This window comes from Marinobacter sp. M1C, assembly GCF_023314135.1.
In the GTDB taxonomy this organism is placed as follows: domain Bacteria; phylum Pseudomonadota; class Gammaproteobacteria; order Pseudomonadales; family Oleiphilaceae; genus Marinobacter.
Map to the genome: position 1 here is coordinate 4539791 of NZ_CP092289.1, position 54499 is coordinate 4594289.

Sequence of the window (54499 nt, forward strand, 5' to 3'; positions counted from 1 at the left end):
CATGTGATCTAACGGCCACCGTAAATGATGCAGCGGTGCAGTGACAGTACATGTTCTTATCTGGGGAGATCTGCTCAACGAGCGATCGGTCAATTACCAGTCAGGCCACTGGTCGATCAAGCCTGGGCGCAGCCGTTGCCATCGGCGGTTGCGAGCGAACAAGATGGACACCGATAGCGCCGATAGGGGTAACCCCGCCGGTGATTGAGCAGAAGTCAGCAGACGGCATAGTAGCCAAACGCCCATCGTAATGGTTGGGACACGGTGAAGGCCTGAACACTTAGTTGAATAAAGGAGGAGCCATGACAGACTTGAACACACGAACACCGTCCGGTGATGACGTGATTCAGCGTATGGATATGAAGCCAGCCTTTAGCGAAGATCTACTCGGACAAGCGTTGCAACCTGAAAACCTTCAGGCGGCATGGAAACGCGTTCGAGCCAATAAAGGGGCGGCTGGCATCGACGGGATGACCGTTGATGAGTTCCCCGCTTGGGCAAGGTATGGCCGTTGGAAAGAGGTCGTTGAGGAACTGGAAACAGGTCTCTATTATCCCTTTCCGGTCAGACGTGTTGAAATAGATAAACCTGATGGCGGCAAACGCCAATTAGGGATACCCACGGTCACTGATCGTGTTATTCAGCAAGCCATTGCCCAAATACTAACTCCTATCTTCGATCCAGACTTCTCGAACAATAGCTTCGGGTTTCGTCCAAATCGTAATGGGCAGCAAGCGGTTAAGCAGGTTCAAGGCATCATCAAAACGGGTCGCCGTTTTTCTGTTGATGTTGATCTGTCTAAGTTCTTTGATCGAGTTAACCATGATTTACTGATGACGTACCTTGGCTACAAAGTGAAGGATAAACGGCTTCTTAAATTGATTAAGCGTTATCTCCGAGCTGGGGTTATCGATAACCAGCTCTATAGTGAAAGTCATGAGGGTGCTCCTCAAGGTGGGCCTCTTTCGCCACTATTGGCGAACATCATGCTCGACCCACTAGACAAAGAACTTGAGAAGCGAGGCCACAAATTCGCCCGATACGCAGACGACTTTACGATCTTAGTGAAGAGTATGCGTGCAGGCGAACGTGTACTTCATAGGTAAGCGCCCATAAATCAGCACCTACACCCGAGCTCGGCAATTGCACACACTGAACGCCTCATTCATTCCACGAGGAATCAGTATGACCCCGACCGAAAAAGTGCACTTCTGGCAGCAACAGATTAACGACTGGGAAGCGACGGACTTGTCTGGCAGCGCTTACTGCAAACAGCAGTCCCTGATTTATCATCAATTTGTTTATTGGCGCCAAAAACTCAGCTCTGTAGAAGATTATCCGAAGCCGGCGCCGGCAACCACAGGGTTCACTCGCGTGGTTCCTGCGTCCGACGTTGGTAGTGGCGACTCCGATGGTTTGACTGTTTCCTTACCCGGCGGCGTTTCCATCACGGGTTTGCATGCTGGCAACATCGAGTTGTTGGCTGTGGTTCTGAGGCAGCTGTAATGCGCCGCCGGTATTTGCGCCCGTCCTTGTCGTTGCCAGAGATTTATTTGTATCGGGCACCGGTGGATTTCCGCAAGCAGGCCAACAGCCTGGCGGTATTGGTTGAACAGGAATTGGGCCACAATCCGTTCACCGGCGCGCTTTACGCCTTCACCAATCGGCAGCGGAATAAGATCAAGTGTTTAATGTGGGAAGACAACGGCTTTGTCCTCTATTACAAAGCCTTGGCTGAGGAGAAATTCAAGTGGCCCAAAGCCTCGGATGAGCTGATGTTACTGACCGGCGAGCAGATTAATTGGTTGCTGGACGGCTACGATATTGCACTGCTGAAAGGCCATAAAACCCTGCATTATGAGGCCGTTATTTAAGTCTTTTTACGTGCTTCAAAACGTTGTTTTTGCTATAATTTGCCCATGAAATTAAAGCCTGAAGCACCTTCAAAAACACCCGATATCAGCGACCTTTCGGCCGCTGAATTGCTGTCGGTGGTTGAAGGCCTTCAGCAAGAATTGGCGGCCAAGAAGGCGGCCGTTCAACAACGCGATCATTATATTCTGGTTCTTGAAGAACTGCTGCGTTGGAAACGGATTCAGCAGTTCGGCGCCAGCAGTGAAAAATCCGCACACCAGATTCATCTGTTTGACGAAGCTGAGCTGGAAGTTGAGATTGATGCCCTGCGCGATCAGTTGCCAGACGATGTTGCAGAGGAAGAGGCACCACCGGCCTCCCGTAAACGTCGCCAGCGTGGATTCTCGGATACACTGCTGCGCGAGCGCATCGAATTGACCCTCAGCGACGAAGAGAAGGTCGGCGCCAGTAAAACCTTTTTTACCAAGGTTAAAGAAGAGCTTCAGTTCATCCCCGCTCAACTGAAGGTTCTTGAGTACTGGCAGGAAAAAGCCGTGTTCGAGCAGGATGGTGAAGAGCGTATCCTGGCCGCCACCCGCCCGGTTCATCCACTGGGCAAATGCACGGCCACCACCTCACTGCTGGCTTACATCATCACTTCGAAATACGCCGATGGCCTGCCTCTGTATCGTTTGGAACACATGCTCAAACGCCTGGGCCATGAGATCAGCCGCACCAGCATGGCACACTGGGTTATCCGTCTGGATGACGTGTTCAAACCGCTCATCAATCTGATGCGCGAAGTGCAAAACAGCAGTGACTACCTGCAAGCCGATGAATCCCGAATGTACGTTCTGAAAGAAGACGGCAAAACGGCGCAGTCTGATAAGTGGATGTGGGTCACCCGCGGTGGCCCGCCAGGGCAACCGTCGGTTCTGTTTGAATACGACCCTTCACGGGCGGGCAAAGTGCCGGTGCGTCTGCTCGACGACTTTAAGGGCATTCTGCAAGCCGATGGCTATTCGGGTTACGGCAAGGTGTGTCGAGATAACGACATCACCCGAATCGGTTGTTGGGATCACGCCCGGCGTAAGTTCGTGGAGGCCACCAAGGCGGCTAAGCCTCAGGGCAAAGGCAAGCCCACGAATGTGTCCAAGGCCGATGTGGCTCTAAGCCACATCAACAAACTCTACGCCATCGAGCGCAAGATCAAAGCGTTGAGTGTGGAGGAGCGTTACCGCATTCGTCAGGAACTGAGTGTGCCCGCATTAAAAACACTGAAGACCTGGCTGGAGACCAACGCAGGCAAGGTTGCGAAGGGCACCCTGACACGCACCGCCATGGCTTATACGTTAAACCAATGGCCCACCTTGGTGGGTTACTGTGAACGGGGCGACCTACAGATCAGCAACGTGCTGGCCGAAAACGCCATCCGTCCGTTCGCTCTGGGCCGAAATTATCCGTGGTTCTCGATTATGGAAGGTTGCGCCTAGAGACATGGACGATATGCCAGAATGGATGCTGTTTTGTTCGATAATAACCAAACAAAACAACATCTATCCTATATCTCCTTACGGTTTAATGTCCCTGTTAACCATGCATAATCACAAGCTCTGTAAGAACCGCAGGACGCTATCCGATGGCCGGTATCGTAATGGGGCGAGGGGAAGCGCTTGCAGGCTCTTTAACGCTCGTTCTTTCATCGCAAGATCAGCTTCGATGTACTGATGAGTGGTGGATAGATTTTCATGACCGAGCCACAGCGCAATGACGGTTATATCAACCCCAGCCTGCAACATATGCATGGCGATGGAATGCCGAATCAGGTGCGGAAATACCCGTCGCTTTGCTAGTTCAGGATATTGTCTGGCGGCGCATTTAACCGCTAGTTTCAATCGCTCGGTCAAGCCAATGCGTGTCAAATGGCCGCCGGATCTATTCGGAAAAAGCGGTTGCTCGAAGGAGCGTGGGGATTCTCGCAGCCAGCGTTTGAGCTGTGCGGCCGTATTTGGCCACAATGGCACCGCGCGCTCTTTGCGTCCCTTGCCGCGGATGTGAATGGAGGAAGCACTGGGGTCAAGAACCAGATCACCCACCAGCATCCCAGTCAGCTCGGATACACGGGCTCCGGTATTGTAGAGCGTGGCGAACATTACTCGATCACGTTGTCCCGTCCAGGTGTTTTGATCCGGTGCCGCGATAATGGCTTGCATATGCTCGCGTGAGAGGAATCCGACCAACGGGTGCTCGAAGCGCTTCATCGGGATTGCCAGCACTGATTGCGCAATGGCAAGAGCTGAAGGTTCTTGGTAAGCAACGTACGCCATGAAGGACCGGATCGCGGCGAAGCGTGCGTTACGGCTACGAACACAGTTATGGCGCTCCACCTCGAGGTACTGGAGAAAATCCAAAATAAGACCCGCGTTCAAATCATCAAGCACCAGGTCGCTGGGTTGTTTCCCTAGCCGCCGATGGGCGAATTCAAGTAGTAATCGGAAGCTGTCACGATAGGCCGCAACGGTACACGGGCTTGCCTGCTGTTGCTGCATCAGCCGCTGTACGAAAAACCGCTGTAATAGACATGGAAAACTTAACGGTGCTGGCGCGCTCATAATAGCTCTCCCTGGTAAAGTTCGGGACGCAAGGCCGCCTTGGCCAGCAACTCGGGTGTCGCCGTCAGGTACCAGTAGGTATCGGTGATCTTAGCGTGTCCGAGGTAGGTAGATAACGCTAGAATGTGGTGTTCGATATCGATGTTTTGCGCATACCAGCGCTCAAGGTTATGGCAGACAAACGAGTGCCGAAGGTCATGGATGCGTGGCGCAGGATGATCACCACGAGAACGCCACTTCAATTGTTGTCGTAATAACTTGAAGGCATATTCCACACTAGAGATCGACGCGGACCGGCCATAATCAAATACAAAGAACGCCTTGGTATTGGCGGCGAGAGGATGGTTATCGCGCAGACGTTCGTAATCTTGCAACGCGTTTGTCGTGGTGGAATGCAATGGCACCCAGCGTGACTTACCGAACTTGGCATTCCGGATATGCAGCAATCCGTGCTCGAGATCTACATCCGGGCGCTGTAACCCGGTAGCTTCAGAGATCCGCAAACCTGTTGAGGCGATAAGTCCGAAGATCGTGGCGCAACTGGCACCCCGTAAACCACCCGACGGGGGCAGAGAGGCGCAGGCTTCCAACAACGCGCAGATTTCGGCGTCCGTATAAATATGCGGTGTCAGCCGACGATGAGCACGCCCGAAGAGCCCACGGGGTGGAATCTCGGTCGCAGGATTAAACTGTAGGCAGTATCGAGCAAAGGGACGCAACACTTCGATACGCCGGGCGGCAGTGATCCGTTTGTGCTGGCGTGAAGCGCAGGCCCACTGCTCAGACAGCTTAATTGTCAGTGGACCCTGATGGCCGATGCGTTCGGAAAAGCGCGCGAAACGCTCTAGCTGCTCACCCTCAATCTTCAGTAAAAACCCTGCCTGCCGCCGGTAATTCAGGTATGCCTCTACCGTGGGGGCAAATGTTTCTGGCGTGTTCATGACTTCCTCCCAGGCCACGGCAGGGCCACCTGTGCTAGCGCCTGAATATCGACTTTGGCGTAGATTGTCGTGGTGTCGAGGCTGCGATGGCGCAACAGGTCGGCGATTTCTTTGAATCTGGCGCCGCTGTGCACCAGTCGACCGGCCAGTGTGTGCCGCAAGATGTGCGTGCCTCGAATGCGGTGTCCAAGACCGCAGCGTTGCGCTGCATTACGTATGGCATTGCGTATGATATCCGGATCGGCCGGGGCGTTGAGTGGTGGGCGATGTCGAACAAACAGCTCACGGCGAGTCGTTTGTGGCCGACCATCCTGCAAATATTGTGCGATCGCTCGGCCGGTTGCGTCTGGTAGCGGGAGGATATCGATGCGCCTACCTTTACCGTGGATATAAAGCGTTCCTGCTCGCCAATCCACATCGTCAAGCTGCAGGCGAGCCACTTCCGTTCGACGCAAGCCCAGATCGAGAAGGCAACGGGCTATCGCATAATCGCGCTTGCCCGTTGCATGGCGGCGATCAAAGGCATTGAGAAATTGCTCCACCTCCTTGGTGGAGAGTACCTGCGGTAATCCAGAAAGACGCCATTGTGCGACTTGAGGAAGGCTGGCAATCAACGCTGCCGTCTGCTCTCCTTGACTTGCTCTGAAGGCAAAGTAAGTTTTTAGCGACGAAGTGGCTGTACTAATCGACGCGGGTGCCCATGCTGCTGTGTAGTGGGCGAAGAAGCGGATCACATCCGCCGGCCCAAGTAAGCTCAGTTGCACTGGCCCAGCGCCAAAACTATCGATGAGAAAATCGCGCAGATGGCGTGCCCGGGCCAAACGGGTGGTCGGAGCCAGACCTCTCACATCGGCAAGATGCTGTTCGAAATCCTCTAGTTGCGCTGCGATAGGAGCAGGAACTACAGATATTTTTGGTCTGCATTGACCATTGCTTCTGAGCATCTTAAGTAAATGCCCGAGTGCGGCGCGGACTTCCTTACGCGCACGTCGGCACCGAGTTGCGCATCGACACACCAGCAGGTGTTCGTCAATGAAGCGTTTAACTAACGCTTCGCCCATGTCTGAGAGATGGACATCTTGTCCTCTGGACCAGTGAGCAAAATGCGCGACACTTCTGGAATATCCCTCGATGGTGCCAGAAGCATAACCGCGCTCGGCAAGGTATTTAACGTAAGGATCCTCACTGGAACCAAGTACTGTACCGGCGAACCACTCACTCGTTCTCTGTACATGCTTCGAATATGCAGAATCAAGCATGGCAACTCTCCTTCGTGATGGTAGAGAGCTACAAAGAAAGCACCGAGAATTATGTATGGCAAGTCAGCGCAGTGAGCCGTTTATAGCGCTGAAAAATAGCGACTTGGTGGGATTTGTCTTAGGCAACCTTCCATAATCGAGAACCACGGATAATTTCGATTATGGAAACGTGACCATAACCGGAAAGCCTGGCTTTTTGCAGATACCTCGCAGGGCGCCCGTGCCAGTGCAACGTGCTATTCCCTGGTCGAAACCGCTAAAACCAACAGCCTGGAGCCCTCGGCTTATATCCAGCATGTGCTGGAGCGCATTGCCGAGGCAGACACACTGGAAAAGCTGGAAGCACTGCTGCCATGGAATGTGGATCTGGAGCGGGCTTCAAAAAAAGTGCCGCAGATCGACTGAGGGCAAGTGGGCCGATTTAAGGGCGCTTACTATTGTTGTGGCGGTTTCACTCAAAATTATCTCCGTTTTTGACGGTGCCTAACGCTGAATTAAGCGGCGGCCCGTCAGGGACGTCCGGTGGACGGCCTTCAGGCCGGGAACGAACTTGAATGATTGGTTAAATGCCATAATCCCGCTCTACCTTTGCGACTCGGACTTTGAATTCGGCATACCAAGCTTTATGGCCCAGACGTTGGGCTTCAAGGTGCTCAGCATTTTGCTTCCAGTTCCTGATCGCTTCCTCGCTGGCCCAATACGAAACGGTGATACCAACATCCTCACGGGCTGACTCGATACCAAGAAACCCTTCCTGCTGGGCTGCCAATTCAACCATTCTGTCAGCCATAGCACCGTAACCATGATCACCATCCGTACGGACAGAGCTGAAAATCACCGCGTAATATGGCGGACTCGGAGTTTTAGCGATCCCTGACATAACTTCCTCTTGGCATTTAACGCTGAAATAAGCGGCGGCCCGACAGGGACGTCCGGTGGAGGCCGCAGGCCGGAACGAACTTGATTGACTGGTTACAAAGCAAGAGCACCCGTTTATCCCCGCAGCTCTGGTGAAAACCGATGCTCGATGACTTCATAGTGCTGCACTGAAAGGTCAGGCTCAAGCTCGTAAACCTCATCTTCCGGGTACAAACGCGCCTGTGAAATATCGTAGCCAGCGAACGCCTTGATGGACTCCAGCTTGTCCCAGTATGTGATAAGAGTGAGTTCAATTTTGTTGGTGAGAGAACGACGGAGAATCTGTGCACCGAGAAAGCCCGTTGTTGCGGAAGAGTCTTTGATGCCGGTTTCATAAAGATAACCTGTGAACCCATCACTGTGTGCTTCAGGCACTCGGCATTTCCATTCCCTGGCGATCATTACTACGCACTCTCCCTTGCTTTGTAACGCGAAGCGCACCGGTGGCTTTGACGCAGCGAAGCGGAGACAAAGGCATCCGAGTGCCGCGTCTGGTTATGTTTGATATTCGATTTCTACGGCCGACTCGTCTCCACAATGAATGAAGAATTCCCCTTTCGCTGAGCGTGAAGATAGAAGCTGAAACCAACCACGGCCGGATTTCTCGCAACCATCATCATTTCCAGACCAAGAAAACTCGACTCGTCCTCCACCATCAGGAATGCGGTAGTCAATTTGGCCCTCAACTGCTCCGAATACAAAAAAGCCAAGGCCATCTTCATCGAACTGGAAGTATCCGGGCTCGACAAGATCAACAAAGTCTTGATCCCACATTTCCATCCACTTAATGCGCCAGCGCCCAACGACTTTACTCAAACTACCTCCTTAAAACATAACGCTGAGCACAGCGGCGGCCCGTCAGGGACGTCCGGCGGCCGCAGGCCGCGTACTGCTGCGGTTTGTTAAATCCCCTGTCGTACGGTATCCTGAACATGTTCAATATCCTGTACAGGAGAAACCTTATGGATGCCATCAGCTACACAGCCGCTAGAACTAACCTAGCAAAAACCATGGAGCAGGTCTGTGAAGACCATTCTCCTGTGATCATCACCCGGAGCAAGTCACAATCCGTGGTGATGATTTCTCTTGAGGACTATGAGGCGCTGCAAGAGACTGCATACCTGCTGCGCGCACCAAAAAATGCCCGTCGTTTGCTGGAATCCGTTGCCGAGCTCGAGCAAGGCGGTGGTCAAGAAAAGGAACTTCTTGAATGAAACTTATCTTCTCCGAGAACGCCTGGGAAGACTATCTGTATTGGCAGAAAACTGACAAAAAAGCCCTTAACCGAATCAACAAGCTGATCAAGGAGACTAAGCGAGAACCGTTCGAAGGTGTCGGTAAGCCGGAGCCCCTCAAACACAACCTCGCTGGTTACTGGTCCCGCCGAATTAACGAAGAGCACCGCATCGTTTACAAAGTCACGGATGACGCTTTACTCATGGCCCAACTCCGTTACCACTACTGATTTAACGCTGAATTAAGCGGCGGCCCGTCAGGGACGTCCGGTGGACGGCCGCCAGGCCGGGAACGAACTTGAATGATTGGTTAGCTGGGTGTAACTAACCGCTCAGCCTTTGGCGCTCAAATTCATAGCCTATTCCGCTGCCGTCCTTGTACCAAGATCCGCCGATGCACAGTGTCAAAAAACACCGCAACCGATGCGGCGAACGAACCTGAACATAAGACTAGCAGATCAAAACCCAGCTTGCCGCGGACGGCCCCATGAACGGAACGCCCAACTTACCATCACCGCTTTTGAACAGCTGCGCTACCAACTGACCACCGATTTCGACGGCCTTGGCGCAACTGAAAAACACCGGTTTTGCTACCAACTCTGGGCCAAGGCCACTGGCACCAAACCACCAAAAAGGAACCACATCAATCCAGCTAACGCTGAATTAAGCGGCGGCTAAAAGCCGTCCGGTGGACGGCCTCAGGCCGGGAACGAACTTGAATGATTGGTTAGCTGGGTGAAACTGCCCGCCAAGCCATTGGCAACCAACGCGATTGCCTATTCCGCTGCTGACTTTGCACCAAACTCTGCCAGTTCACTGTGGTTCAAAACACCACAAACGATCCGACCGACGAACCAGAACGCCAGATTGCCAAATCAGGAACCGGGTTTCGGCGGACGGCCCCACAAACTGAACACCCAGTTTTATATCCACATCGCTGATGATTGGGCTGCCAGCTAACCACCAATTTTGACGGCCTTGGCCGGACTAAAAATTCGCGGCTTTGCTACCAATTTTATGCCAGGGCCTCGGCCACCAAACCACAAAAAAGGTGCGCCATAAATCCAGCTAACGCTTGCAGTTGCGGCAGGAACGGAGCGCAGCGGAGTACCTGTCCGACAACCTGCATTTGTTAAATCATTCCTTGGAATCAAAGAATCCACCTTGTATAGCTTTCATTCCAGGAATGACTTGGTAAATCTCAAGTACATCATACCAGATATGAATTATTTCTCCGTCGTAACCAAAAGCAATATCTTCTTTAAGCTCAGCTCGAATAGAGTCACCAGGATTTACAGATACATTTCCGTCTTGGAAACTAGCCAACCATGGTATATTCGAAATTTTGGCTTCAATTGCATGCCCGCTATATCTAAAAGCCCATTTTGATTTACCTAAATAATCAGGCTTTTTGACCTTCAAGATTCTGGGGCCTTGGGTCGTATGCACCTCTTTTGTTAGCCAATCAGAAATAACTTGTGACGAAATGGCAAGTTGTCCGTTGAAACGGGCATTGCCAACAACCGAGCGATATTCTATAGAGTCAAATTCTTCAAGAGAGCTCATTGCGTTCTGAATTTGTTTTATATGGTTCAGAAGGTCTTTGCGGTTGATCGAGCTGTAGGCAGGTATTCTCTTTACGTTCGTGAATTCCGCAGCTTCTTCAATCTGATTTTCCAGCTCCTTAATATCATCCATATCCTCGAGCGTTTCCTTCACCTCGCACCATTTCACAACTAAATATTTTGCTTTAAGCAGAAAATGGCCAAGGATCTTTTTTAACTCAAAGTCTTTAAGCGCATCGTCAGGTAGGTCTTTCAGAATTTCACCGAGCTTTGCACGTAGCGAACCCGTGTAAACGTCCTCAAGAATTACTTGTGGCTCATAATATGGACTAATTAGCTTTCCAAGATCGCGATCCAAATTACTAAGCGCATCGATCATCCCACCCATGGCATGAAAGACACGTGACGGATCACCTTCGGATTTGCGAAAATCTAGATAAAGCTCATAGTCGTAATCGCTTACTGATGAAGTCACCTCAAGATCCCTCTCTATGCACGACTTTTCAATTTAACGCTCGGCTCACGCGCCGGTTTGGAGCCGCGAAGCGGCGGAAAATCGGTCGCTGTGCAGCCGCTGGTTATGTTTCATCATCACCAACCTCGGACATCCGCAATAACTGACTACTGCGACGCACAGTCAGGATATTAACCTGATCTTTAACGCTATAAATAACCCGATAGGTTCCAAATATCAGCTCTCTGATACGCGGCGCCCCCACCTCGGGAACCATACGCCCACTTTTGGGAAAGTCGGCTAGCCGCTCTACCGTGGCGAATAAATCGTTAACCCACTGTAGCGCAGCATCTGGGTTATCTTCTGCGATATAACGAGAAATATCCTCGATACGCTCCAGCGCAAGCGGGGACCAAATAATCTTCATTGACCCAGTCTGCTCAAAACCCGAGCCTTTGCGTCCTCATGAGCAACACCATCCCCGGAGGCTATCTGTTCTTCGGCCTTATACACTTCTTCCAGCATTTCCAGACGCTCTTGCATCCTCTCGTACTCGTGAACCCCCAACAATACTGCAACGCCACGACCTCTTTGCGTCAGCACCATAGGGCGGCGGGTTTCATGGAGCTGCTTTACAAATGTGGCTACCCCCGCCCGAAATTCAGACAGAGGACGAATATCTTCATCTACACGAACCCTAGACATGACAATTACTCCAGTACGTTTTAGCGTACATTAAAGAGTACGACATCATCTGGAGGTAGACAAGGTGTCCGAGGGAAAAAACATAACGCCTGCCATCACCGGTGACAAAACCGCAGCGAAGCGGAGGGTTTGGCCTCCGGTGCATGGATTGGTTATGTGCTGCTTTAGGCCGCAACAAGCTTCTTCACCTTGAGCTCTTTGCGATGTTGTTCAGCATGCCAGAGCTCATATTGGGACTGCTGGTTTAGCCAGCTCTCTGCCGAAGTGTCGAATGCTATAGAAAGCCGGATAGCCATTTCGGGACTAATACCAGCCTTGCCGTTCAGCACGGCGCTCAAAGTCTTACGACTAACACCCAATGCCTCTGCGGCCGCCGTGACCGATAGGTTCAGGGGCTCCAGACAAAGCTCTCGCAGTACTTCACCAGGGTGGGGGGGGTTATGCATCAACATTGGCGGTACCTCAATGGTAATCTTCATAATTTACGATCTCGGCATCTCCGTCCTCAAATCGGAACGTCACTCGCCAGTTGCCACTGACCATCACTGACCAGATTCCGGCGCGATTACCGGAGAGTTCGTGCAACCGAAGGCCTGGCAGGTCCATATCTTTGGCATCTGAGGCTGCATTTAATCTACCGAGAATAAGCCGAAGCCTCTTGGCGTGAGCGGCCTGAATCCCTGCGATGCTGCCGGACTTGAAGAATTTGGCCAAGCCCTTGTGTTTGAAGCTTCGAATCATTCCTTGAATGTACCCTGTAACGTATCAGGTGTCAAAACACATAACGCTAAGCGCACCGGTGGCTTTTTTGGAGCGAAGCGGAGAAATCATCCGTGTGACGTGGCTGGTTATGCATAGTTAGACACTCCACCGTTGTCCGATACAAAGTAGCGCAGTAGGCTCCACATCTGAAGGGAACCCAAATGCTTCCTTCACCTTCGAATCATCAAAGCCTGCGACCAAAACACAACCAACCCCTAGAGCCGTGCACTGAAGATGAACATTTTGCGCTAAAGCTCCCGATTCCATATACACATAGCGAGAACCACGCTCTCCTTGGGGTGCCTGCGATTCAAAGCGGCTGATGGCTACTTCGAGCTTTCCAGCTAACCCAATGACGATGGCCGCGTCATTTAGCCATGGTTGATCGCCAATCCCCATTTCTCGTATCGACGCTTCTGGAGAGATGCTGCCAAGTAGTTTTAAAGAGTGATTGCCACTCTGGTATTCATAAATCCCAGGCTCAAGTTCCGCAATACGCCGCACCAAAATGTGGATCTGCAAAGGGTAGAGTCCGCCCGCTGAAGGTATTGCCTTTTTTTGCTCAGGGCCTGTTATTCCTTGCGCAGCCCACAGTAACTGGGATAGAGAATCAATACGCAGGGGAGCTTTAGAGTACTCTCGCACACTGCGACGATTTTCAATACAGCTAACCAATGATTCAGACTCAAGTGTTTCAGGAGCAGGTAGCTCGAAAATCATGCACTACTCCTTATGTATTGTGGCGTTACGCAATCGATTTCTCGAAGATATTTTCTTCAGGCAACACAAGTACCAAAGTTATTCATCAGCATAATCATGCAGCATATTCTCCAGTATTTTTTTGGCTTCCATCGCCGCATCAAGATTTCCCTGAACGTGCGCCACTGAGGTAGCCCCTTCCTTAAGTAGAACAACCAAGCGTGTGAGCTCTTCTGTTGCCCCGTCCGGAAGAGACAACGCATCCACCTGCTTTCGAATCAATCTCGTTATATCAGCTTTGTGCTCGGCACAGGCCCGGTGGATGACATTGTCTCGGTCGCCGAATTCAGCGCTGGCATTGATAAAGAAGCAGCCATGGAAGTGGTCGATATCCGGCACCCGGCTGTGGAACCAGTCATCCAGAGCACTAAATAATTCAAGCAAAGCGGGTTTGCCTGAAAGTACATGATCCAGCCTCGATATAAGCCAAGCCCGGTAGCTACAGTCACGATAGCGGATGACCGCTTCCACTAGGTGTTGCTTGCTGGGGAAGTGATGATAAAGCGTTTTCTTGGCTATGCCTGACTCCGCTAACACTAGGTTCACTCCCACTGCGTTAATGCCCCGAGTGTAAAACAATTTAAAGGCGGTACGAACTAGCTGTTCTTGCTTATCCATGGTTATACCCACATCACACCAGATATCCGTATCTTGACATCAGTAGACAAGACTGTCTACTCTATGCAGACCGATCTGTCTACTTTGGAGATTTTGCTCATGTACAAACGTCTGACCACTTCACGTTACCTTGTCCCTTTGCTAGCAGGCTTGGGGGCAATGCTGTGTATTACCGCTTTGAGCAGCCTAGGCAGCGCTAATCAGTCCTCCGTCTGGTTGATGGCTCCCTTTGGCGCGACCATGGTAATCCTATTCGGATTGCCGGAAAGTCCACTAGCACAGCCCAGAAACATCATCATAGGTCACCTATTAACAACGGCGACCGGCCTGTCTGTAGCAGCTCTGGCGGGCGTTACCCACTGGTCGATGGGGTTGGCAGTAGGACTAGCGGTAAGCTTGATGATGCTGACCAACACTACCCACCCACCAGCAGGGGCTAATCCGCTAGTCGTCATGCTCGCAGGTGAACACTGGGGTTTCCTGTTGACGCCGGTGGCGGCAGGCACCGTTCTGATTGTGGCTTTCGGGGTGGTATACCACCGGCTTATTTCCGGTCAACGCTATCCGAAGCAGTGGTTGTAAACGACACTATTAGTCAAAACAGGGAGGCTGGGCCAGGAGAAATACTTGAGGAGCCCAGCTCACTGATCTGCATAACGAGGCTGTAGGAAAACCCTCGAGCCCTTTTGTGATAACGTTCCTACGTAAAATCTAGGTCTGCTTTCCACGATAAGTGCTCTGGATTTTAAGAATAGGCGCTATTTTTAGCTTAATTATTGATCGATTCAAGGCCGAAAAAAGCCTTTGACCTTTTCCTACAGCCTCAACGCTGAGATAAGCGGCCACGCGTCAGTGGCGTCCGGAGGACATCGGCCGCGTACTGCTGCGATTTGTTATACATGAGGCTCGTTCGGAATCAGAGCCAAAAGATCAGTAACACCAACATCTTGAGCTGCCTGTGATAGCAGGGCGGAAGCCTGACCTCTGTGATGGGTCTGATGGTTAAAAAAATGAGTAACCAAGCTCGAATATCGTTTGTTAGAAGGCACCCCTTTCGTGTTCTTGTAGCTAAGAACGAAATCTAGGTCGCTATTAGATAGTTCGTCTACCCAGTTGATTATCTGCTGGTCTAGCCAAGTGCGGTGTTCTGAGAGGCTATCAAAATCGCTGAGAACAATCTGATCCAGACTAAGAGGAGTTTGAAGGTTACCGACTTCACGTAAAGAGCTGCGGCAGGACGGGTGGGTAGCAAAACGCTTGAGCCAAATGGTATCGCCGACAACGACATGGTTGAGGGTACCCAGAATCGAGCCAAAAAAAGCACCGCGGTCTTTGCCGAGCTCTTCTGCCCCAAGCTGACCAGCAGCTTCATAGACCTTAAAGTTCATCCACTGGTTGTAGGCGGCCATCAGTTCAAACTGGAGTTTCAGGCCCATCGGAATTCCCTCTCATGCCTAACGCCCGGCTCACACGCCGGTTTGGAGCCGCGAAGCGGCGGAAAATCGGTCGCTGTGCAGCCGATTGTTAAAGCCTGCCAAGCCAATACTGCGGACGTCGCCGGTCATGGGCCACAGCCAATACTTGAAAGCCATCAGACTTTTCTCGGTAAACGATGGATAGCGGAAATCGGTGAAGGGGCGCTCTACGAATACCTGGCGGCAACTCAACTTGCCAGGCTTTTGGTGACTCGCCAACTAAATTGGCAAGGGCCTCAAATTCCTCTATGAAGGCACCACCCAATCCCGGAACTTTTGATTGGTAATAAGCAACTGATTCCAGGAACTCGGCTTCCGCTGCCGGGTGAAAAGAATAATTCATTTGATCAGTGCTCGAGCCTTCCTCATGACATCCTCACCGCACACCGGCTGCACCACCCCATTATCAAGTTCTTCAGCTCTGCGCCGGGCCTCAAGCAGCCAATCTGACCTGAGCTCCTCTTCAGATGGGGATTCCAGACTCAGAACCAACCGCTGGATCAGCTGAGCACGCTCCTCTTTTGGGAGGTGGAGTGCCTCGTCTTCAATTTTCTGGAGATTCATGGAAGAAACCTCTCGTTCGCGTATCGCCCAATTTTGACACGGATGAGTACCGGGTGCCACGACTCGGTTTTTTCGCTTTAACGCCCGGCTCACCGCGCGAATTTTTAATGGCGGCTTTTGTGCATCTTTCTGCACAAAAGGTGACAGCACAAATTTGTCCGGTGCAGCCGTTTGTTATGTGATGGCCGGTTGGCACTGGTGACTGAAATCACCTAGTACTCGCGGCAAGACGTACACCCAATGTTACAAATAAGGCCCCAAGGCCTCGATCCATCCAAAGCCCAACTTGTCGATTTTTCTTCAAAAATGAACCTAGCCGAGACCCAGTCAGATTGCTCGCCCTTGTTAGCCGAATTGCTTCGACATAATATGTGATTGAATATTAAACCCTAAATTTTCATAAAATTTTTGAGCTACCTCATTAAACGACATAACTTCTAATCTAATTTGCTCTACACCTAAATCAATTGCCCAGTTCTGGCAGGCAACCATAAGCTTAGTCCCTACGCCTTTTACTCGCTTGCTTTCGTCAACTACAATTGTACCTATTCGGCAAATTGGACTTCTAACCAAAAATGGCACTGTCTCATTTTGTGTAATAACTGCTGTAATAAATCCGACAACTTCATCTTTAATTTCAGCAAGTAGAAATAATCGAGCGCCGTCATTCAATGCATTTAGAAAGAAGTCACGGTCAGCGGCAGATGGCTCAACAAAAGCATGTGGCGCATGTTCATAATGATATAAACCAATTTGATTATTTAAAACCAATAATGCATCAATATCTTTTGCAACAGCTCTCCGAATTTCCATATAACTCTCTAGTTGAATATTATAAATTAGTTATCTGCCACGAATACCGGCTAACGAGGCTGTAGAAAAACCCTCGAGTATTTTTTGATGACGCTCCTACGTAAAATCTGGGTGTGTTTTCGATGATAGGTCCTCCAGATTTTAAGAATAGGCGCTATTTTTAGATCGTTTATTAATCAATTTCAGATCGAGGATTGTCTTCGGCCTTTTTCTACAGCCTCAACGCTGAATTAAGCGGCGGCCCAACAGGGACGTCCGGTGGACGGCCTTCAGGCCGGGAACGAACTTGAATGATTGGTTAGCTGGGTGTAACTAACCGCTCAGCCTTTGGCACTCAAATTCATAGCCTATTCCGCTGCCGCCCTTGTACCAAGATCCGCCGGTGCACAGTGTCAAAAAACACCGCAACCGATGCGGCGAACGAACCTGAACGCCAGATTACCAGGCACAGACCCCCAAGTTTGCGTGGACGGCCCCGCACGGCGAACACCGAATTTTATGGCAACGCCGGTGAACGATCGAACGGCCAAACTGACCACGGACTCAGACGGCCTTGGCGTAACCGAAAATTACCGGTTTTGCCACGAACCTTGGGCCAAGGCCACGGGCACCGAACCACCAAAAAAGAACAACACCAATCCAGCTAACGCTGAAATAAGCGGCGGCCCGACAGGGACGTCCGGTGGAGGCCGCAGGCCGGAACGAACTTGATTGACTGGTTACAAAGCAAGAGCACCCGTTTATCCCCGCAGCTCTGGTGAAAACCGATGCTCGATGACTTCATAGTGCTGCACTGAAAGGTCAGGCTCAAGCTCGTAAACCTCATCTTCCGGGTACAAACGCGCCTGTGAAATATCGTAGCCAGCGAACGCCTTGATGGACTCCAGCTTGTCCCAGTATGTGATAAGAGTGAGTTCAATTTTGTTGGTGAGAGAACGACGGAGAATCTGTGCACCGAGAAAGCCCGTTGTTGCGGAAGAGTCTTTGATGCCGGTTTCATAAAGATAACCTGTGAACCCATCACTGTGTGCTTCAGGCACTCGGCATTTCCATTCCCTGGCGATCATTACTACGCACTCTCCCTTGCTTTGTAACGCTGAATTAAGCGGCGGCCCGTCAGGGACGTCCGGTGGACGGCCGCCAGGCCGGGAACGAACTTGAATGATTGGTTAGCTGGGTGTAACTAACCGCTCAGCCTTTGGCGCTCAAATTCATAGCCTATTCCGCTGCCGTCCTTGTACCAAGATCCGCCGATGCACAGTGTCAAAAAACACCGCAACCGATGCGGCGAACGAACCTGAACATAAGACTAGCAGATCAAAACCCAGCTTGCCGCGGACGGCCCCATGAACGGAACGCCCAACTTACCATCACCGCTTTTGAACAGCTGCGCTACCAACTGACCACCGATTTCGACGGCCTTGGCGCAACTGAAAAACACCGGTTTTGCTACCAACTCTGGGCCAAGGCCACTGGCACCAAACCACCAAAAAGGAACCACATCAATCCAGCTAACGCTGAATTAAGCGGCGGCTAAAAGCCGTCCGGTGGACGGCCTCAGGCCGGGAACGAACTTGAATGATTGGTTAGCTGGGTGAAACTGCCCGCCAAGCCATTGGCAACCAACGCGATTGCCTATTCCGCTGCTGACTTTGCACCAAACTCTGCCAGTTCACTGTGGTTCAAAACACCACAAACGATCCGACCGACGAACCAGAACGCCAGATTGCCAAATCAGGAACCGGGTTTCGGCGGACGGCCCCACAAACTGAACACCCAGTTTTATATCCACATCGCTGATGATTGGGCTGCCAGCTAACCACCAATTTTGACGGCCTTGGCCGGACTAAAAATTCGCGGCTTTGCTACCAATTTTATGCCAGGGCCTCGGCCACCAAACCACAAAAAAGGTGCGCCATAAATCCAGCTAACGCCAACAGCACGCGCGGCTACGGAATGGAGGCGAAGCCGCAATGCAGTAGCCGTCGCCGTGACTGCGATTGTTAGGATCAATTGCCGATTTTACGCCGTCGGTTAATCAACGAAACCGAAATAGTGGCCCACGCCCATAGCGGCTTCCACAAATTTCTTGGCTGTCGCACGGTCCATAATCACAGATTTTCCATCGACATTCAGATAGATACTATCCTCGTCATAGAAGGAAGATCGGCCAAACTCAATATCCATTTCTTCTTTCCCACCCTGACACTTTACCGTTTCTTCAAAAAACATGGTCGTCGCCATAACTTAAACCCTTCTTGTAAAGCAATGAAATTTGATCGCCAGATATGAACGCTGAGTTTCTGGCCTAACGCCGCCAGCACGCGCGGCTGCGGAATGAAGGCGAAGCCGCAATGCAGTAGACGTCGCCGTGACTGGCCTTGTTAGATTATTTATGGCACATCAAATATTTCCTGCCAATTTGCTGGAGACCCGTTATTAAACATCCCATCTTCTTCTCCATCCCAAGCACCGATAAAGTCCTCTGTTTGGCCCTCAGTCATTGTTAAGGCTAGATTGAGAGGGTGGGGCTGTTTCCGCCTTATGTATTCCAGCCTGCGGCCGTCTTCTCGGTCGGTAAATGAATAGCCCTCAATTTCATATTGTGCAATTTGTGTCATGTGCTCATAGTTCACAGTGAAATTTTCTGGACTAGCATTTTTCAGTACCGAGACCTCTAGGAGTTCTGAATTTAACTGAGCCATCTCAGCAAGAATGATTAGCAATTCGTATAGATCATATTCAGTATCGAGAATTGAATCACCACTTGCTGGAGCTTTGTAAGAGATGACCTCCCTCTGTGCCTTGAGCTGCTGAGTTAAACGTTTCAGACGCTGAGCAGTGTCCTTATCGAATTTCGCAATCCAATCAAAAGAAACGTTGATGGCCTTAGAGTGAGGAATTTTCATCAATTCGCCATCAGACCATTTTTCACCTGGAATGGTGTAGACCAAAGCCCTTAAAAGTGAGAGGGCTGCATAATATTCAAAATACGGGTTCGCTATACGGAGGCCAACTTCGTTTGAATAATCCAATGCATTCGTTAAAACCGTCGCATTCAGGATCATTTTTGTCGATAGATAGGTTCGACAAGTCCATTCTGAGTTAGTAGTGGCGTCCCAGTTTTTAGTTAGTGCTGCGTATTGAGTAAGGATTTTGCCCGTCACCGATTGGAGCTTGGTTTCGGTACATATATCAAAAAGCTTCCGATACGAATAAAACCAGTTTCGGCCTCCGTACTCCATTGAATTCCCCTTGAAATCTAACGCTGAATTAAGCGGCGGCTAAAAGCCGTCCGGTGGACGGCCGCAGGCCGGGAACGAACTTGAATGACTGGTTAGCTGGGTGTAACTGCGCGATAAGCCGGTGGCAACCAACAAGATTGCCTATTCCGCCGCTGTCCTTGCACCAAACTCTGCCGGTGCACGGCGCTAAAAACACCACAACCAATGCGGCCAACGAGCCATAACGCCAGATTACCAAACCCAGAATCGGCTTACGGCGGACGACCCCACAAACTGAGCACCCAGTTTTATATCCACACCGCTGATGACGGGGCTGCCAGCTAACCACCGGTTTTGACGGCCTTGGCCAGACTGAAAACGGGCGGCTTGGCTACCAACTTTAAGCCAAGGCTACGGCCACCGAACCACAAAAACAGTGCGACATAAATCCAGCTAACGCTTAGCTTAGCGGCGACCTCGAAATGAAGGCGAAGCCGCAATGTAAAGGGCGTCCGGCGGCCGTAGGCCGCGTACTACAGCGCCTTGTTAATTGGACACTTCAATGTACCACTTCGGCTTGATACGCCCGAAGTCTTTACGGGTATTGGATTTCAGTGCTTTTTTGGAATCCAGCACCTTTGTCTCGTCATGCTCCCTGATAAAAACAACCCAATGCCAAAATGGCTTACCTTGCTCGGTACGCCATTTGATGGCCATCAGCGCTTTATCCGGCAGACGCTCCCATGTTTTGAACGGTATTTCTTTAGGCGAAACGGAGATACCGAATTCGCGCAGTAGTGTCCGGACGTGCTCTGTTTTTGACCAGAGCGCTGTATCCGCCGCGTAAATGCCCAGTGCGTTTGCTTTCTGCTTGGCCTCAACATAGCTGACACCAGCAAGAGCGGCGCTCGCCGCAATTCCGCAACCGGTTAGCTCTTCCTGGATGACTGGTTCCATAGCTCTACCAATTAACGATTAAGCTAAGCGGTGGCGCTTTAGCGCCGTCCGCTTGAGTGCCTTGTTAGGCATGGGGTTCAATTAATTTCTACGGTATAGCGTTTGGGTGAAGTTCCCTTAATACTCTTAACTGTACAAACATGACTTCCATCTGCATTGCCAAATTTGTTCCCACCGGGCATGTACATTCTCTGCGACAATAAGAACGCTATTTTCTTTGACTTACCTTCCTTGTTGCATAGTGAGAGAGTCATTTCGTCAAACGAACAGGTAGTAGGTACATTTTCATAGCAAGCAGGCGTTGTAAACTCCGCTGCCGAAGCTAACCCTGCCCAGATGCAAAAACCTAAAATAATTAACTTTTTCATACGTTTTATCTCCTTTTGAATGACGAGTATATTTTATATGCCTAACGCTTTTGTTCAGCGGCGACCTTTTTGCAGCGAAGCGGAGAAAAGGGCGTCCGGTGGAGGACCGTCAGGCCCGGAACAAACTGGAACAATTTGTTAGAGTTTATCTTTAGCTGATCGGTCAATACTGTCGAGGTAAGTTTCCCACCAGCCAATAGCATGGCGCAGTATTTCGCGCTGATCTTTTCCAGAATACGGGCCGCTAGTCACCAAATAGTGATCTTCTGTGGAACCAGGATTTCCAACAAAAATGGTGACTCCTTTACCTGCGCCAACCTCATATTCATGAACGATATTATGGCGCTCGGCATCGATAAAACCCCAAAAAATCTCTGGCTGAGGTTTACTTTCCTTTAAATGAGTCCATGCCTCGCTAATTGCTCGTTTGTACTCTGGGCTGATTTTTGAATCAACTGAGGAAAGCACAAAGCCAACTGTACGAAGAAGTACAACAGCCGCGACCCAGCGTCTACGCCATGCCGAACCCTGAACGCCATTCCCAATATCGTCGATGGCACCACGACAATCCTCTAGAACTCTTCTCGCCGCAATAGTCATGTGCGTAAACTCTAACGCTGCAATCACGCGCTTGTCGCGTGCATTGCCTTGTTATGCAATGTATCCCACTTCTGCCGAGTCAATCGATACAATCGCACTGGACGATTATGAAACTCAAGAGTATCGAAGCTAGAAAAGCCTGCTTTCTCCGCGACCTTCAAGGACGCAACATGCTCAGGCTCGATAATCACCACTACTGACTGATATTGTGTCTGCTCAAACACGTAACCCAGAATCCCTTTAGCCGACTCGGACGCCAGGCCTTTATTCCAGAAATTCGTCGCCAGTCGATAGCCGAGGTTTGGCTCCTCAACACCAGCGACTATTTCTGGTGAAACACCGCAGAATCCAATGAATACAGAACTTTCCTTATCAATCAGTGCCCATGGCCCCAAGCCATATGAATCGTAGCAGGCCATACACCACTCTATAAATTCACGGGTTGCGACCTCATCACAAACACCACGGACCGAGTGCTTCATTACTTCAGGGTCACTGAGAATCTCGGTCAATGCAGGAACGTCTCCGAGAGACAACTGCCGTATTAGCAACCTCTCCGTTTCACAAATTTGCACCATCTCCTCCCTATGCATAACGCTGAGCACAGCGGCGACCTTGGAATGGAGCCGAAGGCGCAATGTAGAGGGCGTCCGGCGGCCATCGGCCGCGTACTGCTGCGGTTTGTTATGGTATTTAGCGGCTACTGGCAAGGTCAGCATGTTCCTGCAACTCGGCAGAAATGAATGCTGAAATCATGGCCCGATAGACCGACTCTGTGACTTCGGGATTGCCACCAACCTCTGCCGCAAGCGTTCTGACTTTAGTAATAACTTGCTCAACTCGCTGAGGCGCTTTCACATCATCAGTGGTCTTTTTAAAGCGCGCAGCCTGCTTAACGAAACCACCACGCTTGGCAAGTAGCCCAACAATTTCCCTATCGATCGAATCAACATTTGCGCGTACTTCATCTATAGATGTACAAACCACTTCCGTGTTCAAAATATTCTCCTTAGTTAACGACCATAACGCTGAAATAAGCGGCGGCCCGACAGGGGCGTCCGGTGGACGGCCGTCAGGCCGGGAACGCACTTAATTGAATTGTTAAGCCTCACGTGCACGACCCAAGTAGACTCTTTGAATATACTCAAATGCGGCATTCATATTTGGCAGAACCGCTGAGGCTAAAGAGAAATCGTGGTGCTTGGACATTACTGTCGGAATAGCCAGGCACTTTATGCCGGCCAACGCTGCTGCGCGCAGTCCATGCTCCGTATCTTCAATCGCTACGCAATCTTCCGGCTGCAGGGAAAGACGTTCAAGAGCCAGCAGGTAGCAATCTGGTTCGGGTTTGCTTCTGAGCACATCGTCTCCTGAAACAGTAAGACTAAATAGCGATTCAAATTCGTTGGCGCGAAGCGTAACCCGCACACCATTCGCGCTGGCTCCTGTGACGACGCCGAGTTTTAAACCTAGTCGATGAAAAGACGTAATTGCTTGGACAACGCCCGGCATCAGAGGAAAAGATTGTTGTTCCAGATACCTCACGGTTTCAAGGTTCTTAGCTTCCGCAAGAGCAGCTGCATCGGTCGGGATGCCAAACCGACTGACTAAATCAGATGCATTCGCAGGGGTCGGAACGCCAGCATACAGGTTCTTGTACTGTTGATCGGACAGCTGAACCCCGTATGTACTAAGAACCGTATTCCAGAGTTCTAGGTGAACCGGTTCGGAGTTCACAAGTGTTCCGTCGTGATCGAAGAGTACAGCTTGGATGGACATATCGCGGAGGATCCTATGTGGGGTTTAACGCCAGCCATAAGCGGTGGCCCGACAGGGGCGTCCGGTGGAGGGCCATCGGTCCGGAACAGACTTAATGGCATTGTTAGCCAACAAAAACGACTTTTCCACCTGAATGGGATGCCCCAACTGTTTCAAGTGCTTTGAGGTAGTCTTGGCGCTCAAATATGTTTGAACTTTCAAGAAGTGAAGGCTTTTCACGTAAGATGTCCCAAAGTTCAGTTTGTGCCGAACTTAAAGTGTCGCTGTTCGTCGAATTTAGCCAGCCATCAAGTCCGAAACCTTGCCATTTCAAGCTCTTAAAAATAACCTTGGATATCGCCATAGTGAAGTCCGACGGATCAAGTAAGCCGTAAGATACCAAACGCGCCCCAACATTGCAGGAGTCTATCAACGTTGGAACGTCTCGTCCCCCAACGGCATCTAGGATGGCATCGTAGGTTCTGCTGGGAACGCTAGAGAGCGCCTGTACAACGGAAGAGCCAGTACCAATAACTTTTTCGTTATTTGCTTCAATGAGCTTGTACTTTTGATCGTGACGTAACAGTAGGTCAACTTCAACGCCACGACGTAACAAGATCGAAGAACAAATTTGAGCAACGACAGATTTACCAGCCGTAAGCAGTACACGTTCCCCTGATCTTACATCTGCTGCCTTAGCAAGTGCGATTGATGTGAGAGGGTTGAGAGCAAATTGGCTAGCCACAACATCACTGATATCTGGAGGAACCACGTATATCCGACCGGCTGGTGCCACAGTGAATTCTGACCATGAGCCGGGTGAGCGGAAGGCAACCCGTGTACCGAGCAATTCGTCAGACAGCTTGCCCCCAACGCGCTCTACAATTCCAATACCTTCTAAGCCTGCGGGCTGCGGATAGTTGGGAGTAACACGATATCTTGCACCTATAAACATGTAGTCAGCGGGTTGCACTGGCGCGGCTAAAACCTTGATAAGAACTTCATTATCGCGAGGCTCCGGTATTGCAAGTTCACCGAGTTGAATTACCTCTTTAGGTGTACCTGGTCTTGTAAAAAATAACGAATCCATGATAAATCCTTTGTTGGCTAACGCTGAATTAAGCGGCGGCTAAAAGCCGTCCGGTGGACGGCCTCAGGCCGGGAACGCACTTGAATGACTGGTTAGCTGGGTGTAACTGCGCGGTAAGCCATTGGCAACCAAAATGATTGTCTATTCCGCTGCGGCTCTTGGACCAAGCTCCGCCGGTGCACGGTACGAAAAACGCCACAACCGATGTGGCCAACGAACCAGAACGCCAGATTACCAAACCCAGAATCTGCTTACGGCGGACGGCCCCACAAACTGAACACTCAGTTTCATGTCCACACTGCTGTTGACTGAACTGCCAGCTAACCACCGGTTTTGACGGCCTTGGCCGGACTGAAAATTCGCGGCTTTGCTACCAACTTTAAGCCAAGGCCACGGCCACCGAACCACAAAAAACGTGCGACATAAATCCAACTAACGCGAAGCTTTGCGGCAATTGTGGAACCGCACAGCGGTGGAAAAATTGTCCGGCAACAGCGGCTGGTTATGCATTATTCGTAGTGACTCCAGAGCCGGAGAACTTTTACCACTCGTTCATCTTCGAGCACTTCGTAAACAACACGATGCTGGATATTGATGCGGCGAGAGTATGCTCCTGCAAGATCACCAATGAGCTTTTCGAACGGCGGCGGCCTCCGATACGGATCTTCCGCAATCAGCGCCAACAATCCCTGAGCTTTTGGCTTGAGGCTGCTGGCAGCTAACTTTTTTGCATCTTTTTGGGCCTGTTTGGTGTAAACCAACTTCCATGTCACCAGTTCAGCTCCTCATCGCATTGATCCATAGGGGTCTCCATTCCCTCTCGAATAGACTCGCGCATACCTGGTACAGATAACAGGTAAAGCGTTTCCTGAATCGCAGACCAATCTTCCTCGGAAACGAGAACAGCCCTGTTCCGTTTACCCATAATAACGATTGGCTGATGGGACTCGGCAGTTTCGTCAATCAACCTGTAAAGGTTGCTGCGCGCCTCAGTTGCTGTAATTCCTGTCATGACGCACCTCTGATGTGTTGAATATTTAATCAGTGTACGCCATTAGGTACGTACGTCAAGACGAACGTATTGCATAACGCTTGCAGCATGCGCGCCCATGAAATAGAGCCGAAGGCGCAATGTAATGGGCGTCGCCGTGCCTGCACTGGTTATGCCCAATTAAAGTGACTTCCCAAACTCCGAGGAAACCTTGAAACCCGACTGAGTAACACAGTACTGCAGACGTCCCAGCAAAACCTGAATGCGGGTCAATTCTGTAGATTGCTCTTTTACATATGATGCGGTGTAGCCACGAACTTCTGTGCCCGCACCAGAATTTTGCTTTGCTCTATAGCGTATTGTGGCTGCGTGAAGTTCTTTATCATCAGCGGCGGCTTCGGCGCCGAGATTCCAGGAACAATGCAATAAAACATTCCGTATTTCCGTCATGCTCTTTATGTCACTGAGGAGCCTCTTCACGACCTTTTTATCGTCCGCATCTTGGTTCGGAAGCTCACAAAACAATGCCCCCAACAGCACTTGAAGCTCGGCCGCAGCTTTATCTCCAACTAACACCTGCTCCATCCGCAGATTCGATAATCCTTGATCGCGAAGAATAAACATAATGATGTAACGCATCGCGTCGCATACACGCTCAAAATTCAGTACAAACCGCCCAAGCTCCATGATGAACTCTTCAGCCTGCCTTTGGTGTTCATCATCTGCATACTCTCGGAACATTCCATCTCTCTTTCGTGGCATAACGCTGAATTAAGCGGCGGCCCGTCAGGGACGTCCGGTGGACGGCCTTCAGGCCGGGAACGAACTTGAATGATTGGTTAAATGCCATAATCCCGCTCTACCTTTGCGACTCGGACTTTGAATTCGGCATACCAAGCTTTATGGCCCAGACGTTGGGCTTCAAGGTGCTCAGCATTTTGCTTCCAGTTCCTGATCGCTTCCTCGCTGGCCCAATACGAAACGGTGATACCAACATCCTCACGGGCTGACTCGATACCAAGAAACCCTTCCTGCTGGGCTGCCAATTCAACCATTCTGTCAGCCATAGCACCGTAACCATGATCACCATCCGTACGGACAGAGCTGAAAATCACCGCGTAATATGGCGGACTCGGAGTTTTAGCGATCCCTGACATAACTTCCTCTTGGCATTTAACGCTGAATTAAGCGGCGGCTAAAAGCCGTCCGGTGGACGGCCGCCAGGCCGGGAACGAACTTGAATGACTGGTTAGCTGGGTGTAACTGCGCGGCCAGCCGGTGGAAACCAACACGATTGCCTATTCCGCTGCTGTCCTTGCACCAAACTCTGCCGGTGCACGGTGCTGAAAACACCACAACCGATGCGGCCAACAAACCAGAACGCCAGATTACCAAATCAGGAACTGGTTTACGGCGGACGGCCCCACAAACCGAACACCCAGTTTTATGACCACACCGCTGATGACTGGGCTACCAACTAACCACCGATTTTGACGGCCTTGGCCGGACTGAAAATTCGCGGCTTTGCTACCAATTTTAAGCCAAGGCCACGGCCACCGACCCACAAAAAAAGTGCGACATAAATCCAGCTAACGCTGAATTAAGCGGCGGCTAAAAGCCGTCCGGTGGACGGCCTCAGGCCGGGAACGAACTTGAATGATTGGTTAGCTGGGTGAAACTGCCCGCCAAGCCATTGGCAACCAACGCGATTGCCTATTCCGCTGCTGACTTTGCACCAAACTCTGCCAGTTCACTGTGGTTCAAAACACCACAAACGATCCGACCGACGAACCAGAACGCCAGATTGCCAAATCAGGAACCGGGTTTCGGCGGACGGCCCCACAAACTGAACACCCAGTTTTATATCCACATCGCTGATGATTGGGCTGCCAGCTAACCACCAATTTTGACGGCCTTGGCCGGACTAAAAATTCGCGGCTTTGCTACCAATTTTATGCCAGGGCCTCGGCCACCAAACCACAAAAAAGGTGCGCCATAAATCCAGCTAACGCTGAAATAAGCGGCGGCCCGACAGGGGCGTCCGGTGGAGGCCGCAGGCCGGAACGAACTTGATTGACTTGTTAACTGATTCAGATCCAAACGTCGTTCTCTGCCGTTTTGCTACCAGCCTCGCCGCCAGTATTCACAACGCCACGTGGCTCGATAAGCAAAACTTTTGCTTCATGTTCCACATAAGGCTTGTGTTCGATACCTTTCGGGACAACGTACATTTCACCCTCAGACAGATTTACAGACCCATCTCTGAAATCAATTCTCAGACTACCCTCAAGCACGATGAACGTCTCGTCTGTATCCGTGTGATCATGCCAAACGAACTCACCTTGGATTTTAACGACCTTGAATTGGTAGTCATTCATCTCGGCGATGACCTTTGGTGACCATTGCTCATCGAAGAGGCCGAGCTTGTTTTTAAAATTTACCGCCTGATAGCTCATGTGAACTCCTTTTCAGTAACAGTTAACAGTAACTTGGTAGGCTCCTTCGCGAATGCGGAGATCTGACCGCTTCATGATTACACGTTCGTGCTTCTACAAGAGCCTGCCCATAGATTTATAAAACAACAGCTTAGTCGAAAATTTTCGATTCTTCCACGTAATCATTTGACTTCTATGATCTGCTCTCACAATAATACTGTACAAATATACAGCCATTAAAGGAGTCAGCCCATGGATGGGAAGCCACTTCGATTGCGCGATCAGGTTCATGCTGTCATTCGTGTGAATCACTACAGCATCCGTACAGAGAAAACCTACTGGTATTGGATTCGCTATTTCATCCGTTTCCACCAGATGAAGCATCCCCGGGATATGGGCCCACGAGACGTTAATGAGTTTCTGACCTGGCTGGCTGTTCATCGGAACGTGGCAGCAGCGACTCAGTCGCAGGCACTAAATGCCCTGGTGTTTTTATACGCTAAAGTGTTAGATAAGCCCCTTGGAGAAATCGGCGAGGTTATCCGCTCGAAAAAGCCGCGGAAGTTACCGTTAGTACTCACTCATGAAGAGGCAATGTGCATTATCGGGAAGCTACGCCACCCCGATCACATAATTGCTTCGCTGATGTACGGTTCGGGCCTTCGTGTCACTGAAGCCTGCAGGCTTCGTATTAAGGATCTGGATTTTAATCAGCAGGTTATAACAGTGCGCGATGGTAAAGGTGCTAAAGATCGTACAACGCTGTTGCCGGGGACACTTATTGCTGAACTGAAAAATCACGCTGATAACATCTGTAAGGCCTGGAAACAGAAAGACCCCGAGTTTCAACACCCTGTTAGCTTGCCTCATGCACTCTCACGCAAATACCCTAACGCTGGGCTCTCACTAGAATGGCAATGGCTGTTTTCTTCGCCTTCTCTGAGTTCTGACAACTTGGGTAATGTCGCGCGCCATCACCGCCATATTACATCTGTGCAAAGATCTGTGCGTAATGCCGTAAAACAAGCTTGTATTGGCAAACCCGCAGGCTGCCACACTTTCCGGCACTCCTTGCCACCGAGCTGCTAAAGCGCGGTAACGATATTCGCACGGTTCAGGATTTGCTTGGCCATGCTGACTTACGTACCACCCAGATCTACACGCATGTTCTTGGGCAGGGTTTTGCAGGCGTTCGTAGCCCGTTGGGTTGAGTGGTCAGTCATCCCGGGGTCTTCGCGGCTTAATCAATAGGGGACAGATTTGAAATCTGTCCCCTTGTTCCTTGTTCTGTCCCCTAGGTGCGCTCACCACTCCAGCTGAGCGCCGGTCTGGTATTCAATCACCCTCGTTTCAAAGAAGTTCTTCTCTTTGCGCATGGTGGCCTGCTCGTCTAACCAGGGCGATACGTTTTTGGCCCCCGGGAAGGGCTCGGGCAGGTTTACGGTGCGGGCCCGGCGGTTGGCTACGAAGCGGAACTGTTCGGTGTGGTATTCCGCGGAGTAGCCCAGAATCGGGTCTCGCAGGATGTAGTTGGCGTAGTCGCTTTCGGCGGCTTCGGATTCGTCCCACATGTCGCGCACGGCTTTGGGGTCGAAGCTGATGTTTTCTTCTTCCAGGATCTGGTTAACCACTTTCAGGCCAAAGGAGAAGTGCATGGCTTCGTCGCGCAGGATGTACTGGAACTGTTCTCCGGTGCCGCGCATAAGCCCGCGGCGTTGCAGGGCGAAGATGGGGCTGAAGCCGTTGTAGAACCAGCAGCCTTCAAACACGGCGGCGAAGAACAGGTACGACATGATGAATTCTTGCAGATCGTCCTTGTTACGCAGGTTCATGCCGGGGCGCATGGCGGCGTTCAGGCGGCGGTTGGCGACCTGTATTTTGGCGTTGATTTGCGGTACTACACGGTAACGATTGTAGATTTCGCCCTGGTCCAGGTTGAGGGTTTCAATGCAGTGCTGGTAGGTCCAGGTGTGCACTGCCTCTTCGTATACCTGGCGCGCCTGGTATATCTGCAGCTCTGGCGCGGTCATTTTTTCCATCACGGCCAGGCCGATGTTGCGCATGGCGATGATGTCGGAAGTGGTCAGGTAGGCCAGCACGTTTTCAAACACGTGCTTTTCTGCTGGGTTCAGGCGGTGGTGGTAGTCGTGAACGTCTTGCGACATGTTCACATCTAGCGGCGTCCAGTGGTTTTTGTTGGCGTTCATGAAGTATTCCCAAGCCCAGGGGTACTTGAACGGGGCTAGCTGGTTTATGTCGGTTTCGCCGTTGATGACGCGCTTGTCGGCAGCGTTTACCGGGGCAATGCTGCTGTCTAGAGCAATTTTGCTTTCGGGTTTTTTGTCTTCGTCCCAGTTCAACATGGTTTTTTCCTTTGAATACGGGGGCGGACTTGAAGTCTGTCCCTTGGGAGTTGAGTTAGGGAACAGACTTCAAGTCTGTCCCCGAAAGGCTTACTGGCACGCCTCGCAGTCTGGTTCGTCGATGCTGCACACCTGGGGCTGCGGCGCGGCGACTGTCGCGGCTTGTTCGTTGGCGCCGGTGGCACCCAGTGACCGCAAGTAGTAGGTGGTTTTCAGGCCACGTTCCCAAGCCAGTTGGTAGAGTTCGTCGAGTTTTTTACCGCTGGGCTGAGCCATGTACAGGTTCAGGCTTTGGCCTTGGTCCAGCCACTTTTGGCGGCGTGATGCGGCTTCTACCAACCAGCGGGCGTCAATTTCAAACGCAGTGGCGTAGCGGGATTTCAGTTCGGTGGGTATGCGTTCGATTTGCTGCACACTGCCGTCGTAGTATTTCAGGTCGTTCACCATCACGTTGTCCCACAGGCCTTCGGCCTTTAGGTCACGCACAAGCGAGGGGTTCACCACAGTGAATTCGCCAGACAGGTTCGATTTGACGAACAGGTTCTGGTACGCCGGCTCGATGGATTGCGACACGCCCACGATGTTGGAAATGGTGGCGGTAGGCGCAATGGCCATCACGTTGCTGTTGCGCATGCCGTGCTTGGCAATCAGGTCACGCACTGGCGCCCAGTCCAGGCGGCTGTCGGTGTTTACGCTCAGGTCGCCTTCAAGGCGGGCGGCTTTTAGCAGTTCGATGGAATCGATGGGCAGTATGTTTTGGCTCCACAGGGAACCTTCGTAGCTTTCATAAGCGCCGCGTTCGGCCGCCAGCCGGGCAGAGGCACGAATGGCGAAGTAGCTCAGCTGCTCCATGGCCACATCGGCAAATTCGACCGCTTGCGGGCTGGTATATGACAAGCGCAAAGCGTAGAGCGCGTCTTGGAAGCCCATCAAACCCAGGCCTACCGGGCGGTGTTTCAGGTTGGAATTACGCGCTTGGGGTACGGCGTAAAAGTTGATGTCTATAACGTTATCAAGCATCCGCACGGCGGTGTCCACGGTGCGTTCCAGGCGCTTTACATCCAGCTCGCCGTTACTGATGTGGGCGGCCAGGTTTACTGAACCCAGGTTGCACACGGCGATTTCGTCGGCGCTGGTGTTCAGGGTGATTTCTGTGCACAGGTTAGAGCTGTGTACCACGCCTTTGTGCTGCTGCGGCGAGCGCAGGTTGCAGGGGTCTTTGAAGGTTATCCACGGGTGGCCGGTTTCAAACAGCACGGTCAGCATTTTGCGCCACAGTTGCTTGGCGGGGATGGTTTTGAACAGTTCGATTTTGCCTTCTGCCGCCAAGGCTTCGTAGTGCTGGTAGCGCTCGCGGAAGGCGTTGCCGTATAAATCGTGCAAATCGGGCGCGTCGTTGGGGCTGAACAAGGTCCAGTCGCGATCTTGACGCATGCGCTCGATCAGCAAATCTGGCACCCAGTTGGCGGTGTTCATGTCGTGGGTGCGGCGGCGTTCGTCACCGGTGTTTTTACGCAGTTCCAGAAATTCTTCGATGTCCAGGTGCCAGCTTTCCAGATAAGCACACACCGCGCCTTTGCGCTTGCCGCCTTGGTTTACAGCAACTGCGGTGTCGTTCACCACTTTCAGGAACGGCACTACGCCCTGGCTTTGGCCGTTGGTGCCTTTGATGCGGGAACCCATGGCGCGTACTGGCGTCCAGTCGTTGCCCAGGCCACCGGCCCATTTGGACAACATGGCGTTATCACGAATAGAGCCGTAAATGGCCTCCAGATCATCGCCCACGGTGGTCAGGTAACAGGACGACAGCTGGGAATGACGGGTGCCGCTGTTGAACAATGTGGGGGTGGACGACATATAGTCGAAAGACGACAGCAGTTCATAGAACTCGATGGCGCGGCTGTTGGGATCGTCTTCACGCAGGGCCAAGCCCATCGAAACGCGCATGAAAAACACCTGCGGCAATTCCAGACGGGCTTCTTTCCAGTGCAGGAAGTACCTGTCATATAAGGTTTGCAGGCCCAGAAAGCCAAATTGCAGGTCACGCTCGGGTTTCAATGCAGCGCCCAGGCGCTCCATGTCGAAGGTGGCCATGGCTTCGTCCAGTAATTCGTAACGAATACCGGCGCTGATGAAGGTGCTCAGGGCTTGCGGGTAAACTTCGGCAAGGCTTAAAGATGCGTCGAGTTTTAACGCCGTCACGTTTTCTAGCCGCAGCTGTTCCAGCAGTAGGCGGGCGGTTACGGCGCTGTAGTCCGGTTCGCGCTCTATACGGCCACGGGCAGTCATGACCAAAGCCGACAGAACCTCAGCTTCGTCGATGCCGTTGTACAGGTTGCGTATAGATTCTTCCACCAGGGATTCGGCGTCAATGCCGTCCAGCCCGAAGGCTGCGTTGTCGACCTGCTGTTTCATCAGGCCCAGGTCTAGCGGTACGGTGCGGCCGCCAGCTTGTTTTACGGTCAGGGTTGGGTGGGCTTCCACCGGTTCGTGCAGAGCGCGTTCGCGGGCGTGTTCTTCACGGTACAAAACGTAGGCCCGCGCCACTTTTTGCTCTTCGGCGCGCATCAGGGCCAGTTCTACCTGGTCTTGAATGTCTTCAATGTGAACTTTACCGCCCGCCTTCAGGCGGCGGCTGATGGCCTGCACCACCTGCTCGGTTACGCGGTGAACGGCGTCGTTAATGCGGGCAGAACCTGCCGCCTGGTCGCCTTCCACCGCCAGAAACGCTTTGGTGACGGCAACACTGATTTTTGAAGGGGTAAAATTAACCAGGTTGCCATTGCGCTTGATCACCTGCAGCGATGCCGCGGTGGCGGTGCCTGTCGCGGATGGGGCGGCCTGTAGTTTGTTGGGCAGATCGTTCGATAAGGCAGACATAGCGGGTTATCCTGAATACGCGTTTATTCGTTGTCTTCGCGTACGCAGGCAGTCACAACCGTGGCAACACCTGAAGCTGCCATCGGGCAATAACGCACAACAAGCCATAGCGGCCAACGTGCTGTTACTGAAACTGTTGCTGCTCACCTGTGTCGCGAAGGTGCAGTGATGCGTTCTTGGCAGGTCTTCGGACTTAGGGGCGTGAACGGTGTGTCTGTTCGTTCGGCCTTGTGTGGCGACTTCCCGGCAACTGCCAGTGTCTGTGTGCCACACTTGTTCCCCAATACCGCTGCGCGTCAGTTCCGGAGTCTCACCGGATTCCCGTTACCAGCTATAGTGATGTAAGCGGTCAAAAAATTGCTTTTTTGGTCAAATGGTGATTAAGCGCTGACCAGATTGGTTGCGCGTTAATCACTAAAGCTCACTACATCTGGTATTCAACCAAGAACTCGAACACTATATACGGGAATAGACCCATGAACAAGATACTCTCCATACTCTCGGCATTCTCAATACTGCCGCTATTCATATTCAGCTCAGTCGCACTTTCTCAATCAGAAGAGACAACGCCCCACCTGCCCCGCTTCTCTGAAATGACAAGCATCACCGACGGCTGGGAGCCTCTGGAGTTTCCCAACATAGACCAGCATTCCAGCTATCAACTGTTGGTTGAGGACGGTGTGCAGGTGGTCAAAGCCGACACTGCCGGTGGTGCATCCGGGCTGATTGCACGGTTAAACGTGCAACCTCGGGATTCGTTGATTCTGCGCTGGCGCTGGAAGGTGTCGAATGTATTTGCCAAGGGCGATGCCCGCAGCAAAAACGGTGATGATTACCCGGCGCGCATTTACGTGGCTTTTGAGTTTCAGCCCGACAACGCCGGTTTTTTTGAGCGCGCAAAGCGCAAAGCGGTGGAGGTGGTGTTCGGGGAAGCGCTGCCGGGCAATGCCATTAACTACATTTGGGCGAACCGGCTGCCTATCGGCGAATGGGTGAATAACCCTTACACCGATAAAACCCGAATGTTGGCCGTGAGCAGCGGCGCGGACAAAGCCGGGGATTGGGTGAGCATTGAGCGGGATATTATGGCGGACTACCGCAAAGCCTTTGGTGAAGAACCGCCAGCCATTATCGGCATTGCCATCATGTCGGATTCCGACAACACCGGCGAACAAGCAAGCGCCTGGTATGGCGATATACAACTCATAAAGGCGCCATAACGGTTATAAGTCCGGAAAGCCGACAATTTTAGAACCTGGCCCCAAACGCCGCAACGGTGGCACCTCGCCCTTTTCAGCCAGGCGGATGTAGGCGTCATCAAATTGTTCGCGCAATATTGAAGCTTGCGGACTGCTGAGGGCAAACACCCATACGCCTTTTCGTGATAACAGCTTGGTGGAATGAAGATTCTCGTCGCCAGGCGCCGAAAGCAGTTCCTGCACGGGCCTTCGATAATCCAGCAGATAATCGCCACGGTTGCGCTTGAGCATATCAATTGCGGCGCGGTGGTTTGGCGCTTCGGTCACGGCGATGTCGCTCTGTTTCTCCATCCACGACATCAATCCACCATAGTTATAGCCGCTGACGACAATCACACGCTTGTGTTTAATCTGGTCAAACGTTTTCAGTGTTTCCGTTGTGTTCAGGTGCCAGGCATGCAGCTCCACCGTGACGGGGCTTGCCCAGCTTTCCAGAGTTTCGTACACCACCAAAGGCGTGCCACTGAGAGTCGGCGCCAAGTCCAACCTGCCGTTGCGCAGGTGCAGCAGCATGCGGCTGGGGGGTAGAAATACAAAATTGGGGGCGTAACCCGCTTCAACAACCACTTTGCGGGTGGCTTCGACGAATTCACCTGCTGGCTGGCCCCGACTGTTTTGGTATGTGAATGGCGCAAAGTCGGTGTACCCCACCTGCAAAGTCTGACGAGTTTGCGTTGGATCTGCTGACGCTGATGGCGACGCCAATGCAAAACCAAGCAGGCAGGCCGTACATTCAACCATTAACGCCAGCCCGCGCTTGCGGTGGCCAGGTTTGAACAGTAATGCAAAGGGGCAGTCCATGGCGCTCACCTTGATTCATTGAAACGTCCTTCAAGACTATCAGAGCGCCAAAAAATCTTCACATAGAAGCCTTATATTTTTCAGCCTTGGGCTTGGGCTGGCCGGGTTACCCGGTCTACCAGATACACCAGGCTGTGATAATCGACACCACTGTGACTGCTTAAACCAATTTCACAAGTACGGCTAGTCGATACGCCCTCGGTGCAATGCTGTACCACCGGCTGCAGGGTGCGCAAGGCGTGGTCATTCAGTTCCGGCGTGGTGAAGCCCTTGTCGCCGGCAAAGCCGCAGCAGTGAATATCTTCGGGCACCACAACGTTGGTACTGCATTTACGGGCGATATCAATCAGTGCCTGCCCTTCCCCCAGATGCTGGGCGCTGCAGGTAACGTGTACCGCCACCGATTCGCTCTGCGGCGTAAACGCGAGCCGATCGAACAGATGGCTGCGAATAAACCGCACCGGATCGTAAATATCCAGGCCGTGGTTCTGTTGTTGCAGCAATCGCAGGGTGCAGGGGCTGGTGTCGCAGTAGATCGGGTCGCGGCCGTCGCGGCTGGCACGTTTTACCGCCGCCAGCATTTCGCTGCGCTTACGATCCGCCTGCTGTGGATAACCTTTGGACGCAAACGGCTGGCCGCAGCACAGCGAATCCATGCCTTCCGGGAAAACGACCTCGTAGCCGGCCTTCTCCAACAGCTGCCGGGTTTTTCCCAGCAGCGGCGCCTGTTCGCTGTCAGAACGCGCCGGGCCCATGGCGTGGGACACGCACGCCGGCAAGTACACCACCCGCGGTTTTTCAGTAGCTACCGATGGCTTCGCATGTTCAACCCAGCGCACCGGTTGCGGCATGGCTGGGCTCCAGGACGGAACACGACCACCGCTGAGTTTCTTACTGGCTTCAGTCCAGCGCTGCAGGCGGGGGGCGCCTAACAAACGGTTGGCGGTGTCGGCCGCTGTCAGCATCAGCCGGGTGCCTTTTAGGGCGGTAGCAAAGTGTGCGGCCAGCCAATCAGCGCGGCTATTGTGATGCGCCTTGTCGGCGCGCAGCTCGCGTACCAGATCCCCGGTGTTGATGCCCACGGGGCAACGCTGGGCGCAAAGACCCGTGGCGGCACAGGTGTCTATTCCCTGATATTGATAGGCTTCTTCCAGCTCGCGGGTATCTATACCCGCGCGCTTTTTGGCCTGAATGTCACGCCAGATTACAATGCGCTGACGTGGGCTCAGGCTCAGGCCCTTAGACGGACACACCGGCTCGCAGAAGCCGCATTCAATGCACTTGTCGATAATCTCGTTAGCCGCCGGCAGCGGTTTGAAGTTCTTCAAATGGATGCCGGGGTCTTCCGACAGCACCACATCCGGATTCAGAATGCCCTGTGGGTCCAGCAGGCGCTTTATTTTCCACATCAGCTGGTAGGCATCTGTGCCCCACTCCAGCTCCACAAACGGCGCCATGTTGCGACCCGTGCCGTGCTCGGCTTTCAAGGAACCACCGAATTCCACCGCTACGAGTTGTGCCACATCACCCATAAAGGCCGCATAACGCGCTACCTGGGCTGGGTCGTCAAAGCTCTGGGTGAACACAAAGTGCAGGTTGCCTTCCAAAGCGTGGCCGAACAGGATGGCTTCGTGGTAGCTGTGTTTTTCGAACAGCTTGATCAGGCGGTTCACGCCTTCCGCCAGCTGCGGAATAGGAAAGGTCACGTCTTCAATGATCACCGTGGTACCGGTGGGACGAACCGCGCCAACGGCCGGAAATGTGCCTTTGCGGATGGCCCACAGCTGGCCGGACAAGGTGGCGTCTTCGGTGAAATCTACCTGTTGTTCCACGTGGAACGGCGCCAGCACCCCGCGAACCTGCTCGATCTGTTCGTGCAGCAGCGACTGGCTGGCCGCACGGGTTTCAATCAGTAAGGCACAGGCATGGTCTGAAAGAGCTTTTACCCAGGCCGGCAGGCCGGGTTGGTCTTCCACCGATCGTATACTGCGCCGGTCGAGTAATTCCACCGCATCCACCGGCTGCTGTTTCAGCAAGGGCACGGCGCGGCAGCAGTCTTCAACATTGGCGAACACCACCAGAGTGGTGGCTTTGTGCGGGTATTCGGGCACGGTGTTGTAAGTGACTGAACTGATGAAGCCCAGGGTGCCTTCGGAGCCCACCATCAGGTGGGTCAGAATATCCAACGGGTCGTCAAAATCCACCAGCGCATTCAGCGACAGGCCGGTGGTGTTTTTCATCCGATATTTGTGACGGATTCGCTCCGCCAGCGGGCTGTTGGCGCGGGTATCCCGGCCCAGCTGCGCCAGCTGTTCCAACAGTTCGCTGTGGCTGCTGCTGAAGGCGGCTACACTGGCGGGGTCTTCGCTGTCTAACACTTGGCCGTCTGCCAGCACCAGGCGCATGGCGTTCAAGGTTTTATAGCTGTTTTGCGCGGTGCCGCAACACATGCCGCTGGCGTTGTTCGCCACAATTCCGCCAATTTTGCAGGCGTTAATAGACGCCGGATCTGGCCCAATTTTGCGCCCCAGGGGTGCCAGCGCGGCGTTAGCTTGGGCGCCAATCACACCCGATTGCAGGCGAATACGGGCACCGTTGTCCAGAATATCCCGACGGTTCCAGCCGTCGCCCAGCACAATCAGCAACGAGTCGCTGATTGCCTGGCCCGACAAACTGGTACCGGCCGCCCGAAAGGTAACCGGTACTCGGTGCGTGCCCGCCAATTGCAGCAGCGCGACAACCTCGTGCTCGGCATTCACCCGCACCACCAACTTGGGAATCAGGCGGTAGAAGCTGGCGTCGGTACCGAAGGCCAGGGTTGACAGCGCGTCGTCAAAACGTCGCTTCAACGGAATCAGCTGGTTCACGGCACTGAGGAAATCGGTGGGCAAGCTCATAGTATCTCCAGGGGCACTCGTCTGTGGCTGCTGATACGTCGTTATTGAGCGGCCTTCTTTAATTCACGAACCAGTAATTCCGGGCTGATGTCGGCAATGGTTCGCGCGCCCGTTAACACCATGGCTACGCGCATTTCGCTTTCAATCAGTTTCAGCAGATTCGTCACACCCGCTTCGCCATCCGCCGCCAGTGCATAAATGTAGGCGCGCCCGATCATTGTGCAGTCGGCGCCCAGGGCCAACATGCGCAACACATCCAGACCGGTGCGGATGCCTGAATCTACCAGTATTTTCATGTCACCTTTCACTGCGTCCGCAATGGCAGGCAAGGCGCGGCAAGTAGAAGGCACACCATCGAGCTGACGGCCACCGTGGTTCGATACAATGATGCCATCGGCGCCAAAGCTGCGGGCATCACGGGCGTCGTCGGGGTCTAATATGCCTTTGATGACCATCGGGCCATCCCAGAACTCGCGTATCCACTCTAGGTCTTTCCAGCAAATGGACGGGTCAAAATTATTGCCGAGCCAGCCAATGTAGTCGCCAAGGCCGGTGGCGCTGCCGCGGTAAGCAGAAATGTTGCCCAAGTCATGGGGCTTGCCCAGCACGCCTACATCCAGCGCCCAGCGTGGATGGGTTATTGCTTGTAATATGCGACGTGGCGCCGCGTAGGGCCCACTCATGCCGGAGTGGGCATCGCGGTAGCGGGCGCCAGGCACTGGCATGTCTACAGTGAACACCAGGGTGGTTACGCCCGCCGCTTTGGCTCGCTCCAGCGCGTTGCGCATAAAACCACGGTCTTTCAAAACGTACAGCTGAAACCACATAGGCCGGCTGATGACGGGGGCCACTTCTTCAATCGGGCACACCGACACGGTCGACATGGTAAACGGCACGCCCCGATTAGCAGCGGCGCGGGCGGCCTGCACTTCACCGCGACGGGCGAACATGCCGGTCAAACCTACCGGCGACAGAGCTACCGGCATTGACAGGGTTTCGTCAAACAGCTCGGTGGTCAGGTCTAGCTGGGTCATGTCATTCAGTACCCGCTGGCGCAGGGCGATGTCTGACAGGTCTTCAACGTTGCGTTTAAGCGTGTGTTCGTTGTATGAGCCGCCATCGATGTAATGAAACAAAAAAGGTGGAAGCCGGCGTTTGGCGGCAGCGCGGTAATCGGTAGAAGCAGAAATGATCATCAGGCGTGTCCTGTTTGGGTTGCAGGCTATGCGCCCCGCAAACGCGGGGGCGCCTTCAAAGCAGTGTCACTGAGCTTTCAGCCCATCGATTAAAGAGCCATTAGCAGTTAGAAAGCCCTCAGCCGATTAAAGAGCCTTCAGCAGTTAAAGAGCCATTAGCGGATCTGAAAAGTCCATCACATAGGCCGCAATCAGAGCAATTATGCCGGTCATCAGCACGTAATACAGCGTTGGCCATATCGTGCGGCGCAGAGTTGCACCTTCGCGGCCAAGCAGCCCAACAGTAGCCGATGCCGCCACCACGTTGTGAATGGCCACCATATTGCCTGCCGCGGCACCAATCGCCTGAATCGACACCATTAACGCGGTAGACAAGCCAAGATTGGTAGCAACACCAAACTGAAACTGGCTAAACATCATATTCGAAACCGTGTTGGAACCCGCCAGAAACGCACCCAGAGCACCAATGCTTGGCGCAAACAGCGGGTAAATACCGCCTACGGTGTCGGCCACATAGCGGGCTAACAGAATCGGCATGCTAGGTAGATCCGCGGCGTTAACGCCAGAGTTGATCAGAATACGCACCATAGGCACGGTGAACAGCAGCACAAAACCCGCACTGAGCAACACACCGCTGGATTCTTTTACCGCACGACTCAGCTCTTTAACCTGCATCCGATGCAAGAAGAAAGTCGCCAGCACCACCATCACCAGAATACCACCCGGCAAGTAAAGCGGCTGAACGCCCGCGCTAATATCGGCTTCGCCCAGCATACTATTGAAGTTGACCGCTACCGACTTGAACAGCGCGGTTACCTCCGGGAATACCCGGCTAACCACCAGCAATACAGCCACCAAAAGATACGGGCTCCAAGCGCGGAAGCTGCTCATAGGCCTTGCGGTAAGCTCGTCTAATTTCATTTCGATACTGCCCAGCCACTCTTGTGGCCAATCTTTACGGTCGGCGAAGTCCCAGGTGGTTTTTGGCACCAGAAAGCCCTTGCGCGCCGCGGTCGTAACGATTGCAAGACCCACCAGCCCGCCCAACAGCGACGGAAATTCAGGCCCCAGGAAAATACCGGTCAACACGTAAGGTATGGTGACCGACAATCCGGCGAACAGGGCGAAAGGCAGCACTTCGAACACCGCGCGCCAGCTTCTGTCTTTGCCAAAAAAGCGCACCAGCATAATCACCATAATAAAAGGCATAAACGTGCCGACGATCGCATGGATAGAGGCGACCTGAGTGGTGATCAGCTGCAGGTAAGCGTCCCAGCTGGAACCATTAGCCGCCAACTGCGCACCAATAGTGGCGGTATCAAGCCCGGTATTTATTCCGACAATAATGGGTGTGCCCACAGCACCAAACGATACCGGCGTGCTTTGTACTAACATGCCCATCAATACCGCAGCCATGGCCGGGAAGCCGACGGCTACTAGCAAAGGCGCAGCAATGGCTGCCGGTGTCCCGAAGCCCGATGCACCTTCAATAAAACAGCCGAACAACCAGGCAATGATAATGGCCTGAATTCGACGGTCAGGGCTGATGGTGGTAAAGCCGGCGCGAATAACCATGATCGCGCCGGAGTGCTTGAGGGTATTGAGCAGTAAGATAGCGCCGAAAATAATCCACAACAGCCCCACCGTCACAACCAAACCCTGAAGGCTCGAAGCCAACACACGGTTGAAAGACATGTCCCAGGCGACCAAGGCAATACCAACACTGGCCAAATACACCAGCGGCATAGCGCGGCTCGCTGGCCAGCGCAGGCCAATCAGCAAAATGCCGGCCAGCAGAATGGGAACAAAGGCAAAAAAGGCGAATAAACCCGTCGACATAAGAGAGCTCCTATATTTATTATTGGCTAGATCTCTTACAATTGGTAATACCAATTTACAATCCAGTGTTCTCAGGTTAAAAAAACATCAGGGGCAGTGTCAAACTATATTTTATAGACATTAGTATACGTAGTCGTACGAGGGTATTGATAGAGACGGCGATATCTTGCTAAATTTGGCAATTGGTCTTACCAACGGTGTCAAAAATGCAAATGCCATACATTCGCCAGCGCCGGCTGTCTGACACAATTATGGATCAGCTGGAAAGCATGATTCTGGAAGGTGCCTTGAAACCCGGCGAACGGCTGCCAGCAGAGCGGGCTCTGGCCGAGCAGTTTGGCGTTTCACGTCCATCACTGCGGGAAGCTGTACAGAAACTGGTGGCCAAAGGGCTGCTGATCAGCCGTCAGGGCGGTGGAAATTACGTCACCGACAAACTGGGGTCCAGTTTTAGTGACCCGTTGCTGGCGCTGCTGGAAAGCCACCCGGAAGCCCATCAGGATTTGCTGGAGTTCCGCCACACCCTGGAAGCAGATTGTGCCTACTACGCCGCTTTGCGTGCCACCGAAGTAGATCGCCAACACTTGCAGGCAGCCTTTGATGAGCTTCAGGCCTGTTACAGCAACAGCCCCCTCACCCAGGAAGCTCGGTCTAAAGAAGGCGTTACCGACGCGCGCTTTCACATGGCCATTGCCGAGGCCAGCCACAATATGGTGCTACTGCACACCATGCGCGGCCTGTTTGACCTGCTCAAACGCAACGTGGTGACGAACATTGGCGGCATGTACGAGCTGCGCGGCGAAACACGCGAGCGCCTGGTGAACCAGCACCGCGAGCTGTTTCAGGCCATTATGGAAGCACGGCCAGACGACGCCCGGCGCAGCGCCGGCGAACACATCAGCTACGTGCAGGAAGTATTGGCGAACAATCGCGAAGCGGAAATGCGCACGGCGCGCGCGGAGCGCTATCGGTTTCTGGAAAATTTTGACAAACACTAGTTGCCACCCGAAACACGGCAGACCCTAAGATTTTCAACTGTTTCGGGACTTCACGATAGGTAATATTCCAGCATTCATCGAACCACTCTGGCACGAAATTTTTTTCGCTTACTTTCTTGAATAAATCGAGCGCTCGGTTTATATTTTTTGAGCAGAGGGTTCAAAAAATGAATAATTCTAATAAAAAAATTTCTGATAACACGAACTGGCCTTTGTGTACTGATGGCAAGATCGCGCTTATCACGGGCGCTGCAGGCGGGTTAGGACAAAGCTTCACCCGCTGTTTGCTTGATACCGGCGCTACCGTCATCGTTAGCGGTCGACGTTGTGAAGCTCTTAAACGCCTCAAATCAGAATTTCCAGATCATTCCGATCGAATTCATATTGTCCCAATGGATGTTAGTGATGAACTCAGCGTCACACAGGCCTTCGATGTTATGGCGGCCAAAGTTGGCATTCCTGATGTGGTCGTGGCTAATGCTGGTGTGGCCATCAGCAAAAAAGCTCTGAACTGCACAGGTGGCGACTGGGATAGCGTTATTGATACGAACCTCAAAGGCTGCTGGCTAGTTGCCACGGAGGCGGCCCGCCGCTTGTCCAGCGAGGACAGGCGCGGAAGCATCATAATGATTTCCTCCATTCTCGGGCATCGTGCGGCGGGCAATGTTGCACCTTATGCTGTTGCTAAAGCAGGGGTTGAGCAGTTGACTCGCGTTCTGGCCCTGGAGTGGGCGCGCTATGGTATTCGGGTCAACGCGTTAGCACCTGGTTATATAGAGACTGACCTGAATCGAGATTTCTTTGCCACTGAGCCGGGCGAGAAGATGATTAATCGCATTCCGCAGCGGCGTCTTGGGCAGCCAAACGATCTGTGTGGCCCGTTGCTGCTTCTGGCATCGGAGCTTTCTGACTACATGACCGGCAGCACCCTCGTGGTGGATGGCGGTCATCTGCAATCTTCACTATAACGAGGTTCTTCCTGTGGATTTCAATCTCAACGCTAAGAACGAGTCTTATCGAGCGCGGATAAGAGACTTTGTGGAACAGCATCTGTTGCCGCTGGAAAGTAATCCAGATGCCTACGATGAACACGAAAACATTGCGCTTGAGCATCTGGAAATCATGCGCACCAAGGCAAAGCAGGAAGGTCTGTGGTGCTTACAAATTCCTGAGCACCTTGGTGGAAAAGGGCTTGATATCTCGGGCATGGCTGCTTGTTATGAAGAAATGAACCGCTCGATTTTTGGCCCCGTGGTGTTCAATTCTGCGGCACCCGATGATGGCAACATGATGGTATTGGCGAAGGTGGCTACTGAGGCGCAACAGGAGCGTTGGCTAAAGCCCATTGTGGAGGGAACGGTGCGATCCGCATTTGCGATGACGGAGCCACCTCCCGGCTGCGGCTCAGACCCCGGCATGATGCAGACAAGTGCGAAGCGTGTGGGTGAAAAATGGGTTATCCACGGGCATAAACACTATATTACCGGCGCTGCCGCAGCCTCTCATTTCATCCTGATTGCTCGAACCTCAGACGATACCAGAAAGGGTTTAACCGCCTTCATGTTCCACAAGGATGATCCCGGGTGGGAGATTGTTCGGCGCATTCCTATCATGGGCCCGGAAGAACATGGTGGGCACTGCGAAATCCGGTTCGATGGCTTGGAAATTCCAGATGAGAACCGCCTGATGGAAGTCGGCGATGGCTTGAAGCTTACCCAGATTCGACTGGGCACTGCACGCCTTACACACTGTATGCGTTGGCTTGGTTTGGCGCGGCGCTCCCTCGAAATCGCCACGGAATATGTCAATACGCGTGAGTCCTTCGGTCAGACACTGGGTCAGCGCGAAGGTGTGCAATGGCTTTTGGGCGAGGCTGCTATGGACATCCAAGTCGGTCGACTACTAACCATGCACGCTGCCTGGAAGCTGGACCAAGGTGACTTTGCCAGAAAAGAAGTCTCTATGGCCAAAGTAGCGGTCGCCGACACTCTACACAAGGCTGTAGATACCGCCATTCAATTGTGTGGTGCGAGGGGCTACTCCAAAGACACGCCGCTGGAATGGATTTATCGCTATGCGCGTCAAGCGCGTCTGGTTGATGGCGCATCCGAGATTCATAAAATGGTGTTCTCAAAAACATTGTTGGCTGAGCGCGCTGATTTCTGGCGCTGGGGCGTGTAAACCTATGTCTGAGCTTGCGGAGGTTTTTAGCCAGTTTGTTGTTCACCAATCTGGTGCTCGGAGCGCCAAAGTGATTGCGTTTAATAAGCTCTCCGGAGGTGCCATTCAAGACAACTTTGGATTGACTCTGGAAATTGAAGGTGGAGTGCAATCAGGTCTTCAGGAATTTGTGGTGCGACAAGACGCCCCTTCAGGCATTGCAGAAAGCTTGTCCAGACCCGAGGAATTTCGGGTGCTGGAAGCCGCGTTTGAAGCGGGGGTTACTGTCCCGAAACCTCTTTGGCTTTGCGAGGATCTTGATGTCAGCGGGCAGCTTTTTTACGTCATGACCCGGGCGGACGGGAGCGCATCACCACGCCAATTGGTTAAGTCAGATTTTACGGGTGAGCAGCGCCGTATGATTGTGCGGCGGCTGGGTGCAGAGCTTGCAAAATTACATACAGTGCGACCACCCATGCGTTCACTGGACTTTCTGACAGTGCCTGATCAAGGCGATGCAGCGCTGAGCCGTGTATCGACTTACCGGCGGCACCTCCAGGAAATTGCAGAACCGCACCCTGTTCTGGAGTGGGCGCTAAACTGGCTGGAAGACAACACGCCGGAACCGGGTCCAACTGTGCTGTGTCACTGCGATTTTCGAACCGGAAACTACATGATGGCTGATGCAAAGCTGACAGCTATCCTGGACTGGGAGTTCGCCGCCTGGAGTGACCCAGCGGAGGACCTTGGTTGGTTTTGCAGCCGAAGTTGGCGGTTTGGTGCGAATGAGCGGGAAGCAGGTGGAGTCGGTGAGAAGGCGGATTTTCTGAGCGGCTACCGCGAGGCTGGGGGCACTGATATTGATCCGGCAGCCGTTAGCTATTGGGAAGTGATGGCGCTCATGCGCTGGGCCATCATCGCGCTTCAACAGGCGCGCCGGCACATCTCCGGCGAACAACGCTCGTTAGAGTTGGCGCTGACAGGTCGAATGGTCGCTCAGATGGAGTTTGATTTGTTGACTCAGATTCAGGAACTGGAGGACAACCAGTGATTAATCAACCGGACAACCATGACCTATTGATAGAAGCTCGCCAGGTGCTGCTGAACTCACTCACACCAGAGCTCACTGGCGCGCGAAAATACGAAGCGTTAATGATTGCTAACGCCATGAGTATGGCAATACGCGAGCTTGGGCAAAGTGAGCAGGCCAAGGTGGAGGAGGCAGACCAGGCTGTTAGCGCATTTTTAGCGGCTCGATCTCAACCGAATCCTAATATTGAAGGCGAAATATCTCTCGCCGAGGCGATTCGCGAGCGCCGGCTGGATGGCAGAGAACCGGCCCTGCGTGACGTTCTACGAACTTTAACGGAGGCTCGTTTGGGAATAAATAGCCCGGGCTACCTGAAGCGGTGACACATGAATAAGTACGAAAAATTCGATAGGACACTCGCTAGTTTTTCAGCACTGACACCACTTACGCTGCTACAGCGCTCAGCAACCGTGTATCCGGATAAACAGGCCGTAATCGATATCGACCTGGTTCTTTCCTATCGTGAGCTATACCGGCGTTGCTGCCAGATGGGCGATGCGCTGAGGCGCAAAGGTGTTAACCCCGGAGACACGGTCGCCATCTTAAGCCCGAACAGCCACGAGATGCTTGAGTCCCACTACTCCGTGCCGATGGCAGGTGCCGTCATCAACACGATTAATATTCGCCTGGATGCCGCAACGCTCTCCTTTATTTTAGGGCATGGTGAGGCGCGTGTGCTGTTCTATGACACAGATTGGGAGAATGTGGTTCGCGCAGCGGTCTCGGGGCTGGAAGTGCCGCCACTTCTGATTTCGATCGAGAGTAAGGCGGGCGTTAGCGACGGGCTTGCACAGCAGGATTATGAAAGCTTTCTGATAGAGGGGGACGCGGAAGCCACTTGGCAACGTCCTAATGACGAGTGGGATGCTATTGCTCTGAACTATACATCGGGCACGACGGGCAACCCGAAAGGCGTCATTTACCACCACCGAGGTGCCTTTCTGGCCGCGATGACCAACTCCCTGGTGTTTGAAATGACGCCTGAGACGGTCTACTTGTGGACTCTTCCGATGTTCCATTGCAATGGTTGGGCCTACACTTGGGCGATAACGGCAGTGGGCGGAACCCATGTGTGTCTTAGGGATGTGGACCCGATGAACATTTATCGCCATATCGAGACTTACGGAGTGACTCATATGTGCGGAGCGCCGGTGGTAATGAATATGTTGCTGCAAGAGCTCGGGCGAGAAAAGCTGAAGCTGTCCCGTTCGACCCAGTTCGCTTTGGGTGGTGCAGCACCCCCGAGCAGGGTGATTCAAAAAGCGGAAGAGATCGGTTTTCAGATTACCCACCTCTACGGTTTGACCGAGACATTTGGTCCGTCTGCATTGTGCGTGCCTCAGCCCGAGTGGCAGGCCCTTTCGCTGGAACAAAGAGCATTGAAAATGTCCCGTCAGGGCGTTTCCACACATGGGTTGGATGAGGTCGCGGTTCTCGACGTTGTTAGTGGCGAATCCGTGCCTGCCGATGGCAAAACCATGGGTGAGATCTGTATTCGGGGAAACACCGTGATGAAGGGCTACCTAAAAAACCCGGAAGCCACAGCCAATGCTTTTAGTAATGGATGGTTTCACACGGGCGACCTGGCGGTCATGCACCCTGACCACTACGTTGAGATTCGGGACCGAGCCAAGGATGTCATTATTTCTGGCGGAGAGAACATCTCCAGCCTTGAAGTGGAGGAGGTGCTTTACCGGCACCCGCAGGTTTCCGAGGCTGCTGTAGTGGCAATAGCCGATGAAAAGTGGGGGGAGGTACCCTGTGCTTTTGTCAGCCTGATTGACGACAGTGAAGAGATAACATCAGCAGACATTATAGCGTTTTGTAGAGAGCACATGCCGCATTTCAAGGCGCCCAGGAAGGTAGTGTTTGGTGAGTTGCCGAAAACCGCTACAGGGAAGGTCCGCAAAAATATTCTCCGGGATTCTCTGGTCCCGTAATAGGTCTGACCGCGGTCAGAAGGAGGTTGCGATAGCAACTAGAACGTTTTTTAGCCATTAAAAATAAAGACAATAACGAAGGGGCATTACAATGATAAAAACATGTGCAAAAAAAATCTTGGTTGCAATAACCGCAGCCGCTGCGATGGGTGCCGCAAGCACCAGTTACGCGGAGGAGCCAGTTCGCATAGGGGGAATCTACATTCTCTCTGGCAGCGCTGCGACCTACGGTGAGTTTGCCCAGAAGGGAATCAACCTCGCGGTCGATGAAATCAACGCCTCTGGTGGAATTCTGGGCCGTCAAGTCGAGATGGTCTATGAAGATAGCCAGGGTAAAGCGTCGGTGGCCATACAAGCCGCCCGCAAATTAGTGTACTCGGAAGGTGTTGACGCCTTGGTAGGGCTTGATAGTTCCGGTGTCGCCCAAGGCATGGTGCCGACAATGCCTGAGTTGCAGAAACCACTCATTATTACCCACGCAGCCACCCCCGACGTAACCGGAAAGCTGTGTAATGCGTTCACCTACCGTATCAGCGTAAACGTTGCCCAGAACATGAAGGCCGCTGCTCTGGTGGCTGCGAAACTTGATGCCACTAACTGGACGACTATCGGCCCGGACTATGCTTTCGGTCACCAGTCCTGGGAGTTTTTCGGAAACTACCTGAAAGAGCTCAAACCTGATGTCAACCTGATGTCTGAGACCAATTTCCCGCGTTTTGGAGCTGAAGATTTTACTCCGTTCATTGATCGGGTCATGGACTCGGATGCCGACGGTGTTCTTATCTCTGTCTGGGGTGGCGATCTGGTCAACTTCGTTCGTCAGGCCAACAATCGCGGATTCTTTGAAAAAGACTACGAACTGCTGTTTACCGTCGGTGCAGCGACCGAAGTGTTATCGGCTCTTGGCGAAGAGATGCCGGAAGGCGTGCACCTTTCTACCCGGTACTGGTACGACGCTTATGATAACGACGTCAATGCCCACTTTGTTAAGGCGTATATCGATGCCTACGGCGTCCCGCCCAGCTATAACGCTGAAGGTGCCTATGCAGCTATTTATGCCTATAAAAAAGCAATGGAAGCAGCGGGCACTACTGATGGCCCTGCGGTTGCAAAAGCACTTAGTGGAATGAGCATGGAAGCTCCGAACGGCACGATTACGTTCCGCAAAGGCGATAACCAGGCAATGGTCAGTCCGAACTGGGGTATTTCAGGCCCAATGAATTCTAAGTACGATATCCGCACACTGACTGATCTGCAGATCTTTGACGGCGAAGATGTGGCTCGCTCTATCGAAGAGACCGGTTGCAATCTCTGACTTAGAGATTGCCTGAACGATTGCCGCGGCGCCCATGGGGTGCGTCACGGCACCGGCCCTAACGAAACGAGGTAATCCATGTCTGGCATCGGATCGGCGTTGCTGAATAGTCTTGATATCGGGCTTCTGCTGTTCATTATCGCAGTAGGACTGAATATCGTGTTTGGTGTTCTGAACATCATCAACTTTGCTCACGGAGCGCTCTACATGCTGGGGGCGTACCTGGCATTTACCCTGATCAACATAGTAGGAATGCCGTTCTGGGCAGCGTTGCTCTTGGCTCCGCTTGGCGTGGCTATATTGGCGGTCCTCATTGACCGGTTTTTATTACGGTATATTTATTCCAGGGATATAGGAGACAGCTTGTTACTCACTTTCGCGCTTCTGTTAATCATTAACGAGAGCGTGCGACTGATCTGGGGCAGTGGAATTCAGGTCGTTCAGCCACCGCAGCTGTTGGCCGGGTCGATAGATATTATCGGTAGCTCCATACCGACATACAGCCTGTTTGTGATTGTTATGGGTCTGGTGCTACTGGCTGGCCTCTGGTTCCTGTTTAACCGGACCCGGATCGGTCGAATCATGCGTGCTGCCGCGCTGGATCGCGATATGGCAGAGGTCTTGTGTATCAATACCCGGCTAGTGGTGACGGGGGTGTTTGCCTTTGGCGCCTGGCTTGCGGCTGTCGGCGGTGTGATTGCCGCACCGATGCGTGCACTGGATCCCGGCATGGGCGACAAGATTATTATCGAATCCTTTATTGTGGTGGTCATCGGTGGTCTTGGGAGCTTTCCAGGCGCCTTGCTCGGGGCCATTATTCTCGGGCTGATCCATGGCTTTGGTGGTCGTTATTTTCCTGAGGTAAACATGCTTTTGCCATTTTTGGGAATGGCGCTGGTTCTGTTGTTCAAACCTAATGGCATTATGGGCAAAGGGGCAGCGGCATGAAGATCAAGATTTTATGGGCCTTGCTGACTTTGGTGATTGCGGGGCTGATTGCGGTGCCTTGGATTGCCTCTTACTTTTATACTTTCATTTTCACCGAAATTCTTATTCTAGGCTTGTTCGCAGCCAGTTTTAATCTGATTTTTGGCTATACAGGAATGCTGAGTTTTGGGCATGCGGCTTTCTTCGGCATCGGCTCCTACGCTATGGCATTGGTGCTAATACATCTGGAGTGGCCGTTTGTTTTCAGCCTGCTGGTATCCATGGGTGCCTCCGCGCTATTAGCCTTAGTCATTGGTTTTTTCTGTGTCCGGCTGAATGAAGTGTATTTCGCCATGTTGACTCTGGCCTTTGGCATGATGGTTTTTGCTATTGCATACCAGTGGCGCTCAGTCACCAATGGCAGTGACGGGCTGACTGGATTTTCTCTGGGCTCATTCGGGCTCGGGCTTGATCTGACTCTGGGGAATCCAGCTGTCTATTACCACGTGGTGCTAGCCATTGTTGTTATTGCCTCGGCGGTACTGTACCTAATTTGTCGAAGTTCATTCGGTATGATCCTGAGAGCTATTCGCCAGAATCCCGAGCGGGTGTCATTTGCCGGCCTGAATGTGCGCACTTATCGGTTGGTGGCCTTCGTGATTGCAGGCTCTTTTGCGGGCTTGGCAGGTGGTCTAATGGCTCCGTTTCTTCGAGTCGCAAGCCCTGAATTGCTGCATTGGTCGATGTCTGCAGAGCCAATACTGATGGCTATCCTGGGTGGCACAGGCTACTTCTTAGGACCGTTCGTTGGCTCGGCGGTGTTTGTACTGCTGGAAACCTGGATCACCAGCTTTACAGAGTCCTGGATGCTTGTTCTCGGTATTATCCTCGCCCTGATGGTTATTTTCTTCCGCAAGGGCTTATTGGGCACCGTCCTTGACTGGTGGATGGAGATAAAAAAATGACTAATCCAATTCTCACCATATCTAATCTTACCAAACGTTTTGGTGGAAATGCTGCGGTCTTGGGCATCAATCTGGACGTCATGCCGAAGGAGACCATGGCTATCATCGGCCCCAACGGCGCTGGCAAGACGACGTTTTACAACATGGTTTCTGGCCGGATGCAGCCCTCTGAGGGCAATATCACGCTTGATGGTAAAGACATCACCGGCCTGCCACCCCATAAAATTAGCAGATTGGGAATTTCACGCTCTTTCCAGATTAACAACATTTTTCCTGAGATGACGGTTCAAGAGAACGTTGAAGTGGTGTTGTCGGCTTTTCATGGCCACAGTCGCAAGCTGTTTAATATTGCGTCTCGTAACACCGGTATTCAGCAGGAAGCGGTAGAGCTCCTCAAGCGCCTGGGTGTCGATAGCCTCAAGGATCAACGCGCCGAGGTCATCAGTTATGGCGACAAGCGTCTGTTAGAAATAGCGATGGTTCTGGCGACGCGTCCAAAATTGGTTCTGCTGGACGAGCCAACGGCAGGAATGACGCCGGAGGAAACCCGGCGAACCACAAGACTGATCAAAAGTCTGGCAAACAGTGGCGACTACACGTTCCTCATCACCGAGCACGATATGGATGTGGTCTTCGATGTAGCGGATCGCATTCTCGTCATGCACCGTGGTGAAAAATTGTTTGCAGGCACTCCAGCGGAAGTGAAGAGCCATCCTGAGGTTCGGCGTGCCTACTTGGGTGAAGAAGAAGACGAAGTGACCGAGGAGACCGGCGCATGATTCTTGATGTTCGCAATATTCAGACGTTCTATGGCGAAAGCCAAGCGCTTCAAGGCGTTACTCTTCAACTGGAAGAGGGTGAGACGGTTTGTCTACTCGGCCGGAACGGAGCCGGAAAGAGTACAACACTGAAAAGTATTATTGGCTTAACACCTCCGCGATCTGGTGAGGTGATCTTTAACGGCAAGCGAATTCAGGGTTTGCCGCCGCACCGAATTGCCCGTTCAGGCATTGGTTATGTGCCGGAGGATCGCCGGATTTTTCCCAGCCTGAGCGTCCGGGACAACCTCGAAGTGGCCGCTTATCAACGCAAGGGGGTTGCCGCCCACTGGACCGTGGATAATATCCTCAAGAAATACGAAATGTTGGGAGAGCGAGAAGATCAAGACGGAGCTACTTTGTCTGGCGGACAGCAGCAAATGCTGGCGGTAGCTCGTTCGTTGATGACTCAGCCAAGGCTGCTATTGCTGGATGAACCCAATGAGGGGCTGGCCCCGGTTATTGTGCAGCAGATCGGGGAGTTGATTGACGATCTTAGTCAGACCACGACCATACTATTCACTGACCAGAGTGTTCGATTCGCACTGAAACATGCCCGGAGAGCCTACATTCTGGAAAAGGGGCAGGTTGTCCATCAGGCCACCAGTGACGAACTGCGAGCTGACCAGGCCACTCAGGAAAGGTTCTTGTCGGTCGCGTAATCTGGCTTGGAATAATCGCTGCAGGAGCGGATATGATTAAAAATTATGAAGCGTTTCACGGCGAATTGAGCCTGTCGAAAGAGGATGTGATCCGTGATGTTTACCGTCAAAACAAAGACCGCATAAGCATTAAAAAGGAGGCAACTGCGGTCAAAAACCTGACACGAATTATTGAGTCAACCCTTCGACTGGCCAATTCCAAGGGTTTTCATGCGATGACATTGAGAGATTTGTGCGCCGATTCAGGGATGAGCATGGGCGGGCTGTACGCCTACATTAGCAACAAAGCCGACCTGATTCATTTGATTCAAAGCCACGGTTTTATTATCACGCGCCGGACTCTTCTTCATTACACAAGCCAGGTCGAGGATATACGCGATCGATTGTTTGCCGCCATCAAGGCCCATCTATATCTGACCGAACAAATGCGGGCCTGGTTCTATTTTTCCTACATGGAAGCAAAGAGTCTACCGGCTCCAGAAAAGCGTGACGCTGTTGCGATCGAACTTGAAATTGAAGAGATCTTTCTGGATTTGATTGAAGATGGCATCAAAGCAAAGATATACGAAGCAAAAAACGCACGCTTAGTTTCCCTAATGACAAAAGCCTTGCTGCAAGATTGGTATTTGAAGCGCCGAAAATATCGTGATCAAGGCGTTGGCGTCGACGACTACGCTGTATTTGTCCGGGATGTGATTGAAAGCTATTTGCTCTGGAAACGCTGAGTCTTCCGCGTAAGCACGCTTACATCAACGGAAAAAAGACTCCCTAAAAACGCAAAGTTAACTGCGGCGCTTGTTCTTATCCAGCCATGCTGAAACAATCGCGGGAATAACTTTCTATCACCCCCTATCACTGTGGCCTACCATGCAACTATTAGTTCGTAATCTCGCCCGCACCACCACCGAACAGGAAATCCGCGAGCTGTTTGAGGCACACGGCACCGTAACCGAATGCACTCTGGTTCTGGATAAAGAAACCGGCAAATCAAAAGGATTTGGTTTCGTTGAGATGCCCGATGCAAAACAGGCGAAACTGGCCAAGGCAAAGTTGAACGAGACCCGTCTGGGCACCAACAAAATACGAGTAAAAACGGCTCAGGAAAAATAATCGTCCCGGCTAATTCTTGAGTGCAGCCAGAATCTCAAACGAACGCAAGCGGTCTTGCTGTTTGTAAAGATCGCAGGTGAAAAGAAGCTCGTCCGCCTGGGTGTGCTGCAAAAGCGTTTGCAGATTCTGTTTGACGGTGTCGCCACTGCCAATCATCGCCAGGCCCAGAAAATCTCGCACGGTTTGCTCTTCCTGAGGGCTCCACAGGCCATCCATACTCGACACTGGCGGGCGCATCTTCAGGCTCTGGCCACGAATTAACGACAGTATGCGCTGATAGGTGGTGGTGGCTAAAAACTCGGCCTGCTCATCAGTGTCTGCAGCAACCAAGGGCACTCCCAGCATCACATAAGGCTTGTCCAGCAATTCCGACGGCTGAAACTGGCTGCGGTATATTTCTATAGCCTGCATCATCATGCGCGGCGCAAAGTGCGACGCAAAGGCGTAAGGCAAACCCTTTTTTGCCGCCAGTTGTGCGCTGAACAAGCTGGAACCCAATAACCAAAGCGGCACGTTACTGTCCACTCCCGGCATAGCCACAACTTTTTGACCGGGTTGGCGCGGGCCCAAAAATGCCTGCAGCTCTTCTACGTCCGCAGGAAAGTCATCCACACTTCCGCTCAGGTGTTTGCGCAAAGCGCGGGATGTGAGCGGGTCAGTGCCCGGCGCACGGCCTAAACCCAGGTCAATTCGGCCCGGGTAAAGCGCTTCCAACGTGCCGAACTGTTCGGCGATCACGATGGGCGCGTGGTTTGGCAGCATCACGCCCCCTGCCCCCACGCGAATTGTCTGCGTGCCCGCCGCCAGATAACCCACCACAACCGCGGTGGCGGAGCTAACAATGGCGTCCATATTGTGGTGTTCGGCCACCCAGTAACGGTTGAAGCCTAACTGTTCCACGTGTTTGGCCAGCGTCAGTGAGCGCTGCAAAGCCGGCGTTGCGCCTTCATCGTTGTCTTTTGTGGAAGCTAAATCCAGTACTGAAAACGCCACTTCATTTATGTTCATTGCCAATCACCCTTTCATTTCGTGCCGTCGCGATTTGAATAGCTCGCGTAATAGTAGCTAGTTATGATAATAACACACCCGCACAGGCAATAAGGCTTACAGACGGGACACTAAGGAACGGCACGCTCGACTATGCACTCGTAGCCGCCCATTTCGAATTCGCGGCAGATGAACGGGCGCTTCTGATAAATTGAGCAAGACAGGGTGTTGCGATCCAGTGCGGCGCACCAACCGTCGTCTAGTCGGGCCATGGTGCGGCTGCCCCACTGGTCCGTTGCAATGAAGCGCTCTGGCACGCCGGTCTCTGTAATCAG

65 protein-coding genes, 3 pseudogenes and 1 riboswitch (1 of these 69 only partly in view) are annotated in these 54499 nt (G+C 52.5%); of the genes and pseudogenes, 26 read left to right on the plus strand and 42 right to left on the minus strand.

Translation table 11 applies throughout. From position 1 onward, the window contains the following. Positions 1 to 302 precede the first annotated feature (302 nt). The 4 genes and pseudogenes from ltrA to MIH19_RS21405 all read left to right on the plus strand — a co-directional run. Positions 303 to 1106, plus strand: coding sequence for a group II intron reverse transcriptase/maturase (gene ltrA, locus MIH19_RS21390; RefSeq protein WP_249006788.1), 804 nt, complete (start codon positions 303 to 305; stop codon positions 1104 to 1106). A gap of 79 nt (positions 1107 to 1185) precedes the next feature. Beyond that, positions 1186 to 1506, plus strand: a complete 321-nt coding sequence (locus tag MIH19_RS21395) for an IS66 family insertion sequence element accessory protein TnpB (RefSeq protein ID WP_249006789.1) — start codon at positions 1186 to 1188, stop codon at positions 1504 to 1506. Beyond that, complete coding sequence (gene tnpB / locus MIH19_RS21400) at positions 1506 to 1874, plus strand: IS66 family insertion sequence element accessory protein TnpB (RefSeq protein ID WP_249006790.1); 369 nt, start codon at positions 1506 to 1508, stop codon at positions 1872 to 1874. Before MIH19_RS21395 ends, tnpB begins: the two co-directional genes overlap by 1 nt. Positions 1875 to 1919: 45 nt before the next feature. After that, positions 1920 to 3308, plus strand: a pseudogene (locus MIH19_RS21405) (IS66 family transposase); the annotation flags it as partial. A gap of 150 nt (positions 3309 to 3458) precedes the next feature. On the opposite strand, the gene MIH19_RS21410 reads toward MIH19_RS21405, so the two are convergent. The 3 genes from MIH19_RS21410 to MIH19_RS21420 are packed head-to-tail and all read right to left on the minus strand — an operon-like array spanning position 3459 to position 6666. After that, positions 3459 to 4466: a tyrosine-type recombinase/integrase gene (locus MIH19_RS21410; protein ID WP_249005996.1), complete on the minus strand. Its 1008-nt coding sequence runs from the start codon at positions 4464 to 4466 to the stop codon at positions 3459 to 3461. Beyond that, the gene (locus MIH19_RS21415) at positions 4463 to 5407 is read right to left on the minus strand and encodes a tyrosine-type recombinase/integrase (RefSeq protein ID WP_249005995.1); all 945 of its coding nucleotides are present in this window, start codon (positions 5405 to 5407) and stop codon (positions 4463 to 4465) included. Before MIH19_RS21415 ends, MIH19_RS21410 begins: the two co-directional genes overlap by 4 nt. After that, complete coding sequence (locus MIH19_RS21420; RefSeq protein WP_249005994.1) at positions 5404 to 6666, minus strand: site-specific integrase; 1263 nt, start codon at positions 6664 to 6666, stop codon at positions 5404 to 5406. The genes MIH19_RS21415 and MIH19_RS21420 overlap by 4 nt, the downstream gene beginning before the upstream one ends. A gap of 180 nt (positions 6667 to 6846) precedes the next feature. Here MIH19_RS21420 and MIH19_RS21425 point away from each other — a divergent pair. Beyond that, positions 6847 to 7071 (plus strand): annotated as a pseudogene (locus MIH19_RS21425) (transposase domain-containing protein); the annotation flags it as partial. A 157-nt stretch (positions 7072 to 7228) separates the two neighbouring features. Here MIH19_RS21425 and MIH19_RS21430 read toward each other — a convergent pair. From MIH19_RS21430 to MIH19_RS21440, 3 genes are all read right to left on the minus strand, one after another. Then, positions 7229 to 7546, minus strand: a complete 318-nt coding sequence (locus MIH19_RS21430) for an antibiotic biosynthesis monooxygenase (protein ID WP_249006791.1) — start codon at positions 7544 to 7546, stop codon at positions 7229 to 7231. A gap of 113 nt (positions 7547 to 7659) precedes the next feature. Beyond that, entirely contained in the window at positions 7660 to 7986 is a 327-nt protein-coding gene (locus MIH19_RS21435; protein ID WP_249006792.1) for an antibiotic biosynthesis monooxygenase, read from the minus strand. Positions 7987 to 8079: 93 nt separating this feature from the next. Next, on the minus strand, positions 8080 to 8400 hold the full coding sequence (locus MIH19_RS21440; RefSeq protein WP_249006793.1) for a hypothetical protein: 321 nt from the start codon (positions 8398 to 8400) through the stop codon (positions 8080 to 8082). Between the two features lie 146 nt (positions 8401 to 8546). Between MIH19_RS21440 and MIH19_RS21445 the strand changes: the two genes are divergently transcribed. Together MIH19_RS21445 and MIH19_RS21450 are read left to right on the plus strand one after the other, a co-directional pair. After that, entirely contained in the window at positions 8547 to 8798 is a 252-nt protein-coding gene (locus MIH19_RS21445) for a type II toxin-antitoxin system prevent-host-death family antitoxin (RefSeq protein ID WP_012137510.1), read from the plus strand. Then, positions 8795 to 9049, plus strand: a complete 255-nt coding sequence (locus MIH19_RS21450) for a Txe/YoeB family addiction module toxin (protein ID WP_249006794.1) — start codon at positions 8795 to 8797, stop codon at positions 9047 to 9049. Before MIH19_RS21445 ends, MIH19_RS21450 begins: the two co-directional genes overlap by 4 nt. 220 nt (positions 9050 to 9269) lie before the next feature. Here MIH19_RS21450 and MIH19_RS21455 read toward each other — a convergent pair whose 3' ends face one another. Further along, positions 9270 to 9461 carry a hypothetical protein gene (locus MIH19_RS21455; RefSeq protein ID WP_249006795.1) on the minus strand — a complete coding sequence of 64 codons (192 nt, stop codon included), beginning with the start codon at positions 9459 to 9461 and terminating at the stop codon, positions 9270 to 9272. Between the two features lie 93 nt (positions 9462 to 9554). Between MIH19_RS21455 and MIH19_RS21460 the strand changes: the two genes are divergently transcribed. After that, on the plus strand, positions 9555 to 9779 hold the full coding sequence (locus MIH19_RS21460; RefSeq protein ID WP_249006796.1) for a hypothetical protein: 225 nt from the start codon (positions 9555 to 9557) through the stop codon (positions 9777 to 9779). A 177-nt stretch (positions 9780 to 9956) separates the two neighbouring features. Here MIH19_RS21460 and MIH19_RS21465 read toward each other — a convergent pair whose 3' ends face one another. The 7 genes from MIH19_RS21465 to MIH19_RS21495 form a co-directional block, all read right to left on the minus strand. Further along, entirely contained in the window at positions 9957 to 10859 is a 903-nt protein-coding gene (locus MIH19_RS21465; protein ID WP_249006797.1) for a hypothetical protein, read from the minus strand. 103 nt (positions 10860 to 10962) lie between these two features. Further along, positions 10963 to 11265, minus strand: a complete 303-nt coding sequence (locus MIH19_RS21470; RefSeq protein ID WP_249006798.1) for a type II toxin-antitoxin system RelE/ParE family toxin — start codon at positions 11263 to 11265, stop codon at positions 10963 to 10965. Further along, complete coding sequence (locus MIH19_RS21475; RefSeq protein WP_249006799.1) at positions 11262 to 11543, minus strand: type II toxin-antitoxin system Phd/YefM family antitoxin; 282 nt, start codon at positions 11541 to 11543, stop codon at positions 11262 to 11264. Before MIH19_RS21475 ends, MIH19_RS21470 begins: the two co-directional genes overlap by 4 nt. Positions 11544 to 11707: 164 nt before the next feature. After that, on the minus strand, positions 11708 to 11995 hold the full coding sequence (locus tag MIH19_RS21480) for a HigA family addiction module antitoxin (protein WP_249008970.1): 288 nt from the start codon (positions 11993 to 11995) through the stop codon (positions 11708 to 11710). 10 nt (positions 11996 to 12005) lie between these two features. Further along, entirely contained in the window at positions 12006 to 12284 is a 279-nt protein-coding gene (locus MIH19_RS21485; RefSeq protein ID WP_249006800.1) for a type II toxin-antitoxin system RelE/ParE family toxin, read from the minus strand. 117 nt (positions 12285 to 12401) lie between these two features. Continuing rightward, positions 12402 to 13025 carry a SagB/ThcOx family dehydrogenase gene (locus tag MIH19_RS21490; RefSeq protein ID WP_249006774.1) on the minus strand — a complete coding sequence of 208 codons (624 nt, stop codon included), beginning with the start codon at positions 13023 to 13025 and terminating at the stop codon, positions 12402 to 12404. Positions 13026 to 13103: 78 nt separating this feature from the next. Then, positions 13104 to 13682, minus strand: coding sequence for a TetR/AcrR family transcriptional regulator (locus tag MIH19_RS21495; protein WP_249006775.1), 579 nt, complete (start codon positions 13680 to 13682; stop codon positions 13104 to 13106). A 99-nt stretch (positions 13683 to 13781) separates the two neighbouring features. Between MIH19_RS21495 and MIH19_RS21500 the strand changes: the two genes are divergently transcribed. Then, positions 13782 to 14264, plus strand: coding sequence for an HPP family protein (locus tag MIH19_RS21500; protein WP_249018609.1), 483 nt, complete (start codon positions 13782 to 13784; stop codon positions 14262 to 14264). A 311-nt stretch (positions 14265 to 14575) separates the two neighbouring features. Here MIH19_RS21500 and MIH19_RS21505 read toward each other — a convergent pair whose 3' ends face one another. The 6 genes from MIH19_RS21505 to MIH19_RS21530 all read right to left on the minus strand — a co-directional run bounded on the left by MIH19_RS21505 (position 14576) and on the right by MIH19_RS21530 (position 18035). Then, complete coding sequence (locus tag MIH19_RS21505; RefSeq protein WP_249006801.1) at positions 14576 to 15118, minus strand: DinB family protein; 543 nt, start codon at positions 15116 to 15118, stop codon at positions 14576 to 14578. An 88-nt stretch (positions 15119 to 15206) separates the two neighbouring features. Further along, entirely contained in the window at positions 15207 to 15500 is a 294-nt protein-coding gene (locus MIH19_RS21510) for a type II toxin-antitoxin system RelE/ParE family toxin (protein ID WP_249006802.1), read from the minus strand. Further along, positions 15497 to 15871: an addiction module protein gene (locus tag MIH19_RS21515; RefSeq protein WP_249006803.1), complete on the minus strand. Its 375-nt coding sequence runs from the start codon at positions 15869 to 15871 to the stop codon at positions 15497 to 15499. Before MIH19_RS21515 ends, MIH19_RS21510 begins: the two co-directional genes overlap by 4 nt. 195 nt (positions 15872 to 16066) lie before the next feature. Next, complete coding sequence (locus tag MIH19_RS21520) at positions 16067 to 16534, minus strand: GNAT family N-acetyltransferase (RefSeq protein WP_249006804.1); 468 nt, start codon at positions 16532 to 16534, stop codon at positions 16067 to 16069. A 740-nt stretch (positions 16535 to 17274) separates the two neighbouring features. Next, positions 17275 to 17601: an antibiotic biosynthesis monooxygenase gene (locus MIH19_RS21525; protein WP_249006792.1), complete on the minus strand. Its 327-nt coding sequence runs from the start codon at positions 17599 to 17601 to the stop codon at positions 17275 to 17277. 242 nt (positions 17602 to 17843) lie between these two features. Continuing rightward, positions 17844 to 18035, minus strand: a complete 192-nt coding sequence (locus MIH19_RS21530; protein WP_249006795.1) for a hypothetical protein — start codon at positions 18033 to 18035, stop codon at positions 17844 to 17846. Between the two features lie 93 nt (positions 18036 to 18128). Here MIH19_RS21530 and MIH19_RS21535 point away from each other — a divergent pair, with 93 nt between their 5' ends. Beyond that, the gene (locus tag MIH19_RS21535) at positions 18129 to 18353 is read left to right on the plus strand and encodes a hypothetical protein (protein WP_249006796.1); all 225 of its coding nucleotides are present in this window, start codon (positions 18129 to 18131) and stop codon (positions 18351 to 18353) included. 215 nt (positions 18354 to 18568) lie between these two features. Here MIH19_RS21535 and MIH19_RS21540 read toward each other — a convergent pair whose 3' ends face one another. From MIH19_RS21540 to MIH19_RS21600, 13 genes are all read right to left on the minus strand, one after another. Further along, positions 18569 to 18778 carry a hypothetical protein gene (locus MIH19_RS21540; RefSeq protein WP_249006805.1) on the minus strand — a complete coding sequence of 70 codons (210 nt, stop codon included), beginning with the start codon at positions 18776 to 18778 and terminating at the stop codon, positions 18569 to 18571. Positions 18779 to 18927: 149 nt separating this feature from the next. Beyond that, a complete protein-coding gene (locus MIH19_RS21545; protein WP_249006806.1) occupies positions 18928 to 19779 on the minus strand; it encodes a hypothetical protein in 852 nt (283 codons plus the stop codon). A 525-nt stretch (positions 19780 to 20304) separates the two neighbouring features. After that, positions 20305 to 20715 carry a hypothetical protein gene (locus tag MIH19_RS21550; protein WP_249006807.1) on the minus strand — a complete coding sequence of 137 codons (411 nt, stop codon included), beginning with the start codon at positions 20713 to 20715 and terminating at the stop codon, positions 20305 to 20307. 77 nt (positions 20716 to 20792) lie between these two features. Beyond that, the gene (locus MIH19_RS21555) at positions 20793 to 21083 is read right to left on the minus strand and encodes a hypothetical protein (RefSeq protein WP_249006808.1); all 291 of its coding nucleotides are present in this window, start codon (positions 21081 to 21083) and stop codon (positions 20793 to 20795) included. Positions 21084 to 21221: 138 nt separating this feature from the next. Continuing rightward, positions 21222 to 21683 carry a hypothetical protein gene (locus MIH19_RS21560; protein WP_249018579.1) on the minus strand — a complete coding sequence of 154 codons (462 nt, stop codon included), beginning with the start codon at positions 21681 to 21683 and terminating at the stop codon, positions 21222 to 21224. A gap of 23 nt (positions 21684 to 21706) precedes the next feature. Next, a complete protein-coding gene (locus MIH19_RS21565; RefSeq protein WP_249006810.1) occupies positions 21707 to 22402 on the minus strand; it encodes a GNAT family N-acetyltransferase in 696 nt (231 codons plus the stop codon). Continuing rightward, entirely contained in the window at positions 22377 to 22682 is a 306-nt protein-coding gene (locus tag MIH19_RS21570) for a chorismate mutase (RefSeq protein WP_217632702.1), read from the minus strand. The genes MIH19_RS21565 and MIH19_RS21570 overlap by 26 nt, the downstream gene beginning before the upstream one ends. 102 nt (positions 22683 to 22784) lie before the next feature. Beyond that, entirely contained in the window at positions 22785 to 23462 is a 678-nt protein-coding gene (locus tag MIH19_RS21575) for an HAD family phosphatase (RefSeq protein ID WP_249006811.1), read from the minus strand. A 103-nt stretch (positions 23463 to 23565) separates the two neighbouring features. Then, entirely contained in the window at positions 23566 to 24531 is a 966-nt protein-coding gene (locus tag MIH19_RS21580; protein WP_249006812.1) for an alcohol dehydrogenase catalytic domain-containing protein, read from the minus strand. Positions 24532 to 25040: 509 nt separating this feature from the next. After that, on the minus strand, positions 25041 to 25304 hold the full coding sequence (locus MIH19_RS21585; protein WP_249006759.1) for a Txe/YoeB family addiction module toxin: 264 nt from the start codon (positions 25302 to 25304) through the stop codon (positions 25041 to 25043). Continuing rightward, a complete protein-coding gene (locus MIH19_RS21590; RefSeq protein ID WP_249006760.1) occupies positions 25301 to 25543 on the minus strand; it encodes a type II toxin-antitoxin system Phd/YefM family antitoxin in 243 nt (80 codons plus the stop codon). Before MIH19_RS21590 ends, MIH19_RS21585 begins: the two co-directional genes overlap by 4 nt. A gap of 159 nt (positions 25544 to 25702) precedes the next feature. Beyond that, positions 25703 to 26263, minus strand: a complete 561-nt coding sequence (locus tag MIH19_RS21595) for a hypothetical protein (RefSeq protein WP_249006813.1) — start codon at positions 26261 to 26263, stop codon at positions 25703 to 25705. A 98-nt stretch (positions 26264 to 26361) separates the two neighbouring features. After that, positions 26362 to 26679 (minus strand): antibiotic biosynthesis monooxygenase, encoded by a 318-nt coding sequence (locus MIH19_RS21600; protein WP_249006791.1) that lies wholly within the window; start codon positions 26677 to 26679, stop codon positions 26362 to 26364. Positions 26680 to 27194: 515 nt separating this feature from the next. Here MIH19_RS21600 and MIH19_RS21605 point away from each other — a divergent pair. Beyond that, positions 27195 to 27419: a hypothetical protein gene (locus MIH19_RS21605; RefSeq protein WP_249006796.1), complete on the plus strand. Its 225-nt coding sequence runs from the start codon at positions 27195 to 27197 to the stop codon at positions 27417 to 27419. A 193-nt stretch (positions 27420 to 27612) separates the two neighbouring features. On the opposite strand, the gene MIH19_RS21610 is transcribed toward MIH19_RS21605, so the two are convergent. Further along, positions 27613 to 27978: a cupin domain-containing protein gene (locus tag MIH19_RS21610; protein ID WP_249006787.1), complete on the minus strand. Its 366-nt coding sequence runs from the start codon at positions 27976 to 27978 to the stop codon at positions 27613 to 27615. 231 nt (positions 27979 to 28209) lie between these two features. Between MIH19_RS21610 and MIH19_RS21615 the strand changes: the two are divergent. Further along, positions 28210 to 29168: pseudogene (locus MIH19_RS21615) on the plus strand (integron integrase). A 93-nt stretch (positions 29169 to 29261) separates the two neighbouring features. Here MIH19_RS21615 and MIH19_RS21620 read toward each other — a convergent pair. Together MIH19_RS21620 and MIH19_RS21625 are read right to left on the minus strand one after the other, a co-directional pair. Then, the gene (locus tag MIH19_RS21620; RefSeq protein WP_249006814.1) at positions 29262 to 30320 is read right to left on the minus strand and encodes a ribonucleotide-diphosphate reductase subunit beta; all 1059 of its coding nucleotides are present in this window, start codon (positions 30318 to 30320) and stop codon (positions 29262 to 29264) included. A gap of 90 nt (positions 30321 to 30410) precedes the next feature. Next, a complete protein-coding gene (locus MIH19_RS21625; protein WP_249006815.1) occupies positions 30411 to 33200 on the minus strand; it encodes a ribonucleoside-diphosphate reductase subunit alpha in 2790 nt (929 codons plus the stop codon). 160 nt (positions 33201 to 33360) lie between these two features. After that, positions 33361 to 33569, minus strand: a riboswitch (cobalamin riboswitch). Between the two features lie 107 nt (positions 33570 to 33676). Between MIH19_RS21625 and MIH19_RS21630 the strand changes: the two genes are divergently transcribed. After that, complete coding sequence (locus tag MIH19_RS21630) at positions 33677 to 34420, plus strand: DUF3047 domain-containing protein (RefSeq protein ID WP_249006816.1); 744 nt, start codon at positions 33677 to 33679, stop codon at positions 34418 to 34420. A gap of 3 nt (positions 34421 to 34423) precedes the next feature. On the opposite strand, the gene MIH19_RS21635 is transcribed toward MIH19_RS21630, so the two are convergent. The 4 genes from MIH19_RS21635 to MIH19_RS21650 form a co-directional block, all read right to left on the minus strand. Further along, positions 34424 to 35260: a transporter substrate-binding domain-containing protein gene (locus MIH19_RS21635; RefSeq protein WP_249006817.1), complete on the minus strand. Its 837-nt coding sequence runs from the start codon at positions 35258 to 35260 to the stop codon at positions 34424 to 34426. Between the two features lie 80 nt (positions 35261 to 35340). Next, positions 35341 to 38157: an FAD-binding and (Fe-S)-binding domain-containing protein gene (locus MIH19_RS21640; RefSeq protein ID WP_249006818.1), complete on the minus strand. Its 2817-nt coding sequence runs from the start codon at positions 38155 to 38157 to the stop codon at positions 35341 to 35343. Between the two features lie 41 nt (positions 38158 to 38198). Next, complete coding sequence (lldD, locus tag MIH19_RS21645; protein WP_249006819.1) at positions 38199 to 39353, minus strand: FMN-dependent L-lactate dehydrogenase LldD; 1155 nt, start codon at positions 39351 to 39353, stop codon at positions 38199 to 38201. 144 nt (positions 39354 to 39497) lie between these two features. Beyond that, positions 39498 to 41192 carry an L-lactate permease gene (locus tag MIH19_RS21650; RefSeq protein WP_249006820.1) on the minus strand — a complete coding sequence of 565 codons (1695 nt, stop codon included), beginning with the start codon at positions 41190 to 41192 and terminating at the stop codon, positions 39498 to 39500. Between the two features lie 206 nt (positions 41193 to 41398). Here MIH19_RS21650 and MIH19_RS21655 point away from each other — a divergent pair, with 206 nt between their 5' ends. From MIH19_RS21655 to MIH19_RS21715, 13 genes are all read left to right on the plus strand, one after another. Then, a complete protein-coding gene (locus tag MIH19_RS21655; protein ID WP_249006821.1) occupies positions 41399 to 42190 on the plus strand; it encodes a GntR family transcriptional regulator in 792 nt (263 codons plus the stop codon). Positions 42191 to 42357: 167 nt separating this feature from the next. After that, a complete protein-coding gene (locus tag MIH19_RS21660) occupies positions 42358 to 43158 on the plus strand; it encodes an SDR family NAD(P)-dependent oxidoreductase (RefSeq protein WP_249006822.1) in 801 nt (266 codons plus the stop codon). Positions 43159 to 43171: 13 nt separating this feature from the next. After that, positions 43172 to 44371 (plus strand): acyl-CoA dehydrogenase family protein, encoded by a 1200-nt coding sequence (locus MIH19_RS21665; RefSeq protein WP_249006823.1) that lies wholly within the window; start codon positions 43172 to 43174, stop codon positions 44369 to 44371. Positions 44372 to 44375: 4 nt separating this feature from the next. Continuing rightward, entirely contained in the window at positions 44376 to 45401 is a 1026-nt protein-coding gene (locus tag MIH19_RS21670) for a phosphotransferase family protein (protein ID WP_249006824.1), read from the plus strand. Beyond that, entirely contained in the window at positions 45398 to 45763 is a 366-nt protein-coding gene (locus MIH19_RS21675) for a DUF6285 domain-containing protein (protein ID WP_249006825.1), read from the plus strand. The genes MIH19_RS21670 and MIH19_RS21675 overlap by 4 nt, the downstream gene beginning before the upstream one ends. A 3-nt stretch (positions 45764 to 45766) precedes the next feature. After that, on the plus strand, positions 45767 to 47380 hold the full coding sequence (locus MIH19_RS21680; protein ID WP_249006826.1) for an AMP-binding protein: 1614 nt from the start codon (positions 45767 to 45769) through the stop codon (positions 47378 to 47380). 91 nt (positions 47381 to 47471) lie between these two features. Then, positions 47472 to 48695: an ABC transporter substrate-binding protein gene (locus MIH19_RS21685; protein WP_249006827.1), complete on the plus strand. Its 1224-nt coding sequence runs from the start codon at positions 47472 to 47474 to the stop codon at positions 48693 to 48695. A 78-nt stretch (positions 48696 to 48773) separates the two neighbouring features. Beyond that, positions 48774 to 49643 carry a branched-chain amino acid ABC transporter permease gene (locus MIH19_RS21690; protein WP_249006828.1) on the plus strand — a complete coding sequence of 290 codons (870 nt, stop codon included), beginning with the start codon at positions 48774 to 48776 and terminating at the stop codon, positions 49641 to 49643. Then, complete coding sequence (locus tag MIH19_RS21695; protein WP_249006829.1) at positions 49640 to 50587, plus strand: branched-chain amino acid ABC transporter permease; 948 nt, start codon at positions 49640 to 49642, stop codon at positions 50585 to 50587. The genes MIH19_RS21690 and MIH19_RS21695 overlap by 4 nt, the downstream gene beginning before the upstream one ends. Next, positions 50584 to 51366 (plus strand): ABC transporter ATP-binding protein, encoded by a 783-nt coding sequence (locus MIH19_RS21700; protein ID WP_249006830.1) that lies wholly within the window; start codon positions 50584 to 50586, stop codon positions 51364 to 51366. The genes MIH19_RS21695 and MIH19_RS21700 overlap by 4 nt, the downstream gene beginning before the upstream one ends. Further along, complete coding sequence (locus MIH19_RS21705) at positions 51363 to 52067, plus strand: ABC transporter ATP-binding protein (protein WP_249006831.1); 705 nt, start codon at positions 51363 to 51365, stop codon at positions 52065 to 52067. The genes MIH19_RS21700 and MIH19_RS21705 overlap by 4 nt, the downstream gene beginning before the upstream one ends. 32 nt (positions 52068 to 52099) lie before the next feature. Beyond that, complete coding sequence (locus tag MIH19_RS21710) at positions 52100 to 52792, plus strand: TetR/AcrR family transcriptional regulator (protein WP_249006832.1); 693 nt, start codon at positions 52100 to 52102, stop codon at positions 52790 to 52792. 142 nt (positions 52793 to 52934) lie between these two features. After that, a complete protein-coding gene (locus MIH19_RS21715; RefSeq protein ID WP_249006833.1) occupies positions 52935 to 53177 on the plus strand; it encodes an RNA-binding protein in 243 nt (80 codons plus the stop codon). A 9-nt stretch (positions 53178 to 53186) separates the two neighbouring features. Here MIH19_RS21715 and MIH19_RS21720 read toward each other — a convergent pair whose 3' ends face one another. Both MIH19_RS21720 and MIH19_RS21725 read right to left on the minus strand, forming a co-directional pair. Then, positions 53187 to 54185, minus strand: a complete 999-nt coding sequence (locus tag MIH19_RS21720) for an LLM class flavin-dependent oxidoreductase (RefSeq protein WP_249006834.1) — start codon at positions 54183 to 54185, stop codon at positions 53187 to 53189. A gap of 110 nt (positions 54186 to 54295) precedes the next feature. Beyond that, positions 54296 to 54499, minus strand: partial view of a YkgJ family cysteine cluster protein gene (locus tag MIH19_RS21725; RefSeq protein WP_249006835.1) — the 3' portion only. 84 nt of this gene lie beyond the right edge of the window; the window shows 204 of its 288 coding nt (coding positions 85–288); its start codon lies off the right edge, out of view; it ends in the stop codon at positions 54296 to 54298.

Excerpts from the sequence above, each read along its gene's own strand:
- ltrA (WP_249006788.1), top strand. The coding sequence starts at position 303 with ATGACAGACTTGAACACACGAACACCGTCCGGTGATGACGTGATTCAG.
- MIH19_RS21395 (WP_249006789.1), top strand. The coding sequence starts at position 1,186 with ATGACCCCGACCGAAAAAGTGCACTTCTGGCAGCAACAGATTAACGAC.
- tnpB (WP_249006790.1), top strand. The coding sequence starts at position 1,506 with ATGCGCCGCCGGTATTTGCGCCCGTCCTTGTCGTTGCCAGAGATTTAT.
- MIH19_RS21410 (WP_249005996.1), bottom strand. The coding sequence starts at position 4,466 with ATGAGCGCGCCAGCACCGTTAAGTTTTCCATGTCTATTACAGCGGTTT.
- MIH19_RS21415 (WP_249005995.1), bottom strand. The coding sequence starts at position 5,407 with ATGAACACGCCAGAAACATTTGCCCCCACGGTAGAGGCATACCTGAAT.
- MIH19_RS21420 (WP_249005994.1), bottom strand. The coding sequence starts at position 6,666 with ATGCTTGATTCTGCATATTCGAAGCATGTACAGAGAACGAGTGAGTGG.
- MIH19_RS21430 (WP_249006791.1), bottom strand. The coding sequence starts at position 7,546 with ATGTCAGGGATCGCTAAAACTCCGAGTCCGCCATATTACGCGGTGATT.
- MIH19_RS21435 (WP_249006792.1), bottom strand. The coding sequence starts at position 7,986 with ATGATCGCCAGGGAATGGAAATGCCGAGTGCCTGAAGCACACAGTGAT.
- MIH19_RS21445 (WP_012137510.1), top strand. The coding sequence starts at position 8,547 with ATGGATGCCATCAGCTACACAGCCGCTAGAACTAACCTAGCAAAAACC.
- MIH19_RS21450 (WP_249006794.1), top strand. The coding sequence starts at position 8,795 with ATGAAACTTATCTTCTCCGAGAACGCCTGGGAAGACTATCTGTATTGG.
- MIH19_RS21470 (WP_249006798.1), bottom strand. The coding sequence starts at position 11,265 with ATGAAGATTATTTGGTCCCCGCTTGCGCTGGAGCGTATCGAGGATATT.
- MIH19_RS21475 (WP_249006799.1), bottom strand. The coding sequence starts at position 11,543 with ATGTCTAGGGTTCGTGTAGATGAAGATATTCGTCCTCTGTCTGAATTT.
- MIH19_RS21480 (WP_249008970.1), bottom strand. The coding sequence starts at position 11,995 with ATGTTGATGCATAACCCCCCCCACCCTGGTGAAGTACTGCGAGAGCTT.
- MIH19_RS21485 (WP_249006800.1), bottom strand. The coding sequence starts at position 12,284 with ATGATTCGAAGCTTCAAACACAAGGGCTTGGCCAAATTCTTCAAGTCC.
- MIH19_RS21490 (WP_249006774.1), bottom strand. The coding sequence starts at position 13,025 with ATGATTTTCGAGCTACCTGCTCCTGAAACACTTGAGTCTGAATCATTG.
- MIH19_RS21495 (WP_249006775.1), bottom strand. The coding sequence starts at position 13,682 with ATGGATAAGCAAGAACAGCTAGTTCGTACCGCCTTTAAATTGTTTTAC.
- MIH19_RS21500 (WP_249018609.1), top strand. The coding sequence starts at position 13,782 with ATGTACAAACGTCTGACCACTTCACGTTACCTTGTCCCTTTGCTAGCA.
- MIH19_RS21505 (WP_249006801.1), bottom strand. The coding sequence starts at position 15,118 with ATGGGCCTGAAACTCCAGTTTGAACTGATGGCCGCCTACAACCAGTGG.
- MIH19_RS21510 (WP_249006802.1), bottom strand. The coding sequence starts at position 15,500 with ATGAATTATTCTTTTCACCCGGCAGCGGAAGCCGAGTTCCTGGAATCA.
- MIH19_RS21520 (WP_249006804.1), bottom strand. The coding sequence starts at position 16,534 with ATGGAAATTCGGAGAGCTGTTGCAAAAGATATTGATGCATTATTGGTT.
- MIH19_RS21525 (WP_249006792.1), bottom strand. The coding sequence starts at position 17,601 with ATGATCGCCAGGGAATGGAAATGCCGAGTGCCTGAAGCACACAGTGAT.
- MIH19_RS21540 (WP_249006805.1), bottom strand. The coding sequence starts at position 18,778 with ATGGCGACGACCATGTTTTTTGAAGAAACGGTAAAGTGTCAGGGTGGG.
- MIH19_RS21545 (WP_249006806.1), bottom strand. The coding sequence starts at position 19,779 with ATGGAGTACGGAGGCCGAAACTGGTTTTATTCGTATCGGAAGCTTTTT.
- MIH19_RS21550 (WP_249006807.1), bottom strand. The coding sequence starts at position 20,715 with ATGGAACCAGTCATCCAGGAAGAGCTAACCGGTTGCGGAATTGCGGCG.
- MIH19_RS21555 (WP_249006808.1), bottom strand. The coding sequence starts at position 21,083 with ATGAAAAAGTTAATTATTTTAGGTTTTTGCATCTGGGCAGGGTTAGCT.
- MIH19_RS21560 (WP_249018579.1), bottom strand. The coding sequence starts at position 21,683 with ATGACTATTGCGGCGAGAAGAGTTCTAGAGGATTGTCGTGGTGCCATC.
- MIH19_RS21565 (WP_249006810.1), bottom strand. The coding sequence starts at position 22,402 with ATGCTGACCTTGCCAGTAGCCGCTAAATACCATAACAAACCGCAGCAG.
- MIH19_RS21575 (WP_249006811.1), bottom strand. The coding sequence starts at position 23,462 with ATGTCCATCCAAGCTGTACTCTTCGATCACGACGGAACACTTGTGAAC.
- MIH19_RS21580 (WP_249006812.1), bottom strand. The coding sequence starts at position 24,531 with ATGGATTCGTTATTTTTTACAAGACCAGGTACACCTAAAGAGGTAATT.
- MIH19_RS21590 (WP_249006760.1), bottom strand. The coding sequence starts at position 25,543 with ATGACAGGAATTACAGCAACTGAGGCGCGCAGCAACCTTTACAGGTTG.
- MIH19_RS21595 (WP_249006813.1), bottom strand. The coding sequence starts at position 26,263 with ATGTTCCGAGAGTATGCAGATGATGAACACCAAAGGCAGGCTGAAGAG.
- MIH19_RS21600 (WP_249006791.1), bottom strand. The coding sequence starts at position 26,679 with ATGTCAGGGATCGCTAAAACTCCGAGTCCGCCATATTACGCGGTGATT.
- MIH19_RS21610 (WP_249006787.1), bottom strand. The coding sequence starts at position 27,978 with ATGAGCTATCAGGCGGTAAATTTTAAAAACAAGCTCGGCCTCTTCGAT.
- MIH19_RS21620 (WP_249006814.1), bottom strand. The coding sequence starts at position 30,320 with ATGTTGAACTGGGACGAAGACAAAAAACCCGAAAGCAAAATTGCTCTA.
- MIH19_RS21625 (WP_249006815.1), bottom strand. The coding sequence starts at position 33,200 with ATGTCTGCCTTATCGAACGATCTGCCCAACAAACTACAGGCCGCCCCA.
- MIH19_RS21630 (WP_249006816.1), top strand. The coding sequence starts at position 33,677 with ATGAACAAGATACTCTCCATACTCTCGGCATTCTCAATACTGCCGCTA.
- MIH19_RS21635 (WP_249006817.1), bottom strand. The coding sequence starts at position 35,260 with ATGGACTGCCCCTTTGCATTACTGTTCAAACCTGGCCACCGCAAGCGC.
- MIH19_RS21640 (WP_249006818.1), bottom strand. The coding sequence starts at position 38,157 with ATGAGCTTGCCCACCGATTTCCTCAGTGCCGTGAACCAGCTGATTCCG.
- lldD (WP_249006819.1), bottom strand. The coding sequence starts at position 39,353 with ATGATCATTTCTGCTTCTACCGATTACCGCGCTGCCGCCAAACGCCGG.
- MIH19_RS21650 (WP_249006820.1), bottom strand. The coding sequence starts at position 41,192 with ATGTCGACGGGTTTATTCGCCTTTTTTGCCTTTGTTCCCATTCTGCTG.
- MIH19_RS21655 (WP_249006821.1), top strand. The coding sequence starts at position 41,399 with ATGCAAATGCCATACATTCGCCAGCGCCGGCTGTCTGACACAATTATG.
- MIH19_RS21660 (WP_249006822.1), top strand. The coding sequence starts at position 42,358 with ATGAATAATTCTAATAAAAAAATTTCTGATAACACGAACTGGCCTTTG.
- MIH19_RS21670 (WP_249006824.1), top strand. The coding sequence starts at position 44,376 with ATGTCTGAGCTTGCGGAGGTTTTTAGCCAGTTTGTTGTTCACCAATCT.
- MIH19_RS21680 (WP_249006826.1), top strand. The coding sequence starts at position 45,767 with ATGAATAAGTACGAAAAATTCGATAGGACACTCGCTAGTTTTTCAGCA.
- MIH19_RS21685 (WP_249006827.1), top strand. The coding sequence starts at position 47,472 with ATGATAAAAACATGTGCAAAAAAAATCTTGGTTGCAATAACCGCAGCC.
- MIH19_RS21690 (WP_249006828.1), top strand. The coding sequence starts at position 48,774 with ATGTCTGGCATCGGATCGGCGTTGCTGAATAGTCTTGATATCGGGCTT.
- MIH19_RS21695 (WP_249006829.1), top strand. The coding sequence starts at position 49,640 with ATGAAGATCAAGATTTTATGGGCCTTGCTGACTTTGGTGATTGCGGGG.
- MIH19_RS21700 (WP_249006830.1), top strand. The coding sequence starts at position 50,584 with ATGACTAATCCAATTCTCACCATATCTAATCTTACCAAACGTTTTGGT.
- MIH19_RS21705 (WP_249006831.1), top strand. The coding sequence starts at position 51,363 with ATGATTCTTGATGTTCGCAATATTCAGACGTTCTATGGCGAAAGCCAA.
- MIH19_RS21710 (WP_249006832.1), top strand. The coding sequence starts at position 52,100 with ATGATTAAAAATTATGAAGCGTTTCACGGCGAATTGAGCCTGTCGAAA.
- MIH19_RS21715 (WP_249006833.1), top strand. The coding sequence starts at position 52,935 with ATGCAACTATTAGTTCGTAATCTCGCCCGCACCACCACCGAACAGGAA.
- MIH19_RS21720 (WP_249006834.1), bottom strand. The coding sequence starts at position 54,185 with ATGAACATAAATGAAGTGGCGTTTTCAGTACTGGATTTAGCTTCCACA.